Source organism: Xanthomonas arboricola, assembly GCF_003353015.1.
Taxonomy (GTDB): Bacteria; Pseudomonadota; Gammaproteobacteria; order Xanthomonadales; family Xanthomonadaceae; genus Xanthomonas; species Xanthomonas arboricola_E.
This window is the reverse complement of record NZ_QREM01000010.1, coordinates 57,672-114,199: the sequence shown is the minus strand read 5'-3', so window position 1 is coordinate 114,199 and position 56,528 is coordinate 57,672. Positions and strand designations below refer to the sequence as shown.

Genomic DNA, 56,528 nt, shown 5'->3' with positions numbered 1-56,528 from the left:
CGGCGCCGCACCGTTCTACGCGCGGCTGGTGGAAACCGCCTTGCGCGAAGTGGACCGCGGGATCATCGAGGCCAGCCAGGCGATGGGCGCCACCACCGGCCAGCTGGTGCTGCGCGTGCTGCTGCCCGAAGCCCGCCCCGGCCTGATCGCCGGTGCCACCGTGACCACCATCGCGCTGATCGGCTTCACCGCGATGGGTGGTGCGATCGGCTCCGGCGGGTTGGGCGATGTCGCGTATCGCGAGGGCTATCTGCGCTCGCATTCGGATGTCGCGCTGGTCACCGTGATCGCCCTGCTGGTACTGGTGCAGCTGCTGCAGATGCTGGGCGACTGGCTGGTGGCGCGCTACAGCCGGCGCTGAGCGCCGGTTGCAGCCGGCGTTTGGGTGGCATGCCGCCGAACCGGCTCCACTGCGGCACCGCCAGCAGCGCGGCCACGGGTCCTGCGCCGCGCCCGGCAGCGGGCATCGGCAGCAATCGGCCACGGCGATCGGCGACGGCGCGGCCAGCCGCATCGCCCACGCACCCGCGGTCTGCTAGGTTTAGCGCTTGCGGCAGTGCCGCATTCCTCCTCCCACGGACCCCCACATGAGCACATTCGCGTTTCGTTCCCTCCTGGCTGCGGCCACGCTGGCCCTGGCCTCCTGTGGCGGTAGCGGTGGCACTGGCGGCGGCGACACGCTGACGGTGGCCGCCACCGCGGTGCCGCACGCCGAGATCCTGGAGGTGGTCGAACCGCTGCTGGCCAAGCAGGGCGTCAAGCTGGACGTGCGCGTGTTCAACGACTACGTGCAGCCCAACGACCAGGTCGTGCAGAAGCAGATCGACGTCAACTACTTCCAGACCGAGCCGTACCTGGACGCCTACAACCGCGACCGCAAGAGCCAGCTGGTGACCGTGGTCGGCGTGCATATCGAACCGTTCGGCGCGTACTCGCGCCGGTTCAAGGCATTGGCCGCACTGCCCAACGGCGCCGATGTGGTGATTCCCAACGACCCGAGCAACAACAGCCGCGCGCTGATCCTGCTCGACAAGGCGGGCGTGATCAAACTCAAGGACCCGAGCAATGCCCTGTCCAGCCAGCGCGACATCGTCGAGAACCCCAAGCAGCTGAAGTTCCGCGAGCTTGACTCGGCGATGCTGCCGCGCGTGCTCGACCAGGTCGACCTGGCACTGATCAACACCAACTACGCGCTCGACGCTGGCCTCAATCCGACCCGCGACGCGCTGGCGATCGAGAGCAAGGACTCGCCGTACGTGAACTTCCTGGTCTCGCGCCCGGACAACAAGGACGATCCGCGCGTGCAGAAGCTCGCCAAGGCCTTGACCAGCCCGGAAGTGAAGGCCTTCATCGAGCAAAAGTACAAGGGCGCGGTGTTGCCGGCGTTCTGACAGCCGCGAACCAACCGGCTGCGCTCGCCGCCGGGCGGGCGGGTCGGTGCCCGGCACCGGCATGTAGCACGCGTAAGCTCCGGTTCCGGGCGCCTCGTTCGCACCCACCTGACTGCTCGCGAGGTTTTGTCAGCGGCGTTACGAGCAGTCCTCGGGCGGCGCTCGGCATCGACGCGGACCACGCGGACACGCCGGTTCCGAGCGCGCCCTCCACGCCCACCCGGCGACGGCGCGCGACGTTGTGCTGATCCTTCCTCGCCGCCACCGAGCATCCGATGCCACTTCTCCTCGCCATTCCGCTGGCCGTGATCATTGCCCTGGCGGTATTCGCAGTGCTGCTGCCGTTGTCGCTGGTGCAGCGCTTTCGTGTCGGTACCGCGCGGCGGCAGGCCCGCGGCTGGCTGTTGATGATCAATCTGGTCTCGGCCGGCCTGTCCACCGTGTTGTTCGTGATCTTCGTGCTGATCGCCGCCGCGTTCTGGCCGGGCGCGATCAGCCACGCCGCCTTCGGCTGGGCCTGCGGGCTGGCGCTGGGCCTGCTGGCACTGCGTCTGACCCGCTTCGAGCGCACCCCGCAGGGGCTGTTCTACCGACCCAACCTGTGGCTGGTGCTGGCCCTGGCCGCGCTGGTGGTGGTGCGCGTGATCGCGGGCATGGTACAGGGCTGGCGCAGCACCTGGCAGGGCGCGGTCTGGCCCACGCAAGGCTGGCTCAGTCACGCCAGCCTGTTGGGCGCGGCCGGCGTGTTGCTCGGCTACGCGCTGGCCTATGCCACCTTGCTGTGGTGGCGCTGGCGCAGTGCGCGCCTGCGCGGCAGCGTCTACTGGCGGTGAGCTGGCGTGCGTACGTAGCGAATGTCGATGTTTGACTGGCACTGGCAGCACCGGTATCACCCGCACCGGCAATCGCACTGGTGGAAGGGCACAGACGCGGGCGGGCTATACCCCACACGCAGCGTTCCCACGCAGATCGCCTGCGAGATTCAGCGCTTCGAAATTGATGCAGCACCGCGCTTCGACACGCATAAAAAAACGGGCCTTGCGGCCCGTTTTTCTTCGACGGAAACGTCGCCTGCGCGAGCGTGCTTAGAAGCGCGCGCCGACGCCGAAGCCGACGGTCCACGGATCCAGTTCCAGCTCGCTGCCGGTGCCCTGGCCGCCCACGCGCAGTTCCGGACGCGAACGCATGTAGCGGGCGTCGGCACGTGCGAACCAGGTGGAGTTGATGTTCATGTCCACGCCGACGGTGCCGATGACACCCTTGGCGGTGTCCAGGCCCACGTGCTGGCCGGTGGCCGACGCCGCGTCGATCTTCTCGTTGCTGAAGTTCGACTCGTAGTAGCCCACGCCCACGAACGGACGGAACACGTTGTCGGCCTGGCCGAAGTGGTACTGGCCGCTGATGGCGATTGGCTGCTGCTCGACGGTGCCGATCTTGCCCGCGCCATCGGCGTTGACGCGATGGTTGAACTTGTCGGCGGCGCCCCACAGCTCGACGGCCCAGTTGTCATTGATGTAGTAGCTGGCGCTCAGCGTCGGCGCCGGGCCGCCATCGACGTCCAGGCCCGGGGCCGGATCGTTCTTCGGCTTGATCAGGGCAACACCGCCGACCACTGCCCAATGCTTTCCGGAAGCGCTGTCGGCGCTGGTGGAAGCCGAGGAGGTGTCGCCGGTGTAGGTGGTGTCTTGTGCAAATGCCGACGGGGCAAACGCAAGTGCGGATACGGCAGCCAGGCTCAGGATGGAAATGGCACGCATTGGGGGTCTCCTCAGTGTTCTTGTTGGGCCCGTGGAGTGGGCCGCGCCAAAGCTATTCCTGAAAATATGAATCCACGCCCACCCGCGACTCGCTAAAATTTCGTTTGTTCAGCAAGTTTCCGGAGAAGGCCGTGGCTGCAATGGGCAAGCTGAAAAAGGCATTCACGCAGGTGCGACCGCTGTGACGAAAACCGAGGTGTTGCGGGGGCTTCCAGCGCACATTCCTAACGATTGCCGTGTCCTGGTGCTCGGCTCGATGCCCGGCAACGCCTCGTTGCAGGCGGCGATGTACTACGCCCATCCGCGCAACCGTTTCTGGCCGCTGATGCAGGCCTTGCTCGGCATCGATGCCCGGCTGGCGTATCCGGCCCGCCTGCAGGCACTGGCCGATCGCGGGGTAGGCCTGTGGGATGTGATCGGCCAGTGCGCGCGGCGCGGCAGCCTGGACACCGCCATCGTCGCCGGCAGCATCGTGGTCAACCCGCTGGCGGCGCGGCTGGCCACGCTGCCGCAGCTGCGCGCAGTGGCCTGCAACGGCACGGCTGCCGCGCAGACATGGCGCCGGCATGTGCAGCCGCGGCTGCCGGCCGCGCTGCAGGCAGTGCCGGTGTGGGCGTTGCCCTCCACCAGCCCGGCCAATGCGGCATGGTCGCTGCCACGGCTGTGCGAAGCCTGGCAGCCGCTGCGCGAGGCGCTGGCTGGGTCGGGTTGAGCGCGGACGACCGCGCCCGGTTGATCCAGTTCCAGCGGCAGACCCGCGAGGCGGTGCCGCTGGCGCAGGAGGTCGGGCGCGAAGCGGCCGTTATCGCCGCCACCGCGCCGGGCGAGGTGGCGGCCGGTGGCGGCCGCAGTCCCGAGGCCACGCGCGTGCAACCGGCGGCCGTGCGCGAAAAGATCGACGCCCGCCTGAAGCAGGGCTTCGGGAAAAGCCAGCTCACCTCGATCGATATCGATGACGACATCGGCGCACTGGTGGCCGAGCTGCTGCCGCAGCTGATCGGCGATGTCGTCGCCGGCGCGGTGCAGTCGGCACTGACCGGAAACGATCTGCAGCTGCGGTCGCTGGACGGGGTGGAAACGCGCATCGAGCGCCTGATCGAGCCGCAGGCGCGTGCACCGCGGCCACGCGCGCAGCAACTGTGCGCGCGGGTCGAGGCGCGCGACGGCCTGGACAATGCGCTGGCGTATCGTTTGCCCTCGGGCGAGCCATTGCAACTGTTGCGGGTCGATCGACACGCGTCGAAACGATCCGGCACCTGCGCCTGCGAACGCTGCGTCCCGCCCGATGCGCGACTTTTTCCACGGCAATGGTTGGCGCTGCGGGCCGCAGCCGGCCACAATAGGAGTTTCCCCATTCTGTTGCCGGAGTTCCCCGTATGGCCGAAATCAAGGAAGCACTTGTCCCCGATATCGGTGACTACAGCGATGTCCCGGTAATCGAGGTGCTGGTGTCGGTCGGCGATACGGTCAGCAAGGACCAGAGCCTGGTCACGCTGGAATCGGACAAGGCCACGATGGAAGTGCCCTCGTCGGTGTCCGGCGTGGTCAAGGAGATCAAGGTCAAGGTCGGCGATTCGCTGTCGCAGGGCGCGCTGGTGGCTCTGATCGAAGTGGCCGACGCCGGCGCCGAAACCGCCGCTGCACCTGCGCCGGCAGCCGCTCCCGCCGCCCCGGCCAAGGCCGCGCCTGCTGCCGCGCCGGCGCCCGCCGCCAAGGCCGAACCGGCTGCGCCTGCCGCGTCCTCGGACGGCGGCCTGGTCGAAGCCCGCGTGCCCGATATCGGCGATTACACCGACATCCCGGTGATCGAGGTGCTGGTCGCCGTCGGCGATACCGTCGCCAAGGACCAGAGTCTGGTCACGCTGGAATCGGACAAGGCCACGATGGAAGTGCCGTCCTCGGCCGCCGGCGTGGTCAAGGAACTCAAGGTCAAGGTGGGCGACACGCTCTCGCAGGGCAACGTGGTGGCGATCATCGCTGCCAGCGACGGCGGCGCCGGTGCGGCGCAGTCCCCGGCCAAGCCCAGCACCGACACCGCCGAAACCGCCGGCAAGGTCGAACCGGTCGCGGTGTCCGCGGTGCCGGACAAGCTGGCCCAGCGCGAGATCGCGCAGGTGCAGGGCGCACGCTCCAGCGAGGCCGCGCAGCCTGCGCAGGGCGGCCAGCCGTCGGCCGGGCAGCCGTCCAGCCCGCCGGTGACCTTCGACGCCGACAGCGTGCTGCCGTCCAAGGTGGCCTACGCCAGCCCGGTGGTGCGCGTGTTCGCGCGCGAGCTCGGCGTGGACCTGAACCAGCTCAAGGGCAGCGAGAAGGGTGGCCGCATCACCCGTGAGGACGTGCAGCGCTTCGTCAAGGCCGCACTCAGCGGCGGCGCGCCTGCCGCCGCCGGGGCCGCACCGGCCGGTGGCGGCAACGGCCTGAACCTGCTGGCCTGGCCGAAGGTGGACTTCAGCAAGTTCGGCGAGACCGAGACCCAGCCGCTGTCGCGCATCAAGAAGATTTCCGGTGCCAACCTGGCACGCAACTGGGCGATGATCCCGCATGTCACCCAGTTCGAATCGGCCGACATCACCGACCTGGAAGCGCTGCGCGTGGCACTGAACAAGGAAAACGAGAAGGCCGGCATCAAGCTGACCATGCTCGCCTTCCTGGTCAAGGCCAGCGCCGCGGCGTTGAAGAAGTTCCCCGAGTTCAACGCCTCGCTGGATGCGGCCGGCGAAAACCTGACGTTGAAGAAGTACATCAACATCGGCTTCGCCGCCGACACGCCGAACGGCCTGGTCGTGCCGGTGATCCGCGACGTCGACAAGAAGGGCGTGCTGCAGATCGCGCAGGAAAGCGGCGAGCTGGCCAAGAAGGCGCGCGACGGCAAGCTCGGCCCGGCCGACATGAGCGGCGGCTGCTTCTCGATCAGCTCGCTCGGCGGCATCGGTGGTACGGCGTTCACGCCGATCATCAATGCACCGGAAGTGGCCATCCTGGGCGTGTCCAAGTCGGCGATGCAGCCGGTGTGGAACGGCAAGGAGTTCGCGCCCAAGCTGCTGCTGCCGTTGTCGTTGAGCTACGACCACCGCGTCATCGACGGCGCGCTGGCCGCACGCTTCACCACCTACCTCAGCCAGGTGCTGGCCGACATGCGCCGCGTCCTGCTGTGAGAGCAGCGCTGCTGACGCTTGCCCTGCTGGGCGTGCTGCCGTGGACATCGGCGGCGGCACGCCCGTGCGAGAGCACGCTCGGGCGCGGCTGGCCGCCGGCGGTGGGCAACTACGGCACCGCGGTGACCACGCTGCTCGACGCCGGTACCAGGCCGAGCCTGGCGTTGCTGACGCTGCCTGCCCGCGGCGTGGAAAGCGGGGTGTCGCTGGTGCCGGGCAAGGATGGTGCCGACTGGACCCTGCGGCATAGCCGCGCCGACGAGCGCGTCTACAGCTGGGTCAGCCAGAGCGACCGTGGCAGCGTGCAGTTCCGCACCGCGCAGACCCCGGAAACGGTGGAGATCCCGATTCCGGCGGCGTTGGCCAAACGTCTGGTCAGTCACTGGACCGGCGCACTGACGCAACTGGCGCCGAGCGGTCGCAGCGCGCCGGTGAGCGAGGGCGAGGTGCTGTCGTTCCAGGTCGATGGCGTGCGTTACAGCGGCACCCGCCCGAGCTGCGGCGCCGGCGAGCTGCTGCTGCAGCAGGCCGCGTTGCTGATCGAAGCCAGCGAAGGCAGGCAAAACAAGCGCGACAAGCGCTGGACCCAAATCGAATCGTCGCTGGATGAACTCCAGCAGACGCTTGCCGGCACGGCCGGTTGAGCCACAGGAGAAGCAAATGGCGGTCATTGAAATCAAGGTTCCCGACATCGGCGATTACAGCGATGTCCCCGTCATCGAAGTGCTGGTCGCCGTCGGCGACAGCGTGGTCAAGGACCAGGGCCTGGTGACGCTGGAGTCGGACAAGGCCACGCTGGAAGTGCCGTCCTCGGCCGCCGGCGTGGTCAAGGAGCTCAAGGTCAAGGTGGGCGACACCCTGTCCGAAGGTGCGCTGGTGCTGCTGCTGGAAGCCGACGGCGAGGCCGCCGCGCCTGCCAAGGCCGACACCAAGGCCGCGCCTGCGGCTGCTGCACCGGCCGCTGCGCCCGGCAGCAAGCCGCCGGTGACGCCGTCGCATCGCGCCCCGGCCGAACCGGCGCCGTCCAAGCCGGCACTGGCCAGCGGCAAGCCGGCCGATATCGAATGCAAGATGGTGGTGCTCGGCGCTGGCCCCGGTGGCTACACCGCCGCGTTCCGCGCCGCCGACCTGGGCCTGGACACGGTGCTGATCGAGCGCTACGCCAGCCTGGGCGGGGTCTGCCTCAACGTCGGCTGCATCCCGTCCAAGGCGTTGCTGCATGCCGCCGCGGTGATCGACGAAGTGGCCCACGCCGGCGATTTCGGCGTGGACTTCGGCCAGCCCAAGATCACCCTGGACAAGCTGCGCGAGTACAAGGAAAAGGTGGTCGGCAAGCTCACCGGCGGCCTGGCCAGCATGGCCAAGCAGCGCAAGGTGCGCACCGTCACCGGCGTGGCGTCGTTCGTGTCGCCCAACGAGCTGGAGATCGTCGGCGACGACGGCAAGACCCAGTTGCTGCGCTTCGAGCACTGCATCATCGCCGCCGGCTCGCAGGCGGTGAAGCTGCCCAACTTCCCATGGGACGACAAGCGCGTGATGGACTCCACCGACGCGCTGGAACTGCACGACATCCCCAAGACCCTGCTGGTGGTCGGCGGCGGCATCATCGGCCTGGAAATGGCCACGGTGTACAGCGCGCTCGGCAGCAAGGTCACCGTGGTCGAGTTCATGGACCAGCTGATGCCCGGTGCCGACAAGGACCTGGTCAAGCCACTGGCCGATCGCCTGAAGAAGCAGGGCGTGGAAGTCCATCTCAAGACCAAGGCCACCGACGTCAAGGCCGACAAGAGCGGCATCACGGTGTCGTTCGAAGCCGCGAGCGAGGGCGACAAGCCCGGCCTGCAGGCCACCGCCTATGACCGCGTGCTGGTGGCCGTGGGCCGCTCGCCCAACGGCAAGAAGATCGGCGCGGACAAGGCCGGCGTTACCGTCACCGAGCGCGGCTTCATTCCGGTCGATCGGCAGATGCGCACCAACGTGCCGCATATCTTCGCCATCGGCGACATCGTCGGTAACCCGATGCTGGCGCACAAGGCCACCCACGAGGGCAAGCTGGCCGCCGAAGTGGCTGCCGGCGAGAAGAAGGAGTGGGTGGCGCGGGTGATTCCGTCGGTGGCCTACACCAACCCGGAAATCGCCTGGGTCGGCGTCACCGAAACCGAAGCCAAGGCCAAGGGCCTGAAGGTCGGCGTGGCCAAGTTCCCGTGGGCGGCCAGTGGCCGTGCGATCGGCATCGGCCGCACCGAGGGCTTCACCAAGCTGATCTTCGACGAAGACACCCATCGCATCGCAGGTGGCTGTCTCTTATACACATCNGATGTGTATAAGAGACAGCCCGAAGACATCGGCCACACCATCCACGCGCATCCGACCCTGAGCGAATCGGTCGGCATGGCCGCCGAGGTCTACGACGGCACCATCACCGACCTGTACATCCCGAAGAAGAAGTAAGCCGCGCGGATAGCATGCATGCCAACAACGCCCCGCCTTGCGCGGGGCGTTGTCGTTTCGGGTACGACTGCGCGCGCGCTGCTGTGAGCGGCCTGTGGCACCCAGACAAGCGATTGCCGCGCGTCGTTCGCATCTGATGACTTGCTTCGGTCGCGCAGCCGCTTCAGGACGCTGCACGTAAACCGGCAACGCCCTGGGCGAACCGCGATGCTGCATGCAGCGCGTGGTCGGCAGCGCTGGTGGCGGCATGCGTGGCAGCATGCTGGCTTGAACGGCAGCCCTGCGCCACCGCTTGCGCAGCCCGCACCACGCTTGCACCATCGGTGAGCGGACACGCCGTTCGCGACTCAGGGATGACCACGATGTTGAAGATGCGTTTGCCGGTGCTGCTTGCCGCTGCTGGCTGCCTGTGCGCCGCCCTGAGCGCGCACGCACAGACCACCGTCATCACTGCTGCGCGCTTGCTGGACGTGCAGGCCGGTCGCTATCTGGAGCGGCCACAGATCGAGGTGGTCGCTGGCCGTGTCACCCGCGTCGGCCGGCAAGGCGATCCGCTGCCGGCACAGGCGCAGCCCATCGATCTGGGCGAGCGCACCTTGCTGCCGGGCTTGATCGACATGCATGTGCATCTCACCGTGGATCCCACGCTGGGCGGCTACAAGGGCCTGGAATACACCGACAACTTCTGGACCGTGGTCGGGGTGGCCAATGCGGCCAGGACGTTGCGCGCAGGCTTTACCACGGTGCGCAATGTCGGCTCGCTCAACTACGACGACGTCGCGCTCAAGCAGGCAATCGAGCGCGGCACCGTGCCCGGCCCGCGCATCGTACCGGCCACTTACGGCATCGGCGCGACCGGCGGTCATTGCGATGCCACCGAATTTCCGCCGTCGGTACGCGTCAGCGGCCCCGGCGTTGCCGATGGTCCGGATGCGATCCGCGTCGCGGTGCGCACGCTGCGCAAGTACGGCGCAGAGGTGATCAAGTTCTGTGGCACCGGCGGCGTGCTGTCCAAGACCGACAGCGTCGGCGGGCAGCAGTACAGCCTGGAAGAAATGCGCGCGCTGGTCGATGAAGCGCATCGGCTGGGACTGAAGGTCGCCGTGCATGCGCATGGCACGTCCGGCATCAACGATGCGATCCGTGCCGGTGCCGACACCATCGAGCACGCCAGCCTGGCCGACGCCGAATCCTTCAAGCTGGCCAGGGCGCACGGCACCTGGTTTTCGATGGACATCTACAACGACGACTACATCCTGGCCGAGGGCGAAAAGAACGGCCTGTTCGCCGAGTCGTTGGAAAAGGAACGCCAGATCGGGCGCAAGCAGCGCGAAACCTTTCGTGCCGCCCACGCGGCCGGGGTCAAGCTGGTATTCGGCAGCGATGGCGGTGTCTATCCCAATGGCGACAACGCGCGCCAGTTCGCCAAGATGGTGGAGTGGGGGATGACCCCGCTGGAAGCGATCCGTGCCGCAACGACCGAAGCGGCCGAGGCCCTGGGGCGCACTGCCGATGTCGGTGCGATCGCGCCGGGCCGCTATGCGGATCTGATCGCGGTGAACGGCGACCCGCTGCAGGACGTCAACGTGTTGATGCAGGTGGACAGCGTGATCAAGGGCGGCGAGCGCGTGCTTGATTGAGGTGGCGCGCAGCTGCGTTCAACGACGCATCGCGACCTCGCATGACCGGCGTGCGCAGCAGGTCATGCCGCCGATCCGGCATGCGTGCCTGCAGCCACCTGCGCGTGCTGCCGCAGGGCGTGCGCGTACGCTCAGGCGCTATTGTTGCGGCTAGAACGACAACGCCCCGCACAGGGCGGGGCGTTGTCAATCACATGGCTGCCATGCAGATCAGAACGCGAGCGTCACGCCTGCAACCGGGCCCTTGAACTCCTGCTTCAGGCCGATCAGGCCGTCGCTGCCGCGCTGGTCGACATCGAGCTTGAACCAGTCGTAGCCGGCGAACAGGCCGAAGTTCTTGGTGAAGCGGTACTCGGCGATTGCGTTGGCGCGGCTCAGGTCGCCGTCGTAATCGTCGAAGTTGCCCCAGCTGGTGTTGAGGTACTGGCCCTGCACGTTGAACAGCCAATGCTCGCTCGGACGCGCGGTGAAACGGATACCGACCACCGGCGCAACGCCGTCGGCCTTCTCGTTCAGCACGTCGCCACTGAACACGCTGCCCAGATCGGCATAGGCGTTGGCTTCGACCTTGGCGTATTCGGCACCGAGCTGCAGGCCCAGGCTGAATTCCGGCGAGTCGACGACCGAGTAGTCATACACCAGGGTGGCGACCTGGTACTTCAGCTCGCCCTTGATGAAGCTGCCGGTCGGCACGGTGACGCCACCGCCGCTCAGATCCTGGGTCAGGGTCTCGCGGCGATCCTTGTCGTACTTGAAGTAATCGAAGATCAGGCGCTGGCGGGTGCTGATGCGGAACACGCCATCGATGCGCGGCTCCCACTCCTTGCCGCCGAGCTTGAAGTCTTCGTTGACCGACACGTTGTTGCCCGCCACCAGCGTGTTGCCACGGATGGTGTTGTCGTTGTCGACGTTCATCGCACCGAGACGGAGCTGGAAGCGGTCGTCGGTATCTTCGGCGTGCGCCGGCGCGGCATAGGCGGCAGCCAATACGCACGGGATGGCCAGTGCGAGGAGGTGTTTCATGGGGAGCTCCGGTTCTTGGAATGGTCAGGCGGTTGAGCCTGTGCCGCGCATCTTCGATAAGGCGGCGTCGTCCAAAAGTGAAGGAGCCGTCGCCTGGCCGTGAAGGCCGGGATAGCAATCGGACAAAACGGTCCGCTTTGCAGGGCATTCGACTTTGGTCGTAGGCGGCGCGATTCGGGCACCGGCTGCGAAGCGACGCGGCCGGTGTCGCAGCGGACTGCGCCGATTGGACCGCCGATGGGAAGGTCGCAGGGTGCGACAAAATGCGTAAAAAGCAGGAGCCCCGGTGCTCCGGGGCTCCCATACGCGGCCTGCGGCGGAACCTTTCGACGAGGATGTGCAGGCCTCGCCGATTATGACCGCCCGTTTGTGGCAAAGTTCCCACCCGCTGCGACACGCCTGTGTGGTGCGACGAAGCAATGGATGACCTCTGCCGGTTGTCTCGCAATTTGTCCCATTGCTATACTTTCGCGGCTCGACGAGGCGCATCTGCGCTTCCCACTCATTCACACGTAAGGTAACCGTAGTGCTGAACTCCGTTGACGCGGGTCGGCGGTTGATGCTGCGCGCTGCGGTATATCCGCTTGCCGCCGTAGCTATAACCAGTCTGGGGTTGCTGTTGGTCGGTCCCCGTTACTCTGCCGGTCTGGCACTGACCGGGTTTGCGACGGTGCTGGGCGGCTGGGTGGCGGCACGTACCGCGCTAGGTGGCGGTATCCAGGCAGCCGGCATTGCCATGGTCCGGCTGATCCTGGCGATGGTGTTGAAGTGGGTGTTGGTTTTCGTGGCGCTGGCGCTCGGCTTCGGCCTGTGGCGGCTGCCTCCTCTGGCCTTGCTGGCGGGTATCGCCATCGGGCTGATTTTTCAGGTTCTGGCTCTGGCCAGGCGTTGATTCGAACTTAAAGGGCTCCGGACACATGGCGGGCGAGGCAGCAACACCTACCTCCTATATCCAGCATCACTTGCAGAACCTGATCTATCCGGTTCGCGAGGGTGGCGGCACGTTTTGGACCATCCACGTCGACACCCTGGTCATGGCGGTGTTGATGGGCCTGGTCATGGTCCTGGCGTTCTGGACGGCGACCCGCAATGCCACCGCCGGCGTGCCGGGCAAGTGGCAGGCGTTCGTCGAGATCTGCCTGGAGTTCGTCGACCGCCAGGCCAAGGACACCTATCACGGCAGCAGCAAGCTGGTGACGCCGATCGCGATCACCATCTTCTTCTGGATCCTGTTGATGAACCTCATCAAGATGATCCCGGCCGATTTCATCGCCATCCCGCTGGGCTGGGCCGGTATCCACGCCTGGAAGCCGGTGCCGACCGCCGACGTCAATGCCACCCTGGGCATGTCGATCAGCGTGTTCTTCCTGATGATCGTGTTCTCGCTGCGCTCCAAGGGCGTGGGCGGCATGACCAAGGAATTCCTCACGGCGCCGTTCGGCAAGTGGATGATGCCGTTCAACCTGCTCTTGAACATCGTCGAGTGGCTGAGCAAGCCGATTTCGCTGGCGATGCGACTGTTCGGCAACATGTTCGGCGGCGAGATCGTCTTCCTGCTGATCTGGGTGCTGGGCGGTGCGGGCATCGCCGGCATGGTCGCTGGCGGCGTATTCGGCCTCGGCTGGATGCTGTTCCACCTGTTGGTGATTCCGCTGCAGGCCTTCATCTTCATGATGCTCTCGATCGTGTATCTGAGCCTTGCCGAAGACAGTCACTGAGTTTGCTGCACCCTTCATCCGCTTCATCCCGATTCATCCATCACCCTTAGAAACTTTCGTTCGGAGAACACCATGTACCTCGCCGTCCTGACCAACCTCGCTCAAGTCCAGAGCTCCACCGTCCTCGCCGTCGGCATCATGATCGGCCTGGCCGCGCTGGGTGCCGGCCTCGGTCTGGCCATCATGGCTGGCAAGTTCCTGGAATCTGCCGCGCGCCAGCCGGAACTGATCCCGGTGCTGCAGGTCCGCATGTTCATCACCGCCGGCCTGATCGACGCCGCGTTCATCATCAGCGTCGCTGTCGGCCTGCTGTTCGCCTTCGCCAACCCGCTGGCCCAGGTGTTCATCGAGCGTCTGTCGCAGGCTGCCGGCTGATCCAGCGGTAGCAGGATGTAGAGGCAACCGCGTGCGGTTGCCCCTGCGGATGAAGGTCGGAAAGCGTCGCCCTGCGGTGGCGCTTTCACCCCTAAACAGCGATTGAGCGACCCATGGATATCACCCTTACCATCTTTGCCCAGGCGCTGGCCTTCGCCGGTCTGATCTGGATCGTGGCGACCAAGATCTGGCCGCCGCTGCTGCAGGCGATCGAAGAACGTCAGCAAAAGATCGCTGAAGGCCTGGCCGCGGCCGATCGCAGCCAGAAGGATCTGGCGCAGGCGCAGGAAAAGGTCAACGAAGCACTGAAGGACGCACGCACCAAGGCCAACGAGATCATCGATCAGGCCCACGCGCGCGCCAACCAGATCATCGAAGCGGCCAAGCACGAGGCAATTGCCGAAGCCAACCGTCAGAAGGATCTGGCGCAGACCGAGATCGACGCGTCCGCCACGCGTGCCCGCGAGGAACTGCGCAAGCAGGTGTCCGTGCTGGCCGTCAGCGGTGCCGAGAAGCTGCTCAAGCGCGAAATCGATGCCAACGCCCACAAGGCGCTGCTCGACGAGCTGGCGGCGGAGATTTAATCGATGAGTCAGGCCCTCACACTCGCCCGTCCGTACGGCCGCGCCGCGTTTGCGATCGCGCGTGAGGGCGGCAACTTCGCGCCCTGGTCCGATGCGCTGGCGTTTTCGGCGCAGGTGGCCGGCGACCCGCGCGTGGCCGCGCTGCTGCTGAACCCGGCCCTGCGCCAGGATCAGGCAGTGACGTTGCTGGCACCGCCGCAGGCGAGCGAAGACTATCTGCGTTTCCTCGGCCTGCTGGCCGACGCGCAGCGGCTGTCGCTGCTGCCGGAAGTGGCGGGACTGTACGAACAACTGCGGGCCGAGGCCGAACATGTCGTCAAGGCGACGGTGACCTCGGCGGCTGCAATGAGCCAGGCGGAACTGGACACGATCGCTGCTGCGCTGAAGAAGCGTTTCGGCCGCGAGGTGGACATCACCACCGCGGTGGACGCCTCGTTGATCGGCGGCGCGGTGATCGACACCGGCGACGTGGTCATCGACGGCTCGCTGAAGGGCAAGCTTGCGCGTCTGCAAAGCTCGCTCGCCCACTGAATTCACATAAACGCATGGCCCTCGCGGCCGGCACCTAGGACTGAACGATGGCAACCACGCTCAACCCCTCCGAAATCAGCGACCTGATCAAGACCCGCATCGAGGCGGTCAAGCTGTCCGCAGAGTCGCGCAACGAAGGCTCCGTGACCAGCGTGTCCGACGGCATCGTGCGCATCTTCGGCCTGGCCGACGTGATGCAGGGCGAAATGATCGAACTGCCGAACAACACCTTCGCCCTGGCGCTGAACCTGGAGCGCGATTCGGTCGGCGCCGTGGTGCTGGGCGATTACGAGAACCTGCGCGAAGGCGACGTGGCCAAGACCACCGGCCGCATCCTGGAAGTGCCGGTCGGTCCGGAGCTGCTCGGTCGCGTGGTCAACGCGCTGGGCGAGCCGATCGATGGCAAGGGCCCGCTGGGCGCCACCCAGACCGCACCGGTGGAGCGTGTGGCGCCCGGCGTGATCTGGCGCAAGTCGGTCGACCAGCCGGTGCAGACCGGTTACAAGTCGGTCGATGCGATGATCCCGATCGGCCGCGGCCAGCGCGAGCTGGTCATCGGCGACCGCCAGACCGGCAAGACCGCGCTGGCGATCGATGCGGTGATCAACCAGAAGGGCACCGGCATCAAGTGCGTGTACGTGGCGATCGGCCAGAAGGCCTCGACCGTTGCCAACATCGTGCGCAAGCTCGAAGAGAACGGCGCGCTGGCGCACACCGTGGTGGTGGCTGCGACTGCGTCCGAATCGGCCGCGATGCAGTACATCAGCCCGTATGCCGGCTGCACCATGGGCGAATACTTCATGGACCGCGGCGAAGACGCGCTGATCGTGTACGACGACCTGTCCAAGCAGGCCGTGGCCTACCGCCAGATCTCGCTGCTGCTCAAGCGCCCGCCGGGTCGCGAAGCCTATCCGGGCGACGTGTTCTACCTGCACTCCCGCCTGCTCGAACGCGCTGCGCGCGTGTCCGAGGAGTACGTGGAGAAGTTCACCAACGGTGCGGTGACCGGCAAGACCGGTTCGCTGACCGCGCTGCCGATCATCGAAACGCAGGCCGGCGACGTGTCCGCGTTCGTGCCGACCAACGTGATCTCGATCACCGACGGCCAGATCTTCCTGGAAACCGACCTGTTCAACGCCGGCATTCGCCCGGCCGTGAACGCCGGCATCTCGGTGTCGCGCGTCGGTGGTGCGGCCCAGACCAAGATCATCAAGAAGCTGTCCGGCGGCATCCGTATCTCGCTGGCGCAGTACCGCGAGCTGGCGGCGTTCGCGCAGTTCGCCTCGGACCTGGACGAAGCCACCCGCAAGCAGCTCGAGCGCGGTCAGCGCGTCACCGAGCTGATGAAGCAGAAGCAGTACGCGCCGATGTCCATCGCCAACCAGGCGCTGTCGATCTACGCCGTCAACGAGGGTTACCTCGACGAAGTGCCGGTCAACAAGCTGCTGGCGTTCGAAGAAGGCCTGCACGCGCACTTCGCCAACACCCAGGGTGAGCTGATCTCCAAGATCAACAGCACCGGCGGCTGGGACAACGACATCGAAGCTGCCTTCAAGAAGGGCATCGAAGAGTTCAAGACCACGGGCAGCTGGTAAATCCAGCTGCGGGAATCGGGAATAGAGAATAGGGAATCGTCAAAGCGGGTTGGCTGCGCCAATTCCCGACTCACGATTCCCCATTCCCACTAAGCGAGCGAAGCGAGCGAGTATGGCAGGCGGACGCGAAATCAAAACCAAGATCAAGAGCGTGCAGAACACCCGCAAGGTGACGCGCGCGCTCGAAATGGTCTCGGCCTCCAAGATCCGCAAGGCGCAGGACCGCATGAAGACCTCGCGTCCGTACGCGCAGGCGATGAAGCAGGTGATCGGGCATCTGGCGCAGGCCAGCACCGACTACCAGCATCCGTTCCTGGTCGAACGCGAGCAGGTCAAGCGGGTCGGTTACATCGTGATCTCTTCCGACCGCGGCCTGGCCGGCGGTCTGAACAACAACCTGTTCCGCAAGATGCTGGGCGACGTACGCCCGTGGCAGGAGCAGGGCGCCGAGATCGACGTGGTGACCATCGGCCAGAAGGCGTCCGCCTTCTTCCGTCGCGTCAAGGTCAACATGGTCGGCAGCGTGACCCACCTGGGCGACAGCCCGCAGGTCGAGCAGCTGATCGGCGTGATCAAGGTGATGATCGATGCCTTCATCGAAGGCCGGGTGGACCGCGTGTACCTGGTCTACAACCGCTTCGTGAACACGATGACGCAGAAGGCCAGCTTCGATCAGCTGCTGCCGCTGCCGGCCGCCGAGCACAAGGTGGCCCATCACGATTGGGATTACCTGTACGAACCCGATGCCGCGACCGTGCTGGAGCACGTGATGACGCGTTACATCGAGTCGCTGGTGTACCAGGCCGTGCTGGAAAACGTGGCCTCCGAACACGCCGCGCGCATGGTGGCGATGAAGGCCGCCAGCGACAACGCCAACAAGATGATCGGCACCTTGCAACTGGTCTACAACAAGGCGCGCCAGGCGGCGATCACCCAGGAAATTTCGGAAATCGTCAGCGGCGCGGCCGCTGTGTAAGAGCAGCCGGGATTGGGGATTCGGGATTGATAGGAGCGCAGCGGACTGCGCCCTTGCGAATCCCCAATCACGAATCCCAAATCACAAAATTCAACGAGATGGCATCTGCCACTCGGACAAAGCATAGCTAACCGGAGCAGCAAAATGAGTCAGGGCAAGATCGTTCAGATCATCGGCGCGGTCGTCGACGTCGAATTTCCGCGCAATGAAGTGCCGAAGGTCTATCACGCGTTGAAGGTCGAAGGCACCGAAATCACCCTGGAAGTGCAGCAGCAGCTCGGCGACGGCGTCGTGCGCACCATTGCGCTCGGCTCCACCGACGGCCTGAAGCGCAACCTGCTGGCCACCAACACCGAGCGCGCGATTTCGGTGCCGGTCGGCGCCGGTACGCTGGGCCGCATCATGGACGTGCTGGGTCGTCCGATCGACGAAGCTGGCGAGGTGCAGGCATCGGACCACTGGGAAATCCATCGCACTGCGCCGTCGTACGAAGACCAGTCCTCCAGCACCGAGCTGCTGGAAACCGGCATCAAGGTCATCGACCTGATGTGCCCGTTCGCCAAGGGCGGCAAGGTCGGCCTGTTCGGCGGCGCCGGCGTCGGCAAGACCGTCAACATGATGGAACTGATCAACAACATCGCCAAGGCGCACTCGGGTCTGTCCGTGTTCGCCGGCGTGGGCGAGCGTACCCGCGAGGGCAACGACTTCTACCACGAGATGAAAGACTCCAACGTGCTGGACAAGGTCGCGATGGTGTACGGCCAGATGAACGAGCCGCCGGGCAACCGTCTGCGCGTGGCGCTGACCGGCCTGACCATGGCCGAGTACTTCCGCGACGAGAAGGACGCCAACGGCAAGGGCAAGGACGTGCTGCTGTTCGTCGACAACATCTACCGCTACACGCTGGCCGGTACCGAAGTGTCCGCGCTGCTCGGCCGCATGCCGTCGGCAGTGGGCTACCAGCCGACCCTGGCCGAGGAAATGGGCGTGTTGCAGGAACGCATCACCTCGACCAAGAGCGGTTCGATCACCTCGATCCAGGCCGTGTACGTGCCCGCGGACGACCTGACCGACCCGTCGCCGGCGACCACCTTCGCCCACCTGGATTCCACCGTCACGCTGAGCCGTAACATCGCCTCGCTGGGTATCTACCCGGCGGTGGATCCGCTGGATTCCACCAGCCGCCAGATGGACCCGCTGGTGATCGGCCACGAGCATTACGACACCGCCCAGCGCGTCCAGCAGACCTTGCAGAAGTACAAGGAACTGAAGGACATCATCGCGATCCTGGGCATGGACGAGCTGAGCGAAGAAGACAAGCAGTCGGTGTCGCGCGCACGCAAGATCGAGCGCTTCTTCAGCCAGCCCTTCCACGTGGCCGAAGTGTTCACCGGCTCGCCGGGCAAGTACGTCTCGCTGAAGGACACCATCCGCGGCTTCAAGGCGATCTGCGACGGCGAGTACGACCACCTGCCGGAGCAGGCGTTCTACATGGTCGGCAGCATCGAAGAAGCCGTCGAGAAAGCCAACAAGATGAGCGCCAAGGCGTAACAGCCGGGATTTGGCATTCGGGATTCGGGATTTGGTACGGCGGTGAGCGGGGTGCGGAGACGAGGTGAGTGGCCACAGTGAAAGCTGCGGTTGCCAATCCCGAATCCCCAATCCCCAATTCCCGCCTCACAACGTGAGGCACCATGAGCACTATCCGTTGCGACATCGTCAGCGCCGAGAAGGAAATCTTCCACGGCGAGGCGACGCTGGTCGTGGCCACCGGCGAGCTGGGTGAGCTGGGCATCGCGCCCAAGCACGCACCGCTGATCACGCGCCTGAAGCCGGGCAAGGTGGTGGTCACCACCGCCAGCGGCGAACAGCTGGACTTCGCCATTTCCGGCGGCATCCTGGAAGTGCAGCCGCAGGTGGTGACCGTGCTGGTCGACACCGCGGTGCGCGCGCAGGACATCGACGAAGCTGCCGTGCGCAAGGTCAAGGAAGAGGCCGAGCGTCTGCTGGCCAACCGTGGCGACACCGTGGACGTGGCCGACGCGCAGCGTCGGCTGGCCGAGGCCACCGTGCAGCTGCAGGCACTGGAACGCCTGCGTCGCACCCTCAAGCACTAAGCAGGCGGGCTTGCACCCGTCTGCTCGCAAACGCGATACCCGCTGCAGCGCCGCACCCGGCAGTGGAATGAAAACGCCGACCCTCGTGTCGGCGTTTTCGTTTCTGGCGCTGCGCATGCGTGGGGCGGCTTGCAGGCTCGCGACCGGCAGGCACACTGCATGGCTTGCGCCATGCCGCTGGCAGCCGGTGGCGTCGCATCTCACTTCCGTACGTCGAGGAACACCGATGACCCGCACGATCGATGGTTTGCGTGGTTATGCGCTCAGCGGCCTGCTGGCCGTGGCGCTGCTGGGATGTGCGCTGCCGGCACGCAGCCAGCCGCCGCTGGATCCGCTGCTGGATCGCATCGTGCAGCGCAACGCCATTGGCGATGCGGTGGCGCTGAGCAAGTGGGACAGCGGCAAGCCGGTGCTGGACCAGACCCGCGAGGCGGCGGTGCTGCAGCGCGTGCGTGAGCAGGCGCCTGCGCACGGGCTGGATGCCGACGATGCGGCGCGCTTCTTCGCTGCGCAGATCGAGGCCAACAAGGCCGTGCAGTACGCACTGCTGAACCACTGGCACGAACGTGGGCGCGCGCCGGACACGGCGCGTCCGGATCTGGCGAGCCTGCGCACGCGTCTGGATCAGCTGCAGGGCGAATTGCTGGACGCGCTGGCCGATGTCGCGCCGGCACGTGCAGCGTCGCAATGCCCGGCCACTACCGCGCGTGCCGCCGCCCGCTACGCGGCGCAGTGGCAGCTGGATGCGCTGCATCGCGCCGCACTGGTGCGCAGCCTGGGCGATTTCTGCCGCTGAGCCCCGCACCACCCGCACTTCAGCACCGACTGTCGCTCCAGGAAGGGGAGGCCTTACCGAGCAAGCGATCAGCGATGCATTGGCTGATCTGCACATGGTGGCGGCATAGATCGCGTTTTCTTCAGCCGACAGCAGCAGCGCCTTCGATCATTGCGCCGGCGTCACTGTGCTCGCTAGCGATACACGACGTGCCGGCCCAGGAAAAACGACACGATCGCCAGGCCGCCTTCCACCAGCGGTTTGGCCAGCCAGGCCTGACGCAGGCCGACCAGGTCCACCGTTGCCGACAACAGCCAGGTGCTGATGAGGGTCAGTGCCAGCCACATCAGCGCAAAGCGGCGGAAGCGCGACCAGCCCAGGCGTGCATCGCCTTCCTGGGCGAAGGTGTAGCGGCCGTTGAGCCAGAAGCCCAGCACGGCGCCACTGATCCGTCCCAGCAGGTTGGCAGGTATCGCCGGCATGCCGGCCGCGGTGGCGGCGATGAAGATGCCGCAATCCACCGCCAGCTGCAGCGCGCCAATGAGCATGAATTGGCTGCCTTGGCGGAACAGACTCATGCAGGCCGGGCCATCGTGGAAGGGCGCCCATGCTAACGGCAGCGGCGCTCGAAAAGTGTAATCCGCGCGTGTGCTGCAGGCAGGTCACGACGCAGCGCCGGGACAGCGACTAGAATTTGGTTCTCCCACGTTCCGGAACCCTTCGATGACCCTGCCCTTGCACGTCGTGATCCTGGCCGCGGGCGAGGGCAAGCGCATGCGCTCGTCCCTGCCCAAGGTGCTGCAGCCACTGGCGGGCCAGCCGATGCTGGCACATGTGATCGCCACCGCGCGGCAGCTGCAGCCGGCAGCGATCCATGTGGTGCACGGGCATGGCGGCGAGCAGGTGCAGGCGGCGTTCGCCGCGCAGGGCGACCTGCTCTGGGCCGAGCAACGCCAGCAACTGGGCACCGGGCATGCGGTGCAACAGGCGATGGATGCGATTCCGGATGCGGCCACGGTGCTGGTGCTGTACGGCGATGTGCCGCTGATCCAGTGCCAGGACCTGCTGCAGCTGCTGCACGCACCCGGGCGCATGGCGGTGCTGGTGGCCGATGTGCCCAATCCCACCGGCTACGGCCGCATCCTGCGCGATGCCGAAGGCAAGGTCGCCGCGATCGTCGAGCAGAAGGACGCCAACGACGAGCAGCGCCGCATCCGCACCATCAACACCGGCATCCTCACGGCCGAGTCCACGGCGCTGCGCCGTTGGCTCGCCGGTCTGTCCAACGAGAATGCACAGGGCGAGTTCTATCTCACCGACGTGTTCGCCAGCGCCGCTGCCGATTTCACTCCGGCCGACATGGTGCATGTGGCCGATGCGCAGGACGTGGAAGGCGCCAACGACCCCTGGCAGCTGGCGCAGCTGGAGCGCGCCTGGCAGCTGCGTGCGGCGCGTGCGCTCTGCCTGCAGGGCGTGCGCATGGCCGACCCGGCGCGCGTGGAGCAGCGCGGCTCGGTGACGGTAGGCAGCGACGTGCAGCTGGACATCGATGTGGTCCTGGAGGGCAATGTGATACTGGGCGATGGCGTGGTGATCGGTCCTTTCGTGCGCTTGCGCGATGTGAGGCTGGGCGCCGGCACGCAGGTCCGCGCGCATTGCGACCTGGAAGGCGTGGTGACCGAAGGCGCGGTGCAGATCGGCCCGTTCGCGCGGCTGCGTCCTGGCACCGTGCTGGCCGATGGCGTGCATATCGGCAACTTCGTCGAGACCAAGAAGGTCACGATGGGCGTGGGCAGCAAGGCCAACCACCTGACCTACCTGGGCGATGCGGTGATCGGCAGCAAGGTCAACATCGGCGCCGGCACCATCACCTGCAACTACGATGGAGTGAACAAGTCGCAGACCAGCATCGGCGACGGCGCCTTCGTCGGCTCCAACAGCGCACTGGTGGCACCGATCGAGATCGGCGCCATGGCCACGATTGGCGCCGGCTCGGTGATCACCCGCGATGCGCCGGCCGGCCAGCTCAGCGTCACGCGTGCGCGCCAGACCGTGGTCGAAGGCTGGGAACGCCCGAGCAAGAAGTAGCTTGCCTGCAGGCGTGCGGCCTGGCTGCACGTCGCTGCAAGGGGCGGGCCGCCGCTGTGCAGCGGTGCCGTGCACAGGCCCCGCCCGCCACGACCGATCACGAGGTGCACGATGCAAACGCCACGGTGCGCGCTGCGGGTGACATTACTGCTGACATGGGCGGCCCTGCTACCCATGTCGGCCCATGCGCAGACCTACCGGCTGTACCTGGCGCCGGACGGCAACGATGCGGCGGCGGGCACCAGTGCAGCGACTGCGTTGCGGACACTGGCGGCCGCCCAGCAACGGTTGCTGGAGCAGCGGCCCGGTGGCGCGGTGGACGTGGTGATTGCCGCTGGCACGTATCTGCAGCAGTCGGTGCACTGGACCTTCACCAACGGGGCACCCATCCGCTTCATCGCAGCGCCCGATGCAGCCGCGCCACCGTGGTTCGACGGACGCGGCGGTGCGACCTGGTTCACCCTGAAGGGCGGCGGCGATGCCGCCACCCGGCTGAGCTTCGCCGGCTTGAAGGTCAGCGATTACTGGATGGCGATGGACCTGGGCAGCAGCAAGCGCAGCGCGGACGGCAACAGCGGCAACGTCATCCGCAACATGACCTTCGAGCGGATCGGTGGCATCCATGGCAGCAGCAGCGAGGCCGCCTATTCGTTCGCGGCAATCCGCCTGCAGAACTCGCGCGACAACCGCATCGAACGCAATCGCTTCGTGTCGATCGAAAACGACACCCCGACCTCGGGATTCGTGCACGCGATCTACCTGGCGCGCCACTCCTCCGGCAACCGCATCGAAGGCAATACCTTCACCGACGTCAACGGCGATGCGGTGCGTACCCGCGATGCCTCCGACAACACCTACGTGGCGTCCAACCGTTTTGTCCGGGCCGGCAAGTCCGCGGCGTTTTCGGACTGGATCAAGCCCAAGGGCGAATGTCCTTCGCAAGGCGGGCAGTTCCTCGACAATACCGTGGGGGTTGGCTACTACGGCACGATTGCCGCTACCGGCACCACGGGTGCGGACGATACCTGCGGTGCATTGAAAAAACCACGAATCGAAGAGCGCGGGACCTTGCGCGGCGGCTGAACGCGGTGATCAGGGCGACTGCCCGGCACGCAAGGTGGGCGATGCCGGCACGCTTGCCGAAGCAATGAGGTGGAAGCCTGTCGCTGCGCTTTATCGGCGTGTGCGCTGGCAATCGTGCCTGCCTGCCTGTCTGCCTGTCTGCCGGCCTGCCGAGCGATCGCCTGTCAGTGATTGCGCGCAGACGTTCCCGGGACCGGCGTGCTGAAAACCTGCTGCGAACTAGCCAGCCGCCGCGGGCAGCAGCAAGGTGACGCACAAGCCGCCGTGTTCGCGGTTATGCAGCGAGATGCGCCCGCCGTGCGCTTCGGCGATCTCGCGGGTGAGCGCAAGCCCGAGCCCGGTGCCATTGCGCTTGGTCGAGTAGAACGGCATCAGTGCGTTATGCAGCACGGCCTCGTTCATGCCGTTGCCGCGGTCCAGCACTTCGATCCGCAGCCATTGCGGCACGCGCGTGACGCGCACGGCGACATCGCTGTTGGGCGGCTGCGCCTCGCTGCAGGCTTCGTGCGCGTTCTTGAGCAGGTTGAGCAAGGCCTGCTCGATCTGCGCGGCATCGATGCGGCTGGAGACATCGCTCAGGGCGCCTTGCAGCTGGAACGGAATCTGCTGCCGCAAACGCTCCAGGAACGGCGCCCAGTCGATGGTCTGCAACTGCGGCTGCGGCAGCTTGGCAAACCGCGCGTAGCCGCGGATGAAGCCTTCCAGATGACGGGCGCGTTCCTCGATGGTTTCGAACACCGTGCCCAGCCGGTCGGTGCGTTGGCGGCGCAGCAACTCGGCGCCGGAATGTGCCAGCGAGGCGATCGGCGCCAGCGAGTTGTTCAACTCGTGGCTGATCACGCGGATGACCTTCTTCCAGGTCTGCACTTCCTGGCGCCGCAATTCGGTGGTCAAGGTGCGGATCAGCAACAGCTCGTGGCCGCGTCCATTGAGATGGAAACTGCGGCGTGACAGGTGATAGATCTGCTCGTCGTCTTCGTCATCGCCGTCCTCGCGCACCGCAAACAGGCAATCGCCGCCGCGTGCCAGCGCATCGCGCAGTTCGCCGGGCATGCGCGCGAGCACGTCGTCCAGGTGCTGGCCTTCGAGCTTGCGGCCTTCATGCAACAGCTTGCGTGCGGCGTTGTTGGAGAAGCCGATGCGGCGCACCCCATCGCCGCCGGCCACCACCAGCAGCATCGCCACCGGGGTGTTCTGCAACATGGTGTCGAGCATCAGTTCGCGCTGCACCAGATTGCGCCGTTGCGCGCGCAGCACCTCGCCCAGTTCCGCATGCGCCTGCACCAGTTGCGCCAGTTCGTCGCTGCCGCGCCAGTACACGCCGAAGTTGTATTCGCCATCGCGGTAGCTGCTGGTGGTGCCGGCCAGGGCGCGGAACAGCGAGCGCATCGGTGCAGTGGCGCGTTGCAGGCTCCACCACATCGTCGCCAGCAGCACGATGGCCGAGATCACTGCCACTTCCCAGCCGCGATCCAGCCAGTACGCGGTGAACCAGGGCAGCGCGGCGGCCAGCACCAGCACCGGCAGCAGGCGCAGGAACAGCGACAAGGTGAAGGAGCGTGGCTGCCACATGCTCAGGCTTACTCCTGGCTGATGCCGTAGCGGTCCATGCGCCGGTACAGCGCCTGCCGGCTCAGCCCCAGCTCGGCAGCGGCCTGGGCGATGACGCCCTGCGCGCGCGCCAGTGCCTGCTCGATCCGGGCGCGATCCGGTTCGCCGGCGGTCGGCGCGGCCGGGCGCGCTGCGGCCGCGCGCGGCAGGTTCAGATCGCCGGCTTCGATGCGCGCACCTTGCGCGAGCAGGGACGCACGTTGCAGCACGTTGCGCAGCTCGCGCACGTTGCCGGGCCAGGCATGCCGCTGCAAGGCATCGCGCGCCTGCGTGGACAAGGGTTTTTCGCCGGCCAGGAAGTGCTCGGCCAACGGGCCGATATCGCCGGGGCGTTCGGCCAGGGCCGGCAAGGCGATTTCCACGGTGTTGAGGCGGTAGTACAGATCTTCGCGGAAGCTGCCATCGCGGATCATCGCCGGCAGATCGGCATTGGTGGCGCTGATCACGCGCACCTTGGCGTGGCGTTCGCGGTTGGAACCCAGGCGTTCATAGCGGCCGGTTTCCAGTACGCGCAGCAGTTTCATCTGCCCGGCCAGCGGCAGGTTGCCGATCTCGTCCAGAAACAGCGTGCCGCCATCGGCGGCTTCGAACTTGCCTTCGCGCGCCTTGTTGGCGCCGGTATAGGCGCCGGCTTCGGCGCCGAACAGCTCGGCTTCGATCAGCTCGCCCGGCAATGCGCCGCAATTGAGCGCAATGAAGGGGCCGTGCCTGGCAGGCGAGTTGGCCTGGATGATCTCGGCGATCTTCTCCTTTCCGCTGCCGTTGGGGCCGGTGATCAGCACCGGCAGGTCCGAACGTGCGACCTGGCAGGCGAGCGCGATCGCGCGTTCGCTGGCCGGGTCGGCGAACACCGCCCCGCGCAGATCGTAACGCTGGGTCAGTTGCTCACGGCCGCGCCGCTCGCGCGCGCGCCGACGTTCCAGCTCGCGGCGCGCTTCGGACAGCTCCAGCAGGTTGTTGACCGTGGTCAGCAGCTTGGTGTCGTCCCAGGGTTTGGCGATGTAGTCGGCTGCACCGGCCTTGACCAGGCCCACCGCACTGCCCAGGTGGGTCCAGGCGGTGAGCAGGATCACCGGCAGATCCGGGTGGCGCTGACGGATCTGGGTGAACAACGCGTCGCCTTCCTCGCCGGAGGTGGTGTCGGCGGTGAAGTTCATGTCCTGGATCACCAGGTCGAACACCTGCTCGTCCAGCAGCGCCAACCCGGCCTGCGGCGACTGTGCGTGCCGCGCGTCGATGTCGTGCAAGGAAAACAGCACCTCCAGCGCAGTGGCCACGGCGGTGTTGTCGTCGATGATCAAAATCTGTGGCATCGCGATACTCGATGATGGCGCGGGCGAGAGTGGCTATCAGAACAGGATTCGGTGCGCGGCGGAACTGCGCTGCGCGTCGCGCATGAATGCCTGGTGCACGCGCATGGCCGACCTGGCTGCTAGCGGTGTCTTCGGGCGATGCTGCGAATGCGGCAATGGCACCGGTACCCCGGACAGGCTGTGTGACGGCATCCGCGCTGCCGGACTCAGGTATTGGCGGCGCGTGCCGTGCTGCTGCCTGCCGGTGGGAAAACGGCGGTGCTGCATGCCTCGGCGGTGGAGTCAACGAGGCATACGCGTCACTGACTCAGGTCAAGGACCAACCTTGATATGTGCTGCCGGGGCAGCCCGCAGCCGCGCATATCGCATTGACCCATCACGCAATCTGGCCCAACGCCAGCGGCAGATCCGGCACAGCGTCGGCTGCATTGCCCGGCGCTGTGCCGCCCACCTCACGCGCTGCGCGTGGCCACTGCCGGCGGCACCAGCGCGGCGCGCCGGGCGGGCCAGAACACGGCGATCTGGCCGAGTGCCCATAACAACAGCGCGCCGATCGGCAGATAGACCAATGGAAGGCGTGGCAATTCGTAGCGGGCCATCAGCCAGATATTGATCGAGTAAGCCAGCAGCATGCCGAGCACGATGCCGATCGAGGCCAGCAGGAAGTTCTCGATCTGGAAGTAGCGCAGGATCTGGCCGCGCGTGGCGCCCAGTGCGCGGCGAATGCCGATCTGCTTGGTACGCTGCTGCACCCAGAAGCTGGCCAGGCCGACGATCCCGAGCGCGGTGACGATCAGCAGTGCGATGCTCATGGTGACCAGTAGCCAGGCCATCGAGCGATCCTGCCGATAGAAATTTCGACGCATCTGCTCGAAGACTCTTGGTCGCTCGATGATGCGACTTGCACTGTTCTTCTCCAGTGCTGCCACTGCCTGACGCAGGACCTCGTCACGGCGCGCCGGATCGGTGCGTAGCAGGTAGCGGCCGCCGTCCTTGTAGGTCGTCTTGACCGGGGTCAGCATCGAATCGTCGTAAACGGCTGCGCCACCATAGTTGTTGACACGCGCCAGATGCTCCACGATGCCGACGATCTTGATGGGCGTGGCGTCGCGGTAGATCGATTTCCCCAATGCGGATTGGCCCGGGAACAGCTTGTCGGCCGCGCTTTTGGTCAGGATGGCGCTTGGGATGACGGCCGTCTTGTCATCCGACCAGGTGAATTCGCCTTCCGTGAAACGGCGTCCCTGTATCAATGTCAGGCCCATCGTGTCCAGGGTCTGACTGTCGCCGGTGTAGTCGTTGACGTCGATCGTGGAGTTTTTCTGGTCAGGCGTCAGTTTGAGGCCGCTGACCCACATGCTGTCACCATAAGGAATCTGGCTGACGCTGGAGGCATATTTGACGCCGGGAATACGACGTAGCGCAGCCAGGTCCGTATCGGTGAGTGCACGTGCGTTTTCGTCGCGGCCGATACCGCTGATGGTGAGCGTCACCAGTTCAGTTTCTGCCAGACCGCTGGGGCGTTGTGTGCGTTCCAGGCGATCGCCGATCAGGAACAAGGCGTTGGAGATGATGGCGCAACTGAGTGCCACCTCGAGCACGATCAGGGCAGCAGCCGTCTTGTGGCGCCGCAGCGTGGACAGAATGGGGCGGATTTCCATGGACAATTCCTTGAGGGGCTGGCGAACGGTGCAAGAGCACGCGCGGTTCGGAGGTCAGCTCACTGCGCCTTGAGTTGAATGGCCGGAGGCACAGTGCACGCGCGCCATGCGGGGAGCAGCCCGGCCATGATGCTGGCCACCAGTGCAAGAGCAAACGTGGCCAGCAACATTGCTGGATCAAGTCTTGCCAGATCGGCATATTGAGCGGGTTGTTGACGCACTCCCCACAGGCCCAGCGTGGCAAGAGCCAGTCCCAGGATGCCGCCGGCCAGGCCGATGGTTCCTGCTTCAACCAGGGACTGCGCGAAGATGCTGCGCTTGGTTGCCCCCAATGCTCGCCGCACGCCGATTTCCCCACTGCGGCGCATGAACTTGGCCAACAACAGACCGATGGTGTTGACCAGACAAACCAGCAGGAAACCGAACGCCAGCCAGGTCTGCAGGCGCACATCGCTGGGAACGACCTTCTTGAAGTCCAGCCATTCCATGATGCTACGCAGCTGGACATTTGCCGGTTGCTCGAAGCGTCCGGCGCGCCGCTGCTGATCCGAATAGTTCTCCAGATACTGGCGGTACGCGCTGACCTTCTGCGGAGTGTCCAATTGCACCCAGTATTGGACCCAGGAGCAGGCTGCATTGAGATCTTCCGGCGGATTGCTTTCGCCCCAGCACGAACGTTGTCCACTGCTTGAGAGTTTCAATTCCATTGCAGTGCTGAATGGCAGGAAGGCCTGCTCGGACTTGTCGTAGGCCCCGCCACCCAAATTGTAGAAGGTTGGTGTCAGACGCCATTGGCGAACCACGCCAACGACCCGCATGATGTTTCGATTGACGTTCAGCGTGCGGCCGACGCTGTCTTCACCATTGAAGAGCTTCTTGTTGAGTGCTTCGGAGATCACGACCACCCGTGCGCGGCTTTCATCGTCATTGGCAGTCCATGGGCCGCCATAGAGGAACGGCACATCGAACATGGGGAAAAAATCGACAGACGTGTAACGCGCGTCCAGCATCATCGGTCGCAATGAGGTGTTGTCCGGCTCCAGTGGGACGGTACCCGCGGTCATCATGACCTGACGATCCCCACGCTTCTCCCGTAGCAGCGCCTCGGCATCGAACCGGGTCAATTGATCCAGTGCATCGTCGTCCCGATAGCCCAACGAACGCGCGTCGAGCTGTGGATGAAACAGTACACCGCTTTTTTCGGGAATCGGATCGCCGGAAAGCACATAGAACACCGTCAAGGTGGTCATGCTGGCACCGATGCCGAGCGCGATCGCCAGCACCATCAGTGCGGTGAGCACCTTGTTGCGGCGGAAGCTGCGTAACGCCAGATTGAAGTAGTAGCCGAACATGGGGTGTGCCTCTTACTCGGCCAGGGTCGGGGCGCTGTCGCGCGCGCGCATCAGGGCAGGATCGCGTTCCAGGTCGGTGGCCTGGCCATCGACGATATGCACGTTGCGCTGCGCGCGTGCGGCCAGTTCCGGGTCATGGGTGACCATCACGATGGTGGTGCCCTGGCTGTTGATCTCTTCCAGCAGTTCCATCACGCCACGCGCCATCTGCGAGTCGAGGTTGCCGGTGGGTTCGTCGGCCAGCAGCAGGCGCGGGCTGCCGGCCAGTGCGCGGGCGATGGCGGCGCGCTGCTGCTGGCCGCCGGACAGTTCGGTGGGGTAATGCTTCAGGCGCGAGCCCAGGCCGACCTTGGTCAAGGCTTCTTCGATACGCTGCTTGCGCTCGGCCGCCGCCATGCCGCGATAGCGCAGCGGCACATCGACGTTGTCGAACAGGTTGAGGTCGGGAATCAGGTTGAAGCCCTGGAAGATGAAGCCGATCTTGCGGTTGCGCAGGCGCGAACGCGCATCGTCGGACAGATGGCTGACGTCTTCGCCGTCGAGCAGATACTGCCCACTGGTGAAGGTTTCCAGCAGCCCGGCCAGGTTGAGGAAGGTGGTCTTGCCCGAGCCGGAGGGGCCGGTGACCGCGACGAACTCGCCTTCACGCACATGCAGGTCCAGCGAGCGCAGCGCGTGCGTTTCCACCTGTTCGGTACGGAAGACCTTGGAGACCGATTGCATCTTGAGCATTGCCGAGTCCTTTGCGAGAGAGGTATGTGCGAAAGAGATTCAGGGCGGCGACCGCAACGTGTCGCGCAGTCGTCAGGCCTGGGTGTACAAGGCTACGTAGTGGCCGCTTTCAGTGAACAGTGACGCGCGGCGCATCGCCAAAGTTGTCTGCACCGGAAACCACGACGCGGTCGCCCACCTGCAGTCCGGACAGCACCTGCACCTCGCCCAGGCTGCTGACCCCCATGCGCACCGGCCGGCGCACCGCAGTATTGCCATCCATCACATAGGCGTAGCTGCCGCCGGATTGTTCGACGAACGGGCCGCGCTCGACCTTGAGCACGTTGCGGCGCGTGTCCATCACCACGCGTGCGCTCATGCGCTGGCTCTGGCGCAGGCCCGGCGGCTGCCTGTCGGCAAAGCGGATGCGTGCGGTGACTTCGCCATTGACCACTTCCGGTGACACGGCCGAGATCGCGCCGGGGAATGGCTCGCCGCTGCCGCTGGTGAGCTGCGCCGGCATGCCGATTGCCAGATCGCGCGCGAAGCTTTCCGGCACCTTGATCTCCACTTCGAACTTGGACAGGTCCACCACGCCCAGGATCGGCGCGTTCGCCGCGACCTGTGTGTGCTGCACCGCCTGCACCTGGCCGACCTGGCCGTCGAACGGCGACAGCAGCGTGAGCGCATCGACCTGGCGCTGCACCTCGGCCACCACCGCGCGCTGACGGTCGGCCAGCAGGCGCTTGTTGCGCGAATCCAGGTCCGCCCCCTGGCTCTTCAACGATGCGTCGCGCTCGGCATGCTGCAGATCGATGTCGGTCTTCTTCAGGGTGTCCTGCGCCTTGGCCAGTTCCACCTGCGGCACCGCGCCGCCATCGTAGCCGCGCTGGTAGCGCTCCAGGTCGCGTGCGGCGGCCTGCTTGTCGATCTTGGCCTGGTCGGTGAGCTTGCTGGCCGTGGCGCGCGCCAGGGTCGCGTCCAGGGCGGCGCGGCTGGATTCGGCTTCCAGGCCGGCCAGCGTGGCCTGCTCCTGCGCCAGCTTGCTGCGCAGCTCCGGGCTGTCGATACGCGCCAGCTCCTGGCCCTGCTTGACCACGTCGCCGGCCACCACGCTCAGCGTCACCGTGCCGGCCGAGATGGCGTACAGCACCGGGCTGTTGGCGGCGATGACGCGGCCATCGGCGGCGATGTCGCGCACCAGGTCGCCCTGGCTGACGGTGGCAATCCGCACCCGGCTGGCATCGAACGAACGGCTGCCGGCGCTCCAGGCAGTGACCGCCCAGGCAATACCGGCCAACACGGCGACCGTCGCGACGCCGGGCCACAGCCAACGGCGCCATGGCGCGCCCTGGGCGGGGCGACGGAGAACCTGGTCCTGGGCGGAGGTATCGCGAATCATGGTCGGCGGGCTCGGTGGCGTCACTGCGCTAAAGCAGGCCGTGTGCCAATCATCAAGTAATTGAAAAGCATGATGTTTATGGGCTGGCGAACAGTGTCCGCAGTGTCCGCGGACACCGCTGCGGACAGTTTGTCCGGGCACGGTCGTGCAGCGGACAAGAGCGGACACGCTAAAATGCGCAGCTTCGTCCTCAAGGGTTGTCCTATGTGCGGCATTGTCGGAGCGATCGCCGGGCGCGACGTGGTCCCGGTCCTGATCGAGGGACTCAAGCGTCTGGAATACCGCGGCTACGATTCCTCCGGCATCGCCGTGCTCGATGGCGACCAGGTGCGTCGCGTACGCCGCACCGGGCGCGTGGCGGAGATGGCGCAGGCGGCGCAGGCCGAGCAGTTCGGCGCGACGCTGGGCATCGGGCACACCCGCTGGGCCACCCATGGCGGCGTCACCGAGGCCAATGCGCACCCGCATATCAGTGCGGGCGTGGCGCTGGTGCATAACGGCATCATCGAAAATCACGAGCAGCAGCGCGAGAAACTACGCGCGCTCGGCTACACCTTCGAGTCGCAGACCGATACCGAAGTCATCGCGCATCTGATCCATCACCATCTGGGCAGTGCAGGCGACCTGCTGACGGCGCTGCAGCGCACCGTCAAGGAACTCACCGGGGCCTATGCGCTGGCGGTGATGAGCCAGGCCGAGCCGGAGCGCTTCGTCTGCGCGCGCATGGGCTGCCCGTTACTGGTCGGCGTGGGCGAGGGCGAGAACTTCGTCGCCTCCGATGTCTCGGCCATCGTGCAGGCCACCCGCCAGGTGATCTTCCTGGAAGAGGGCGACACCGCCGAGTTGCGCCGCGATGGCGTGCGCATCTTCGATGGCAACGACGCGCCGGTCGAGCGCCCGCTGCACCTGTCGGATGTGTCGCTGGCATCGCTGGAACTGGGCCCGTTCCGCCATTTCATGCAGAAGGAAATCCACGAGCAGCCGCGTGCGCTGGCCGACACCATCGAGGCGGCGATCGATGCCAAGGGCTTCCCCGCGTCATTGTTCGGCGCCAATGCCGAAGCGGTGTTGCGCGACATCGACGGCGTGCAGATCCTGGCCTGCGGCACCAGCTACTACGCCGGCATGACTGCGCGCTACTGGATCGAAGCCATTGCCGGGCTGCCGTGCAGCGTGGAGATCGCCAGCGAATATCGCTATCGCGCCGCCTACGCCAACCCGAAGCATCTGATCGTCACCATCTCCCAGTCCGGTGAAACGCTGGACACGATGGAGGCGCTGAAATACGCCAGATCGCTGGGGCATCTGCACACCTTGTCGATCTGCAACGTGCCCGAAAGCGCGATCCCGCGCGCCAGCGAACTGGTCTGTTACACGCGTGCCGGTGCCGAGATCGGCGTGGCCTCGACCAAGGCGTTCACCACCCAGCTGGCGGTGTTGTTCCAGCTGACCATGGTGCTGGGAAAATTGCAGGGGCGCATCAGCGAGGCCGAAGAAGCGGAGTATCTGGAGCAGCTGCGTTTCTTGCCCGGCAGCGTGCAGCACGCGTTGAATCTGGAGCCGCAGATCATGGCCTGGGCCGAGCGTTTCTCGGTCAAGGAAAACGCACTGTTTCTCGGCCGCGGCCTGCATTACCCGATCGCGCTGGAAGGCGCGCTCAAGCTCAAGGAAATCTCCTATATCCATGCCGAAGCGTACCCGGCCGGCGAGTTGAAACACGGCCCGCTGGCGCTGGTGGACGCGGCGATGCCGGTAGTGGTGATCGCACCCAACGACCGGCTGCTGGAGAAGGTCAAGTCCAACATGCAGGAGGTGCGTGCACGCGGCGGCGAGCTGTTCGTGTTTGCCGACCAGGACAGCCACTTCAGCGAGTCCGAAGGCGTGCACGTGATCCGCACCCCGCGCCATGCCGGCGTGCTGTCGCCGGTGATCCACACCATTCCGGTGCAGCTGCTGGCGTATCACACCGCACTGGCGCGCGGCACCGATGTGGACAAGCCGCGTAACCTGGCCAAGTCGGTGACGGTGGAGTAGGCGCAGCTGATCGAAGGGCTGCGCTCGGTGCAACGCGAGCGCAGTTGCTGCCAGCTACGGCATCCACTCAGGTGCATGGCGGTTCTCCACCGCACCTGCCAATGGCTGCCCGCCACGTCTGGCCAGCCTCCCCTGGGTTGCGCCCTGGCATCGGGTGACGGGTGCGGCGGCTTGCGTCGCCATGACCCACAGGTGGAGGGGGCACCGGGTCGTGCCACCGGGTTCAGGGCGCCATCGATGCGGCAGTGATGAAAGATTGGCAGACGACGGCTCCGGCTGCCAACGCGATGGCCCAGGTTATGCATACGCTTGCTGCGAGGGTCCCATCACGCAGGAGGACGTATGCACGAGTCTTTCAAACAGGGCGCGCCGGCCGAGTTGTGGCAGGCGTTGGTACGTGAGGCGGGGCAGCGGATCGCGCATCCGCTGGACGAATCGCGCGAGCACTACCTGGTGTTCGTGTTGCTGCGCCTGCAGCGCGATGCGCAGCTGGTCTCGCGCACCCAGGCACTGGCCTGGTTGCACGCGCACGACCAGATCGGCAGCCTGCGGGCGGATGCATTGCGCGACATTGGAGATCAATGCCTGCTGATTGCAGGTCTGTTTCCCGGGATCGCGCAGCGCCGCCGGCTCAGCATCGACTACTTCATCGAGCTGGGCCGCGGCGCGTATTTCGAAGTGGCCGATACGCGCTACAGCGATGCAGGCCTGTTTGCACAGCTGGCCGGGACCTATCGCGAGCTGGTCCACACGCTTGCCGCACTGCGCCCGCCGCGCCAGTGGCAGCGCAGTCATGGCGGACTGCTGCACGCGTAGCTAAGCGCCACTTCCGGGGCGGTCCCTACAGTTGTGGGGACCGCCCCGACTGCCAAGTGCGCACGATGCGCTCACACTCAGTCCGCAACTGAGCGTTCTAGCCGACTGCGGACCGTTGTCTGATGGACCAAAGCACTGTGCGGTTGATCGCTGTCCGCGCGATCTGACGGTGCCATGTCGCATTGCGTGGGGGACACGCAATGCGACGCTGTTTCCAGGGAAGGAATCCATGAAAGCGTTTATTGCGGTGGCGACCTCGGCGCTGAGCGGCGCCGCAATGGCCAGCGATGTCCCGCCCGGCGTCGTGGTGCACGATGGCATCCGGGTGCACTGCACGGGGACACATGCGTGGGCGGTGTTTGCGCTGGCGCAGCCTGTTCGCGCGCGGCGTTTGGTGGCAAGTGCCGGTAGCGCAATGCTTGAAATAGTCAGTGCCCGGGAACTCCGGGCACTTTGTCATGCGGTGTTCTGCGTTACGCCAGCGGCGTATTGGAGATGATCTCCACCCAGTAGCCGTCCGGGTCCTTGATGAAGGCCAGGTGCTTCATGCGGCCGTCTTCCAGGCGTTTCTGGTACGGCACGTTGAGGCTGTCGAAACGCGCGCAGGCGGCGTGGATGTCCGGTACCGAGATGCAGATGTGGCCGAAGCCGCGTGGGTCGCTGTTGCCGTCGTGGTAGACCGGGCCGTCCTGGGTTTCGGTGCCGTGGTTGTGGGTGAGTTCGAGCACGCCGGGGATGCCGGCCATCCACAGCCGCCGCGCGGCATCGTCGTCGGGGATCGCGGTGCCGTCGGGCAGCAGGGCCAGGAAGTACAGGCTGAACTGCGCATCGGCAAAATGGCGCGCATCCAGCAGGCGGAAGCCCAGCACGCGCGTGTAGAAATCCAGCGAACGCTGCGCATCCTTGATGCGCAGCATGGTGTGGTTGAACACGAAGCCGGCGGTGTCGGCAGGCGCGGCGCTGGCGCCGGGAACGTGTTGCAGGTCGGTCAAGGGCATTGCGGTCTCCTCGGTGGAATGTCGTGGCAGGTCGGGCTGCGCTGGGTGCCGATGGTAGCGGGGCAGGGGTTGTCGGCATGTCTGCAGGGTGCGCATCGGTGATCTGGCGTCGCTCCCTGATCGATCGCACGCGCCAGCACGACCTGCGCTGGTCAAGCGCGTGGCATGGGCCTGCATCGGAATCCCAATGGCCAGGCCCATGCGCACACCGGCTGTCTCAGAACCAGATGCGCACGCCGGCGACGAACCGGCTGTCGCGTGCAGGCTCATCGTCGATCGCAGCGCGGCGGGCGGTATCACCGAAACTGCGGCTGTGCACCCAGCCGAGATAGGGCGCGAAGCGGCGGGTGATTTCGTAGCGCAGCCGCAGGCCGACCTCGACCTGCTCCAGGCCGCTGTCGACGCCGCGCCGCTCATCATCGGTGAGGGCGATGCCGGCTTCCACACGCGGTTGCAGGATCAGCCGGTTGGTGAGCAGCACCTCGTACTCGCCCTCCAGCCGCAAGGCGGCGCGGCTGCCACTGCCGACGTAGAGCGTGGCTTCGGTCTCGAACTTGTAGGGCGCCAGTCCCTGCACGCCGAAGGCGGCCCAGCTGCGGTGCTCGCCCGCGCCGATGTCCTGGCGTGCACCGACCAGCAGGTCCCACCATGGCGAGATGGCGTGGCCATAGAAGGCTTCCACCGATGCGGCCTGCGTACGCCCGTCCTGCCGCTCGCCTTCGCTGCGCAACCAGAGCCGGTCGATATCGCCACCGATCCAGGCGCGTGCTTCCCAGTCCTGGCCGCTGCCGCGCGTGGTGTCGAAGGCTTCCAGCCGATCGAGCAACACGTAGTGATTGATGCCTGGCGCGTGCATCGCATGGTGCTGCAAGGGGGCAAATGCTGCAGCGATTTCCTCGGCCGTGGGTTCCGGAATCGGCGTGCGTGGCACTGCGCTGGCGGTGGGTGATGCCGGTGTCTGCGGCGCTGCTCGGGGGGGCGGCGTAGGTTCCATCCCGGTGTGATTCATCGCCCCGTGCTGCGCCTGTCCATGTTGCATCGACGCATGCTCCATGGACGCGTGCTCCATCGTGTCGTGGTCGATGTCTGCCTGCGATCGCTGGGTGGGGTCCGGCTGTGGATTGGCAGAGGTCTGGTGTGCGGCATGCTCGGCATCGGCGCGCTGCATGCCGGCGTGGTGCGTCGATGTCGGCACTGCCGAAGCGTCGGCGTGTACCGGGCGTTGCGCAGGCGTGCCGTCAGCAGCGTTTGTCGATGCCGATGCCGATGTAGCGCTGGAGTGCTGCACGTGGTGCAGATGCGCATGATCCATCTGCATCGCATCTGCGCTCACCTGCGCGGATGACGGCGAGGTCGCTGTTGCGATGGACGTCTGCGGCTGGGAGGCCGTTGCCTGCTCAGCCATCTGCATTGCATGCGCATCATCGGCATGCGCGGATGATGCCATCGCCGCATGCTGATGCTCCTGTGCAGCAGCCGATGCGCTCAGCAGTAGTGCGAGCAGCGCCACGTGTTGCGTCTGCAGTGCGCTCATGCCTCCACCCGCACTTCGCGCATCATGCCCGCTTCCATGTGGTACAGCAGATGGCAATGGTAGGCCCAGCGGCCCAGCGCATCGGCGCGGACGCGGTAGCTGCGGCGCGTGCCGGGCGGCATGTCGATGGTGTGCTTGCGCACCTGGAAATTGCCGTCGGCGTCTTCCAGATCGCTCCACATGCCGTGCAGGTGGATGGGGTGCTGCATCATGGTGTCGTTGACCAGCACGATGCGCAGCCGCTCGCCGTACCGCAGCCGCAAGGGCTCTGCCGAGGCGAAGGCGATGCCGTCGAACGACCAGGCGAATTTCTCCATATGCCCGGTCAGGTGCAGTTCGATCTCGCGCCCTGGCTCACGGCCGTCCGGATCCTCGAACAGGCTGTGCAGGTCGGCGTAGCACAGCACCCGGCGGCCGTTGTCGCGCAGGCCCACGCCAGGGTCGTCCAGGCGCGGCGCGGTGGCATTGCTGCGCATGTCGATCAAGGGATTGCCATCTTCGCTGGCAGGGTGGCGAGGCGTCTTGTCGTGCGCATCCGTCGGGGCAGCGGCATGCGTGTGCATGGAATGCCCCGCATGCGCGGCCTGCATCCCGGCGGCGCCGTGCATCGGCGGTACCGCATGGTGCATGCCATCGCCGTGCCCCATGTCCTGCATGGTCAAGATCGCGCGCGGGTCCAGCGCCGGTATCGGCGCCTGCAACCCATGCCGCACCGCCAGCGTGCCGCAGGCGAAACCGGTGCGGCCCATGTCCTGCGCGAACACCGTAAATGCATCCTGGCCGATGGGTTCGACCAGCACGTCGAAGGTTTCGGCCGCGGCGATGCGCAGCTCGTCCACGCTGACCGGATGCACGTACTGGCCGTCGGCGGCCACCACGGTCATGCGCAGGCCGGGGATGCGGATGTCGAAGTAGGTCATCGACGAGCCGTTGATGAAACGCAGCAATACCTTCTCGCCGGGCTGGAACAGCCCGGTCCAGTTGCCAGCCGGGGCGACGCCGTTGAGCAGGTAGGTATAGGTGTTGGCGTTGACGTCGGACAGGTCGGTCGGGGTCATGCGCATGCGCCCCCACATGCCGCGATCGGCCAGCGTTGCGCGCAAGCCGTCGTCGCGCGCATCGCGCAGGAAATCACCCACCGTGCGCTGCGCGTAGTTGTCGTGGCTGGGCATCTGCTTGAGCCGCCGGAACAGCGCGGCCGGGTCCAGGTCGGTCCAGTCCGAGAGCAGCACCACATGCTCGCGGTCGTGCCGATACGGCGGCGGCGCCAGCGGGTCGATGACGATGGCGCCATACAAGCCGGCCTGCTCCTGGAACATCGAATGGCTGTGGTACCAGTAAGTGCCGGACTGGCGCAGCGCGAAGCGGTAGTGATACTCCTGGCCCGGCGCGATGCCGTCGAAGCTCATCCCCGGCACGCCATCCATGTTGGCCGGCAGCAACAGGCCGTGCCAGTGCACCGAGGTGGGTTGGTCGGCCAGCCCATTGCGCACGCGCACGCTGACCGTGTCGCCCTCGCGCCAGCGCAGCGTGGGCGCGGGCAGGCTCTGGTTGACGGTGATGGCGCTGCGGGTGCGCCCGGTGAGGTTGACCGGCATGCGGCCGATCTGCAGCGATTGGCTGCTGCCGCGCAGGACTGGCGTGCTCACCGGGTTGGATGCACGCGCATCGCTGCGCCACAGGCCGGTGCTTGCGGCAACCCCGCCCAAGGCCAGGCCTTGCACGAAGCGGCGTCGGCTCAGGCCGCCATTGGAGGGTGGATCGAAAGAACTGGGATCGAAGGACATGACATCTCCGGCGCGGCCTGCCAATCAAGGCAAGCGCATCGCATCGCTCTGGAAACCCTGCGCAACACGCACGCAGGCCCGATGACGGCGAAAGCCGTCAGCGCTCAGGCGATGGGAGGTCGAACCGGTTGCTCGGGCAGCGGGCTGCTGCGTCCTTCGGCCAGGGTGGCAGGCAGGGTGGGGCGGCCAGGCAGGCCGGCGGGCACCGCAGGCAGGGTCAGCAGGGCGAGGCTGCAGTGCTGCAGGCAATCGCAGCTGCCCAGCTTGCAGCAGTCGGCCGGGTGCGCATGCTGGGTTTTATCGGGGGGATGCGCCGCAGCGGTTGGCTGCATGTCGGCATGGCACGGCATCGCGGCCGACGTGGGCGCGTGCGCCATCGACGCGGTCGCAACCGTCCCGGCCGACGCCATGGCCGGCAGCGCCATGCCCACCGACGCCCAGGCGCCGGTGGCCGTATTGGCAACCAGGCACAGGCACAGCAGCAGGCGGAGCAGGCAACGCAGCACGGGCAGTCAGGGCGGCGGACAGGTGCGGCCAGCATAGCACCGGCGTCCAGCTGTCCGCCCGATGACCCGCCCGCCGTGGTCGCGCACCTGGCAGCGGTAGAATTGGCGCTTCCTTCGCCGCACAGTCCTGCCATGTCGCAGCGCCAGTGGGTGGCCGCCGCCATCCAGAAGATCGAGGCCGATTTCAACCGTTCGGCCGACACCCACCTGATTCCGATGGACCTGCCGGGCTTTCCGGGCATCGACCTGTATTTCAAGGACGAGTCCAGCCACCCGACCGGCAGCCTCAAGCACCGGCTGGCGCGCTCGCTGTTCCTGTACGCGCTGACCAACGGCTGGCTGCGTGCCGGGCGGCCGGTGATTGAGGCCTCCAGTGGCTCGACCGCCATTTCCGAGGCCTATTTCGCGCGGCTGCTGGGCGTGCCCTTCATCGCGGTGATGCCGGCGTCGACCTCGCCGGAAAAGATCGCCGCGATTCAGTTCCAGGGCGGCCGCTGCCACCTGGTCGAACGTGCCTGCGATCTGGACAGTGCCTCGCACCAGCTCGCACGCGAGACCGGCGGCCATTTCATGGACCAGTTCACCTACGCCGAGCGCGCCACCGACTGGCGCGCCAACAACAACATCGCCGAATCGATCTTCAAGCAGCTGGCCGAGGAGCCGCATCCGATCCCGGACTGGATCGTCTGCAGCCCCGGCACCGGCGGCACCAGCGCCACGCTGGGCCGCTATGTGCGCTACCGGCGCCACGCCACCCGCATCCTGTGCGCCGACCCGGAAGTATCGGTGTTCTTCGACGGTTATTGCCGCGCGGTGGACGGGCAGTGCTCCGAGGAGCTGGCCATCACCGGCGGCTCGCGCATCGAAGGCATCGGCCGCCCGCGGGTGGAGTCCAGCTTCATCGCCAGCTGCGTGGACATGATGATCAAGGTGCCCGACGCCCTGAGCCTGGCGGCGATGCGCCATGTCAGCGCCACGCTCGGCCGCCGCGTCGGTGGTTCCACCGGCACCAACTTCGTCGGCGTGCTGCAGGCCGCCCAGCGCATGCGCCAGGCCGGCCGCAGCGGCTCCATCGTCACCATCCTGTGCGATGCCGGCGAGCGCTACGCGCACAGCTATTACGACCCGGCCTGGTACGCGGCGCGCGAGATCGACGTCACCGACAGCGATGCGGCCATTGCCGTCGCCGTCAACGGCGGCGACTTGCCGGCGCTGCCTTGTGCAGCGCTGGAATGACCGCCATATCCTGCACGCCGCTGGCAAAACCGTTGTGTATCGCAACCTGTGCCAGCGCCTCATCCTGATTCCTGATCCAGTCCCCTGCCGGAGCGCCCCATGACCAACCCGCTGCTCGACCTGTCCGGACTGCCGTCCTTCGATGCGATCCGCCCCGAGCACGTGGGCCCGGCGATCGATCAACTGCTGGCCGACGCCGAGGCCGCAGTGAAAGCGGCCGAGCAGGTCAGCCCGGTCAGCTGGGACAGCTTCGTGGTGCCGCTGGACGATGCCACCGAGCGGCTGTGGCGCGCCTGGGGCCAGGTCGGCCATCTGCAGGCGGTGGTCAACACGCCGGAGCTGCGCGAGGCCTACAACAGCAACCTGCCCAAGCTCAGCCGCTTCGGCAGTGCGCTGGCGCAGAACCTGGCGCTGTACGCGCAGTACAAGGCGCTGGCCGACGCGCCGGAAGCGGCGCACTACGACGCCGCGCGGCGCAAGGTGCTGGAAAACGCGCTGCGCGATTTCCGCCTCGGCGGTGCCGAGCTGGATGACGCGTCCAAGGCCCGGTTTGCGCAGGTCCAGGAAGAACTGTCCGCGCTGGCCGCCAGGTTTTCGCAGAACGTGCTCGATGCCACCGATGCCTGGTCGTACCTAAGCGAAGACGAAAGCGAGCTGTCCGGCCTGCCCGCCGAAGTGGTCGCCGCGGCACGCGCCGCTGCCGAAAAGGACGGCGTGCCGGGCTGGAAGCTCACCTTGCAGATGCCGTGCTACCTGCCGGTGCAGACCGATGCGGACAATCGCGAACTGCGCGCGCGGCTGTATCGCGCCAACGCCGAGCGCGCCTCCGAGTTCGGCGATGCGGCGCTGGACAACAGTGCCACTATCGATCGTATTCTGGCCCTGCGCGCCGAGCTGGCGCAGCTGCTCGGGTTTGCCAGTTACGCGGAATATTCGGTCGCCACCAAGATGGCGCAAAGCCCGGACGAAGTGATGGGCTTCCTGCGCGATCTGGCGGTGCGCGCCAAGCCGTATGCGCAACGCGATCGCGCCGAACTTGAAACCTTTGCACGCGATGCGCTGGGCCTGGACGAACTGCAGGCCTGGGATCTGGCCTACGCCAGCGAAAAACTCAAGCAGGCGCGCTACAGCTTCTCCGAGCAGGAGGTGAAGCAGTACTTCACCGAGCCGAAGGTGCTGGCCGGCCTGTTCGATGTGATCCACAGCCTGTATGGCCTGACCGTCAAGCTCGATCGTGCGCCGGTCTGGCATGAGGACGTGCGCTTCTATCGCCTGGAAGATGCGCAGGGCGCGCTGGTCGGCCAGTTCTATCTGGACCTGTACGCGCGCGAAGGCAAGCGGGGCGGTGCGTGGATGGACGATTGCCGCAACCGCCGCGACACCGCCAATGGCGTGCAGACGCCGCTGGTGTATCTGGTGTGCAACTTCGGCCGCGGCAGTGGCGATGCCCCGGCCACGTTCCGGCATGGCGAAGTCACCACGCTGTTCCATGAAATGGGCCACGGCCTGCATCAGCTGCTCACGCGCATCGGCGAATTGGGCGTGGCCGGCATCAACGGCGTGGAATGGGACGCGGTGGAGTTGCCCAGCCAGTTCATGGAGAACTTCTGCTGGGAATGGGAGCGCGTGCAGGCGATGACCGCGCACGTGCAGACCGGCGAGCCGCTGCCGCGCAACCTGTTCGACCGGCTGCTGGCTGCACGCAATTTCCAGAGCGGCATGTTCACCGTGCGCCAGCTGGAATTCGCCTTGTTCGACATGCAGCTGCACAGCAGCTTCGACCCGACCCAGGACAAGGTGCTGCAGCTGATCGAGCGCGTGCGCGACGAGGTGGCGGTCAACCGCCCGCCAGCGTGGAATCGCTTCCCGCACCAGTTCAGCCACATCTTCGCCGGTGGGTACGCCGCCGGTTACTACAGCTACAAGTGGGCCGAAGTGCTCAGCGCCGATGCCTACGCCGCCTTCGAGGAAGCGCCCGACCAGGTGGCCGATACCGGCGCGCGTTTTCGCCATGAAGTGCTGTCGCGTGGCGGCAGCCGCAGTGCGGCCGACAACTTCCGCGCCTTCCGCGGGCGCGCCCCGAGCATCGATGCGCTGTTGCGGCATAACGGCATGGCCGGCTGAGCCGGGATTGGGGGATCGGGAGTGGGGAGTGGCAAGAGCAATCTCCCGGCACACCGATCCCCAATTCCCGGTTCCGCGCGGCGCCCAGCGCCGCGCCATTACACCCGGCCGAACACCAGCGCTGCGTTGGTGCCGCCGAAGCCGAAGCTGTTGGACATCACCGTGTTCAACGTGGCGTCCTGCGTCTGGCGCAGGATCGGGAAGCCTTCGGCGCGCGGGTCGAGTTCGTCGATATGCGCCGAGCCGGCCATGAAGCCGTCGCGCAGCATCAGCAGGCTGTAGATCGCCTCGTGCACGCTGGCGGTGCCCAGCGAATGGCCGGACAGCGCCTTGGTCGAGGACAGCGGCGGCACGTTGTCGCCGAACACCTCGCGGACCGCGCCCAGCTCGGTGACATCGCCCAGCGGCGTGGAGGTGCCGTGGGTGTTGAGGTAGTCGATCGGCTGCGTCAGGCCGTGCATGGCCATGTGCATGCAGCGCACCGCACCTTCGCCGCTGGGCGCGACCATGTCGGCGCCATCGGAGGTCACGCCATAACCGAGCAATTCGGCATGGATGCGCGCGCCGCGCGCGATGGCGTGGTCGTAGTCCTCCAGCACCAGCATGCCGCCGCCGCTGCTGATGACGAAGCCGTCGCGCTGCGCATCGTAGGGGCGCGAGGCCACCGCCGGGCGGTCGTTGAAGCCGGTGGACAACGCGCCCATCGCATCGAACATCACGCTCATGGTCCAGTGCAGTTCTTCGCCGCCGCCGGCAAACATCACATCCTGCGCGCCATGCCGGATCAGGTCGGCGGCTGCGCCGATGCAATGCGCCGAGGTCGCGCAGGCCGCCGACAGCGAATAGCTCAGGCCGCGGATCTTGAACGCGGTTGCCAACGAGGCGGAGACCGACGAGCACATCGTGCGCGGCACCATGTACGGGCCGACCTTGCGCACGCCGCGGTTGCGCAGCAGATCGGCGGTTTCCACCTGCCACTGGCTGGACCCGCCACCGGAGCCGGCAATCAGGCCGGTGCGCAGGTCGCTGACCTGCTCGGCATCCAGTCCGGCATCGGCGATCGCATCGCGCATGGCCAGATAGGCGTAGGCCGAGGCATCGCCCATGAAGCGTTTGAGCTTGCGGTCGATCAGGCTGTCCAGATCCAGCGCCACCGCGCCGCCCACCTGGCTGCGCAGGCCGGCCTCGGCATGGTCGGGCAATGCGGTGATGCCCGAGCGGCTCTCGCGCAAGGCGCTGGAGACGGTGTCCAGATCGTTGCCCAGACACGAATTGATGCCCATTCCGGTGACGACGACACGACGCATCAGAAATTCTCCGTTGAAGTGAACATGCCCACGCGCAGGTCTTTCGCCGTGTAGATTTCGCGCCCGTCCACCAGCATGCGTGCATCGCTCTGCGCCATCACCAGCTTGCGGTTGATCACGCGGCTGACATCGATTTCGTAACTGACCAGTTTGGCGCTGGGCAACACCTGGCCAGTGAACTTGACCTCGCCGCAGCCCAGCGCGCGGCCGCGGCCCGCGGCGCCGATCCAGGTGAGGAAGAAGCCGGTCAGCTGCCACATCGCATCCAGGCCCAGGCAGCCGGGCATCACCGGGTCGTCGATGAAGTGGCAGCCAAAGAACCACAGGTCCGGGCGCACGTCGAGTTCGGCGCGGATCAGGCCCTTGCCATGCGCGCCGCCGCTGTCGCTGATCTCGGTGATGCGGTCGAACATCAGCATCGGATCGTTGGGCAGGCGGGCACTGTCGGGCCCGAACAATTCCCCGCGCGCGCTGGCCAGCAGCTGGTCGCGCGAGTACGCACTTTGACGAGTCATGACGAACGTGTCCTGCAAGAAGCGAAAGGCGAGGCGGGCAAGGGTGCATGAGGGCGCGCGGTTCAATCAAACGTTTTATCCGTACGCATGCGTGCTGTTTTCAGCCGCGCGCGCAGTGCGGCAAGCGCGTTGTGCCGACAATAGCGAGCGCAGGCGACGGCCTCCGGCCAAGCGCGGCCAGGCGTGCGCACTCGGGGCAGGACGCTGGGAAAAAGACGCAGCGGCGCATCCTGCCCAGCGCTTGCGTCCGTTCGCGCCCGGGCTTGCGCGATGGCGCGGCGCAAGACGTGAGACGCGGCTGATTTATCATGGCCGGACGCTTTCGGAGAGATGCCAGCTTGATGCGCAAGATCGTGCACGTGGACATGGATGCGTTCTACGCGTCCGTGGAGCAACGTGACGACCCATCGCTGCGCGGCAAGCCGGTGGTGGTGGCCTGGCGCGGTGCGCGCTCGGTGGTGTGCGCGGCCTCGTACGAAGCGCGCACCTATGGCATTCGTTCGGCCATGCCGGCGCTGCGCGCCGAACGCCTGTGTCCGGATGCGGTGTTCGTGCCGCCGGATTTTGCACGCTACAAGGCGGTGTCGCGGCAGGTGCGCGAGATCTTTCATCGCCACACCGACCTGGTCGAGCCGCTGTCCCTGGACGAAGCCTATCTGGATGTCACGCAGGCCAAGACCGGCATGCAACTGGCCACCGAAATCGCGCAGCTGATCCGCAGCCAGATCCGCGAGGAAACCCGGCTCACCGCATCGGCCGGCATCGCACCGAACAAGTTCCTGGCCAAGATCGCCTCGGACTGGCGCAAGCCCGATGGGCAGTTCGTCATCGCACCCAGTCGCGTGGATGCCTTCCTGCTGCCGCTGCCGGTCAACCGCATTCCCGGCGTGGGCAAGGTGATGGATGGCAAGCTGGCGGCGTTGGGCATCGTCACCGTGGCCGATCTGCGGCTGCGCCCCCTGGAAGAACTGCAGGCGCATTTCGGCAGCTTCGGGCAGAGCCTGTACCGGCGCGCGCGCGGCATCGACGAACGCCCGGTCGAGCCGGATCAGGAGGTGCAGTCGGTGTCCTCGGAAGATACCTTCAGCGAGGACATCGCACTGGAGGCACTGGATCCGCACATCCTGCGCCTGGCCGAGAAGACCTGGCTGGCCACGCGCCGCACCGAGCGGATCGGGCGCACCGTGGTGCTCAAGTTGAAGACTTCCAACTTTCGCATCCTGACCCGTTCCTACACGCCGGATCAGCCACCGGCCTCGCTGGAGGCATTGGCGGAGATCGCGCTGGCGCTGACCCGGCGCGTGGAGTTGCCCGACGACACGCGCTATCGCCTGGTCGGGGTGGGCTTGAGCGGTTTCAGCGACGCGGAAGCGGGCGCGGTACAGGGCGAGTTGTTCGGCGAGATGCCGCAGGCACAGTGAGTGCGCGTGGCACACCCGCGTTGCTGCGGGCGTGGCGTGCAGCGTGCAGCGATGACGGCAGCCACGCACGCATGCGCACCTGCATCGGCGCCTGCATCGAACATCTGAGGCGCGCCACGGTGACGCGTCCTGAATCCCGTCGCTCGTACACTGCAGGCCGCTCCCCCAACGAGACTGTGCGCATGTTTCCGTATCCGCTGGTGATCTTCGACCTGGATGGCACGCTGGTGGACAGCGCACCCAATATCGCCGAAGCGCTCAATGCCACCTTGCAGGAACTCGGGCTGCAGCAGTTCAGCGAGGCGACGATCCGCAGCTGGATCGGCGAAGGAGTGCACGTGCTGCTTGCCACCGCCCTGCGCGAAGCCGGCGGCACGCACGATGCCGATACCGAGATGCCGGTGATGATGCGTCACTACCAGGCCAGCCTGCTGCACAACCCGCAGCTCTATCCCGGTGTTGCCGAGGCATTGGCCGGCCTGCGCGAGGCTGGTGCCACGCTGGCGCTGTGCACCAACAAGCCCGCGCGCTTCATCGCGCCGCTGCTGGAGCATCTGGGCATCGCTGCGCAGTTCAGCAGCGTGCTCGGTGGCGATTCGCTGCCGCAGCGCAAACCCGATGCAGCGCCGCTGCTGCACCTGGCCAGCCAGTTCCGGCTTACCCCGCAGCAGTGCCTGATGGTCGGCGATTCGGCCACCGATGCGGCGGCGGCAAACGCCGCGGCAATGCCGCTGGCGATGGTGCGTTACGGCTATCTGCGCGGCTTCGATGTGCACAGCGCCGGCGCGGTGGCGATCATGGATGACATGCGCGAGCTGCTTGCCTTGAGGCAGGACGCGCAAGGGGATCGGCACCGGGTGTAGGCAGCGTCCAGCATGGCGTGCAGCAGCAATGCCGCGGTCGGCTTGCCGCCCTGGATCACTGTCGCAGGCATGAGACCGGCAGCGTAAGCCAGCCGGCACGCGCACCTGTCTGCAAACGGTGCGCAGCGCCTTGTCACAACGCGCCGCGCTGGTTCGGCCAGTGCCGCATGCCGCTCCGCTAGCGCGGTCGTTTCATTTGAGAATGAATCGCATCCGTGTAGAATGTGCGGACAATCTTGACTGCGTCAGCGCCTGGCAAGCACATCGCGTGCCTGCGGCACGCAGCTCCCCCACGTATCACCTCAAGCCGTCGCCAGAGGTCCATCTCCTGTCGAGAGGTTTGAGAATGTCCGCATCACGCCGGTCATGCAGGTCTGCGTCTGCACGCGGTCCCGTGGCGTCCCGCCGTCAGCTGGTGCTGGCCATTGCGCTTGGCTGTGGCAGCGCCGTCTGCAGCGCATCTGCCGAAGAGGTAGCGGCCGATCCGCAGTCGCTGGACACCGTGCACGTCACCGCCGCGCAGATCGCCCGCCAGGCGCTGGGCGCATCGGTGATCACCGCCGAAGACATCGAGCGGCGTCCGCCGGTCAACGATCTGTCGCAGTTGCTGCGCACCATGCCGGGCGTCAATCTCACCGGCAACAGTGCCTCCGGCCAGTACGGCAACAACCGCCAGATCGACCTGCGCGGCATGGGCCCGGAAAACACGCTGATTCTGGTCGATGGCAAGCCGGTGGGATCGCGCGATGCGGTGCGCATGGGCCGCAGCGGCGAGCGCAATACGCGCGGCGACACCAACTGGGTGCCGGCCGAGGCGGTGGAGCGCATCGAAGTGCTGCGCGGCCCGGCGGCGGCACGTTATGGCTCCGGTGCCTCCGGCGGCGTGGTCAACATCATCACCAAGAAGCCCACCGGCCATCTGACCGGCTCGATGAACCTGTTCGGCCTGGTGCCGCAGCACAGTGCCGAAGGCGGTGGCCAGCGGGCCGGCTTCCAGCTCAGCGGGCCGCTGAGCGACACGTTCTCGTTCCGCCTGTATGGAAACCTCAACAAGACCGATCCGGATTCGCTGGAGCTCAATCGCCGCTTTGCCAGCAGCGCCGCTGCGGTGCCGCCGGCCGGGCGCGAGGGTGTGCGCAACAAGGACATCAACGGCCTGCTGCGCTGGGATCCGGTCGAAGGCCAGGTGATCGAACTCGATGCCGGCTTCAGCCGCCAGGGCAATCTGTACGCCGGTGATCGTGCGGTCAGCGCCGACGGCCTGGCCGGTGCCGACCTGGGCGCACTGTTCGGCAGCGAAACCAACACCATGATCCGCCGCACCGCCTCGCTGACCCATCGCGGCACCTGGGCGCTCGGCACCTCGCGCCTCACCGCCGCCTATGAAGGCACCGACAATACCCGCCTCAATGAAGGCCTGGCCGGCGGCCCGGAAGGCTCCATTGCCGCCAGCCTGCTCAACTCCACCGCCACGCTCGACAATCTCAACATCGACGGCGAGTTCAACCTGCCGCTGCAGGCCTGGGCCGAGCAGGTGCTGACGCTGGGCTTCGAGCGCCGCCAGAGCCGCCTCAGCGATGCGTACTCGATGTCGCAGACGGTGAGTGCCGGCGGTGGTTTCCCCGGCCTTCCCAACGGGACGCGCAGCCCGCGCAGCGAGGCCACGCTCAGCGCGGTGTATCTGGAAGACAACATCTACGCCAGCGAGCGGCTGACGCTGACGCCGGGTGTGCGGCTGGATCACCACAGCCAGTTCGGCAACAACCTCAGCCCCAGCCTCAACGTGCAGTACAAGCTCAGCGACGACTGGTTGCTCAAGGGCGGCATCGCGCGCGCCTTCAAGGCGCCCAACCTGTACCAGTCCAACGCCAATTACCTGTACTACACGCGCGGCAATGGCTGCCCGGTGCTGTTCCCCAATCTCGGCTCGGGCTGCTATATCCAGGGCAACGACGATCTCGATCCGGAGACCAGCATCAACAAGGAAATCGGCCTCGAGTGGGCACCGCAGAGCGGTCACCATGCCTCGCTGACGTACTTCCACAATGCCTACGACGACAAGATCGTCGCCGGAATGGTGCCGGTCGGGGTCACGGTCGACCGGCGCGGGCAGGTGTTCCAGTGGACCAACGCATCGGAAGCGATCGTGCAGGGCGTGGAAGGCAATCTCACCCTGCCGCTGCTGGGCGAGCAGGGCCGCGTGTTGAAGTGGAATACCAATGTCACCTACATGATCGAGAACAAGAACACCGCGACCGATCAGCCGCTGTCGGTGATCCCGGAATACACGGTCAACACCACGCTGGATTGGCAACCGACCCAGGCGGTGTCGTTGCTACTCACCGGCACCTTCTACGGCAAGCAGGAGTCGGCCACGCAATCGAGCACCAGCGGCGGTGCCATCGCCCCCGACGCGCGCGACCCCTACGATCTGTGGGGCGTCAGCGCGCGTTACCGGATCACCCGCAAGGTCAGCGTGGGCGTCGGTGTGGACAACCTGTTCGACACCCGTCTGTTCCGCGAAGGCACCAACAACACCGGCGGCGCGGCGGGGGCGGCCACCTACAACGAACCGGGGCGCGCGTATTGGGCGAGCCTGAGTTTTGGTTTCTGACAGCAATGCGGCACCGCGCGCGAACGTGCGCGCCGCACGAGGAGAGCATGCAGTGACGCGACAGAATTCCTGGCGGCTAGCCTGTGCCGGCGTGCTGATGTGGATCGTCGGCACGGTGCCGGCTTTCGCACAGCCGGACCTGAGCCGCACGATCGGCAGCACTGTCGCCGATCGCCCCAGTGCCTCGTATGTCTTCAGCGCATTGCGCCTGGCTGCGGCCGATGGCCAACGCCATTACCGCGTGCGCATTGCCACCCCCAAAGCGGCGCCACCGGCGGCGGGATATCCGGTGGTGTATCTGCTGGATGGCAATGCGGCATTGATGGAACTGGATGAGCGCCTGCTCGACAGCCTGTCCACCCACGGCGATGCGCCGGTGCTGGTGTTCATCGCCGACGACAGCGCGTTGCGCATCGATGCGGTGGGGCGCAGCCTGGACTACACGCCCGCGCGCTACGGCGACGGGCGGGTGGAAACCGATCCGCTGAATCCGCAGCGCAGGACCGGCGGTGCGGCGGTATTCACGCAGCTGATCGCCACACGCATTCGCCCGCAGGTGGAAGCGCGCGTGGCGGTGGATCGTCAGCGGCAGACGCTCTGGGGCCATTCGTATGGCGGGCTGTTCGTGCTGCAGGTGTTGCTGACGCAGCCGCAGCTGTTCCAGCACTACGTCGCGGTCGATCCGTCGCTGTGGTGGGGCGATGGGTTTGCCGTGCAGCAGGCGCAGCGTGTGGTCGACCATGCACGGGAGCGTTCGGCGGGCACGCAGCCATCCAGGCGTCGGCTGACGCTGATGGCAGGCGAGGGCGCACCATCGGCGAACAACGCAAAACCGGATCGCCCGGGGCGGCCGCGCGCAGATCCACAGGCCGCACAACGTCTCGTTGCGCTGTTGTCGTCGTTACCCGGCCTCGCCGCCGACTATCAACCGCTGCCAGGCCTCAGCCATGGCCAGACGTTGGGCGCATCGCTTGCGCCAACGTTGCGGGATGCAGCGACGCGTCGATGACATCCCATCAAGCAGGCGTTCGAGGAGAACCCGCTCGACAAGCACGCTGCCGCGGATCGCAGTGTTGATGCCGCACGCATGCAGCGGTGACACCTCGGTGTAGACCCTCAGTCGTCGCGCGTTGCGCTCAGGTCCGCAGTGTCGTCGTCTGCTTGGCCCATCTCACCGTGCGTATCGTCGTTGTCGGCACGTGCGTAGTGCACGGTTTCCACCGGCCCGGCGACCGCGCGGCCACGCACCGGCAACAGCGCGCTGACCGCTTCGTATTCGGCCAGCAAGGCATGCCTGCGCGCTTCCGGCACGTCCTGCCAGTGGCAGTCGGTCAACGCACCTTCCAGCGAATACAGCAGGTTGAGGCTGGGCTTGAAGCCGGCCCGGCGCACCTTGACGAATGCGCCCACCGCGCCCACTGCCTGCAGGTCCTGCTGCGTGCGCAGGCCGACCTGGCGCAGCCACGCCGCACTTTTCGGGCCGATGTTGCGCAGCCGTTCGGTGGTCACGTCAGCGCGCCGACAAAGACCTGCGCGATGGCTTCCAGGCCGCGCTGGTCGTCGGCGTCGAAGCGATCCAGCTCCGGGCTGTCCAGATCCAGCACGCCGATCAGCGCATCGCCCTTGACCAGCGGGATCACCAGCTCCGAGCGCGAGGCCGAATCGCAGGCGATATGCCCGGGGAAGGCATCCACGTCGGCAATACGCTGGCTTTGCCGGGTACTGGCGGCCGCGCCGCACACGCCCTTGTCCAGCGGAATGCGCACGCAGGCCGGCAAGCCCTGGAATGGCCCCACCACCAGCTCGCGGCCGTCGTAGAAATAGAAGCCGGCCCAGTTGAGCGACGGCAGCGAATTGAAGACCAGCGCAGCCAGGTTGGCAGCATTGGCGATCCGGTCCGGCTCGCCGTGCACCAGTGCCTGGGCCTGGGCGGTGAGCTGGGCGTATTGTTCCGGCTTGCTGCCGGTCAGCGAAGAGGTGGCGAACATGGCCGAAGTTTAGCAGCGGCCGTCCGCAGCGGCATTGCGACTCAGCCGCGCGTTCGGATCCGCACGCTATGCTGCGCGCCCCCACGGCAACCGCGGCGCGGCCGCAGGAACACACGCATGCAGCTTCCGGCGTTGTATGTCACCGGCACCGACACCGGTATCGGCAAGACCATGGCCAGCACCGCGCTGCTGCACGCACTGCGCGCGCAGGGCCACACGGCGGTGGGCATGAAGCCGGTAGCCAGCGGTTGCGAGCACACGCCGCAGGGCTGGCGCAACGAGGACGCACTGGCGCTGCAGGCCGCCAGCGATCCGCGACCCGACTACGCCACCCTCAATCCCTACGCGTTGCCGGCACCGCTGGCACCGGAACTGGCCGCCGCCGACGTCGGCGTGACCCTGGCGCTGCAGCCGATCGCCCAGGCCTTCGCGCAATTGCGCACCCAGGCCGAGGTGGTGGTGGTGGAAGGGGTCGGCGGCTGGGCTGCGCCCTTGAGCGCCGAGCTGGATCAGGCCGACCTGGTCCGCGCGCTCACGCTGCCCGTGGTGCTGGTGGTCGGCATCCGGCTGGGCTGCATCAATCATGCGCGCCTGACCGCTGCGGCGATCGCCGCCGACGGGCTGGACTGCATCGGCTGGATCGCCAACGAGATCGACCCGCAGATGGAGCGCATCGAGGAGAACGTCGGCATGCTGCACCAGCGCCTGGCGATGCCGTGCTGGGGCCGGATCCGCTGGGCACCCGGTGCCGACGCCGCCCGCCAGGCGCAGGGGCTGCAGCTGCCAGCCTAGTTAAAGGCGGTCATAACGTGTTTTGCTGCTGCGGGAAGGTTCTTCATCGGCCCGGGCTGCGGCCTGCGTACGCGCGTCGCCGCTGACCGCGGCCGTGCGTTATCTCCTTGCGCCTGCACTTCCGGCGAGTGGGCGGTGTGCCGTCGTTCCCGTGCACCCGGCTCCGGTACGCTCGTTGCGGCGGCCCGCGGGCCGGTGCTGCATCGAAGACGCCCGCACGGCAAGCAATAAAAAAGCCCGACAGAGGGAGGGATCTGTCGGGCCGGATTGCATGGGGGGAGGGACCCATGCAAAGACGCTGAATGTTGGTGGCTGTTACTTGCGCCGGGTCTTGCCTGTCGCGCCGGCCTGTTCGCTGCCGGTGCCGAACTGCTGCGTTGCAAACTGTCCCAGCGCGCTGGACATCTTCAATCCCATCCCGACCACTTCCTGATTGGCCGAAGCCAGGCGTTCCAGGTTGTCGCGGGCCAGTTGCAGGCCTTTCGGCCAGAGCGTCTGGTAGGCACCCAGGTCGCGCGCCTGCGCAAATTCACCGAAGAACGTGGTGGTTGCGTTGACGTTCTGCTCCAGCGTGTCCAATGCCAACTGGTTGGCACGTGCTGCGACAGAGGCGAACTGACTGGTGAAGCTGTTTTCGAACTGCGCCGACATTGCGAACCCCTCGGGGAAAGCCGTGACCGTTTGTTGCGTTGCAGCATACGCGGATATTGCTGCAACGCAACACATTAGCTGAAATTTTCCGAAACGCGCTTAAAAGTGTCGTGGAATCAGTCAATTACCCCTGCCACAGAAACGACAAGGCCGCCCGGGAGGCGGCCTCGCGTCACACACTGCGCTGCGCGATCAGCCGCGGTAGCGGCAGCCGGAGGTGCAGGTTTCATGCACCACGATCTCGCTCAACTGCGGCAGCGCCGGCTTGAGCTGGTTCCAGATCCAGATCGCCAGCCGCTCGCTGGTCGGGTTTTCCAGCCCCTCGATGTCGTTGAGGTAATGGTGGTCCAGGCGGTCGTAGATTGGTTGGAAGGCGGCCTTGATGTCGCCGAAATCCATGATCCAGCCGGTCTCGGCGCCGGGTTCGCCGCTGACATGCAGCTCGACCCGGAACGAATGCCCGTGCAGGCGGGCGCACTTGTGGCCGGGCGGCACATTGGGAAGCCGGTGCGCGGCTTCGAGCGTAAAGACTTTGAAGATATCCATGGGTGCCATTGTAAGTGCGCCGGTGCCTGCCGGGCTGCCCCGGTCGCGGTGAAACGGCGCAGTGCCCTGCGTGGAATCGCAACAGGCGCCGGCCGCGTCGCCCCAAGCGCCGCACCGGTTAGATGCGTTCGGACCTGCGCCTACCGCTTCAGGCCGCCAGCGCGTGTCACCGCGCGTCATATCTCTATGCAGATCTGTAATTTTTGTTAATCGATTGCGCATGGCCCACTGCAACACCCCCCATTCATGGAGGCCGTGCGTGAAGCGCCCGATGCCTTATCTGCTGTCCGCTGCCGTTCTGTCCGCGCTGATTCCCCTCGCCCATGCCGATGACGCGACACCCGGCACGGGCAAGACCCTGGCCACCGTCAGCGTCACCGGCTCCAACATCAAGCGCACCGACAGCGAAGGCCCGAACCCGGTGCAGGTGATCGACCGCCAGCAGCTGGAGCAGTCCGGCAAGGTCACCGTGGCCGACGCGCTGCGCGCGATCTCGGCCAACACCGGCAACGCCACCAACGAAACCACCAACAACGGGTGGGCCTCCGGCTCGGCGGGCATCGGCCTGCGCGGGCTGTCGCAGAAGAACACGCTGGTGCTGCTCAACGGACGCCGGCTGGCCAACTATGGCTTTCCTGCCAATGGCCTGGGCGACACCTTCGTCAACCTCAATGCGCTGCCGCTGGTGGCGGTGGAACGCATCGAGGTGCTCAAGGACGGTGCCTCTGCCGTGTACGGCTCCGATGCGGTGGCCGGGGTGGTCAACATCATCACCCGGCAGGATTTCCAGGGTGCCGAGCTGGGCTTGAGCGGCGGCAGCTCCGATCAGGGCGGCATGGACACCCAGCGTGCCAAGTTCATCGGCGGCATCGGCGACCTGGACAGCGACGGCTACAACCTCCTTTTCAGTTTCGACGCCTACAACCGCGACCGGCTGGATCAGGACCAGCGCGCGCTGACCCGCTCGGGCATCTACACCGACCTGCCCGGCGGGCGCTGGAATGGCTGGTCGGCCAAGGGCGCGCGTTACCTGGTCGGTGGCCGCTCGGTGCCGATGCTGGATGCGCAAGGCAACTGCCCCGCCGGCACGGTATTGACCGCCAGCGCGCCGATCGACGGCCTGGCCGGCGAGACCTGCGGCTTCAACCAGGCGCCGTTCACCACGCTGATCCCCTCGACCAAGCGCTATCAGGCCTACACCAACGCCACCTTCCGGCTCAGCGATACCGTCGAAGCCTTCGGCGAGGCGCTCTACAGCGAGGTCAAGGGCGTGTCGATCTTCGGTTCCAGCCCGTACTTCACCCTGGAGGGCGGCCGCTTTGCGTTGAATGCCACCACCGGGCTGGCCGAGCCGGTGTCCAACCTGTTGCCGGCCTCCAGCCCGTACAACCCGTACGGCAGCGCGGTGCCGATCGAATACACCTTCTTCGACCTGGGCCAGACGGTCAAAACCAACCGCTCGCAGTCCTACCGTTTTCTCGGCGGCGTGCGCGGCAAGACCGAGCGCTGGGACTGGGAAGCGGCGGCGTTCGCCGCGCGCAGCACCGAGCATGAGACCGTCTCCGGCGGTTTCGCCAATCGCTTCACCCTGGCGCAGGCGCTGGCCGACGGCAGCTACAACCTGCTCGATCCAGCGGCCACGCCGCAGTCGGTGATCGACGGCATCAACCTCAGCACGCTGCGCCCGGCGCAATCGACGCTGCGCGGCGTCGATGCCAAGGTGTCCGGCAACCTGTTCGAGCTGCCGGCCGGCAGCGTCGGATTCGCCGCCGGTGCCGAATGGCGGCAGGAAGAGCTGGTCTCGCGCAATCCCTGGCAGATCGACCAGGGCCTGCAGATCCGCCCCGCAATCGCCGCGGTGGATGGCGAGCGCAGGGTGTCGGCGTTGTATGCCGAGGTCAACCTGCCGCTGTTGCGGTCGCTGGAACTGCAACTGGCAGGGCGCGGCGATCGCTACAGCGATTTCGGCGAGGCGTTTTCGCCCAAGGCCAGCCTGCGCTGGCAACCGCTCGATACGTTGCTGGTACGCGCGGCCGCCTCGCGCGGCTTTCGCGCACCATCGTTGTCGGAGAATGCAGCCAGCACCAATATCTCCTATGGCTCGGTGGTCGATCCGTTCGATCCGGACGTGCCGGGCTCGCGCCAGAACCCGACCTTTTTCACCGTCGGCAACACCGCGCTCGAACCCGAGCGCACGCGCAGCTACAACTTCGGTGTGGTGCTGTCGCCGTGGGCCGATACCAGCCTGAGCGTGGACTGGTACAAGATCGACCTGGAGAATCTGGTCGGCACCGGCAACAACGCCACCATCGTGCAGAACAACGACCCGGCTGACGTCATCCGCGATGCGCGTGGCACGCTGGTGGCGGTCTACAACCGTTATCAAAACCTCAGCGAGCTGACGACCTCCGGTCTCGATGTCGAATTACGCCAGCGCTGGCGCACCGAAGCGGCCGGCAACTTTGGCCTCAACACCGCCTATACCCACGTGCGCGATTACCGTCGCCCCACCGTGGTCGGTGGCCCTTTGCAGGATTACGCCGGCAGCAATCTCGGCCCGTCGCTGCCGCGCAACAAGGCGACCACCACGCTGGACTGGAACCTGGGCACCCTCAGCGCCGCACTGACCTGGTACTACACCGGTGGCTACGACCAGAAGGCCAGCGCGGCGGCCAGCGCCGTGCAGTCGCGCGTAGGCGACTACAACCAGTTCGACCTGTATCTGGGGTACACCGGGATCGACAAGCTCACCCTGTATGCCAAGGTCGAGAACCTGGCCGACAAGCAGCCGCCGGTCGATGCCTCGTTCCCGGGCATTCGCGCGCCTTACGACTTCACCCAGTACGACCTGCGTGGGCGCTATTTCACCGTCGGCCTGGATTACCGATTCTGATCGGCATACGTACGGCGCTTGTGCGCGAGGTGGGAGTGCCGGTCAGGCCCCATCGCGCGCAAGCGTGCTCCTGCACACTAGCCGCAGCTAGGTTCGCGACCGCAGCCGTGCAATGGTGGCTCTGCCTGCCACCGCTCTGAACCACTGCAGCGCCATTGGCCCTGAACACTTTCAAGGAATCACGATGACCTCTTCGCAGCACGCCTGGCTACTCGCCCTGGCACTCGTCGCGCCTGCCCTGGCGGCGCAACCTGCAGCACAACCCGTCGCGCTGCCGGGTTACGACACCGCCGCCGCACAGGCGCAACGCGCGCTCGAAGCGCGTTTCGATAGCGGCTTGCAGGACGCCGATTATCGCGGCTGGTTGAAGCAATGGGCGTCGGCGCCGAACCATGTGGGCGCGCCGCATAACCTGGAAAATGCGCGCGATCTGCAAAACCGCCTGCGCGGCTACGGTTGGGATGCACGCATCGAAACCTTCGAGGTGCTGTGGCCCTCGCCCAGGACCTCGCAGCTGGAATTGCTCGGTGCCAAACCGTATGTCGCGCGTCTGAAGGAGCCGCCGCTGCCAGGCGACAGCACCTCCACCCAAAC

The 56,528-nt window shown here is 66.3% G+C and carries 51 protein-coding genes and 1 pseudogene (2 of these 52 cut by a window edge); 33 read left to right on the top strand and 19 right to left on the bottom strand.

Annotated elements, in window-relative coordinates:
* The 3 genes from C0541_RS17895 to C0541_RS17885 form a co-directional block, all read left to right on the top strand.
* Positions 1 to 361, top strand: partial view of a methionine ABC transporter permease gene (locus C0541_RS17895; RefSeq protein WP_115050642.1) — the 3' portion only. The gene continues 335 nt to the left of window position 1, outside the view; the window shows 361 of its 696 coding nt (coding positions 336–696); the start codon falls outside the window, past its left edge; the stop codon is at positions 359 to 361.
* A 226-nt stretch (positions 362 to 587) separates the two neighbouring features.
* Entirely contained in the window at positions 588 to 1,391 is an 804-nt protein-coding gene (locus C0541_RS17890; protein WP_115050640.1) for a MetQ/NlpA family ABC transporter substrate-binding protein, read from the top strand.
* 275 nt (positions 1,392 to 1,666) lie between these two features.
* The gene (locus C0541_RS17885) at positions 1,667 to 2,224 is read left to right on the top strand and encodes a DUF1453 domain-containing protein (protein WP_115050638.1); all 558 of its coding nucleotides are present in this window, start codon (positions 1,667 to 1,669) and stop codon (positions 2,222 to 2,224) included.
* Positions 2,225 to 2,476: 252 nt separating this feature from the next.
* Here the strand turns inward: C0541_RS17885 and C0541_RS17880 are convergent, their stop codons facing one another.
* The gene (locus tag C0541_RS17880) at positions 2,477 to 3,148 is read right to left on the bottom strand and encodes an OmpW/AlkL family protein (protein ID WP_115050636.1); all 672 of its coding nucleotides are present in this window, start codon (positions 3,146 to 3,148) and stop codon (positions 2,477 to 2,479) included.
* Positions 3,149 to 3,308: 160 nt separating this feature from the next.
* Between C0541_RS17880 and C0541_RS17875 the strand changes: the two genes are divergently transcribed.
* From C0541_RS17875 to C0541_RS17850, 6 genes and pseudogenes are all read left to right on the top strand, one after another.
* Complete coding sequence (locus C0541_RS17875; protein ID WP_238601375.1) at positions 3,309 to 3,860, top strand: DNA-deoxyinosine glycosylase; 552 nt, start codon at positions 3,309 to 3,311, stop codon at positions 3,858 to 3,860.
* Positions 3,848 to 4,393 (top strand): annotated as a pseudogene (locus tag C0541_RS17870) (DUF2884 family protein); the annotation flags it as partial. The gene C0541_RS17875 and the pseudogene C0541_RS17870, both read left to right, overlap by 13 nt.
* Positions 4,394 to 4,524: 131 nt before the next feature.
* On the top strand, positions 4,525 to 6,303 hold the full coding sequence (locus C0541_RS17865; RefSeq protein ID WP_115050632.1) for a dihydrolipoyllysine-residue acetyltransferase: 1,779 nt from the start codon (positions 4,525 to 4,527) through the stop codon (positions 6,301 to 6,303).
* Positions 6,300 to 6,947, top strand: a complete 648-nt coding sequence (locus C0541_RS17860) for a hypothetical protein (protein ID WP_115050630.1) — start codon at positions 6,300 to 6,302, stop codon at positions 6,945 to 6,947. The genes C0541_RS17865 and C0541_RS17860 overlap by 4 nt, the downstream gene beginning before the upstream one ends.
* A 16-nt stretch (positions 6,948 to 6,963) precedes the next feature.
* Positions 6,964 to 8,754 carry a dihydrolipoyl dehydrogenase gene (gene lpdA, locus C0541_RS17855; RefSeq protein WP_115050628.1) on the top strand — a complete coding sequence of 597 codons (1,791 nt, stop codon included), beginning with the start codon at positions 6,964 to 6,966 and terminating at the stop codon, positions 8,752 to 8,754.
* Between the two features lie 362 nt (positions 8,755 to 9,116).
* A complete protein-coding gene (locus tag C0541_RS17850) occupies positions 9,117 to 10,394 on the top strand; it encodes a metal-dependent hydrolase family protein (protein WP_161960146.1) in 1,278 nt (425 codons plus the stop codon).
* 210 nt (positions 10,395 to 10,604) lie between these two features.
* Here C0541_RS17850 and C0541_RS17845 read toward each other — a convergent pair whose 3' ends face one another.
* A complete protein-coding gene (locus C0541_RS17845; protein ID WP_161960145.1) occupies positions 10,605 to 11,417 on the bottom strand; it encodes a hypothetical protein in 813 nt (270 codons plus the stop codon).
* 526 nt (positions 11,418 to 11,943) lie between these two features.
* Between C0541_RS17845 and C0541_RS17840 the strand changes: the two genes are divergently transcribed.
* From C0541_RS17840 to C0541_RS17795, 10 genes are all read left to right on the top strand, one after another.
* Positions 11,944 to 12,309 carry a hypothetical protein gene (locus C0541_RS17840; RefSeq protein WP_016901016.1) on the top strand — a complete coding sequence of 122 codons (366 nt, stop codon included), beginning with the start codon at positions 11,944 to 11,946 and terminating at the stop codon, positions 12,307 to 12,309.
* Between the two features lie 25 nt (positions 12,310 to 12,334).
* Positions 12,335 to 13,135, top strand: coding sequence for a F0F1 ATP synthase subunit A (gene atpB, locus C0541_RS17835; RefSeq protein ID WP_039421795.1), 801 nt, complete (start codon positions 12,335 to 12,337; stop codon positions 13,133 to 13,135).
* Between the two features lie 72 nt (positions 13,136 to 13,207).
* On the top strand, positions 13,208 to 13,510 hold the full coding sequence (gene atpE / locus C0541_RS17830) for a F0F1 ATP synthase subunit C (protein ID WP_002814105.1): 303 nt from the start codon (positions 13,208 to 13,210) through the stop codon (positions 13,508 to 13,510).
* Between the two features lie 113 nt (positions 13,511 to 13,623).
* Positions 13,624 to 14,094, top strand: a complete 471-nt coding sequence (locus C0541_RS17825; RefSeq protein WP_016901014.1) for a F0F1 ATP synthase subunit B — start codon at positions 13,624 to 13,626, stop codon at positions 14,092 to 14,094.
* Between the two features lie 3 nt (positions 14,095 to 14,097).
* Positions 14,098 to 14,625, top strand: coding sequence for a F0F1 ATP synthase subunit delta (locus tag C0541_RS17820; protein ID WP_115050627.1), 528 nt, complete (start codon positions 14,098 to 14,100; stop codon positions 14,623 to 14,625).
* Between the two features lie 47 nt (positions 14,626 to 14,672).
* Positions 14,673 to 16,220 carry a F0F1 ATP synthase subunit alpha gene (gene atpA, locus C0541_RS17815; protein ID WP_115050625.1) on the top strand — a complete coding sequence of 516 codons (1,548 nt, stop codon included), beginning with the start codon at positions 14,673 to 14,675 and terminating at the stop codon, positions 16,218 to 16,220.
* A 112-nt stretch (positions 16,221 to 16,332) separates the two neighbouring features.
* Entirely contained in the window at positions 16,333 to 17,196 is an 864-nt protein-coding gene (gene atpG, locus C0541_RS17810; RefSeq protein WP_115050623.1) for a F0F1 ATP synthase subunit gamma, read from the top strand.
* A 144-nt stretch (positions 17,197 to 17,340) separates the two neighbouring features.
* The gene (atpD, locus tag C0541_RS17805; RefSeq protein ID WP_115050621.1) at positions 17,341 to 18,747 is read left to right on the top strand and encodes a F0F1 ATP synthase subunit beta; all 1,407 of its coding nucleotides are present in this window, start codon (positions 17,341 to 17,343) and stop codon (positions 18,745 to 18,747) included.
* Positions 18,748 to 18,890: 143 nt separating this feature from the next.
* Positions 18,891 to 19,313: a F0F1 ATP synthase subunit epsilon gene (locus C0541_RS17800; protein ID WP_102596686.1), complete on the top strand. Its 423-nt coding sequence runs from the start codon at positions 18,891 to 18,893 to the stop codon at positions 19,311 to 19,313.
* Positions 19,314 to 19,539: 226 nt separating this feature from the next.
* Complete coding sequence (locus C0541_RS17795) at positions 19,540 to 20,109, top strand: chorismate mutase (RefSeq protein ID WP_115050619.1); 570 nt, start codon at positions 19,540 to 19,542, stop codon at positions 20,107 to 20,109.
* Positions 20,110 to 20,282: 173 nt separating this feature from the next.
* On the opposite strand, the gene C0541_RS17790 is transcribed toward C0541_RS17795, so the two are convergent.
* Positions 20,283 to 20,666 (bottom strand): GtrA family protein, encoded by a 384-nt coding sequence (locus tag C0541_RS17790; RefSeq protein ID WP_115050617.1) that lies wholly within the window; start codon positions 20,664 to 20,666, stop codon positions 20,283 to 20,285.
* Between the two features lie 145 nt (positions 20,667 to 20,811).
* Between C0541_RS17790 and glmU the strand changes: the two genes are divergently transcribed.
* Together glmU and C0541_RS17780 are read left to right on the top strand one after the other, a co-directional pair.
* On the top strand, positions 20,812 to 22,176 hold the full coding sequence (gene glmU, locus C0541_RS17785; protein ID WP_115050615.1) for a bifunctional UDP-N-acetylglucosamine diphosphorylase/glucosamine-1-phosphate N-acetyltransferase GlmU: 1,365 nt from the start codon (positions 20,812 to 20,814) through the stop codon (positions 22,174 to 22,176).
* 111 nt (positions 22,177 to 22,287) lie between these two features.
* Positions 22,288 to 23,259 (top strand): NosD domain-containing protein, encoded by a 972-nt coding sequence (locus tag C0541_RS17780; protein WP_115050613.1) that lies wholly within the window; start codon positions 22,288 to 22,290, stop codon positions 23,257 to 23,259.
* 219 nt (positions 23,260 to 23,478) lie between these two features.
* On the opposite strand, the gene C0541_RS17775 is transcribed toward C0541_RS17780, so the two are convergent.
* From C0541_RS17775 to C0541_RS17750, 6 genes are all read right to left on the bottom strand, one after another.
* Positions 23,479 to 24,831: a sensor histidine kinase gene (locus tag C0541_RS17775; RefSeq protein ID WP_115050611.1), complete on the bottom strand. Its 1,353-nt coding sequence runs from the start codon at positions 24,829 to 24,831 to the stop codon at positions 23,479 to 23,481.
* Between the two features lie 8 nt (positions 24,832 to 24,839).
* A complete protein-coding gene (locus C0541_RS17770; protein WP_115050609.1) occupies positions 24,840 to 26,183 on the bottom strand; it encodes a sigma-54-dependent transcriptional regulator in 1,344 nt (447 codons plus the stop codon).
* A 452-nt stretch (positions 26,184 to 26,635) separates the two neighbouring features.
* Positions 26,636 to 27,844 (bottom strand): ABC transporter permease, encoded by a 1,209-nt coding sequence (locus C0541_RS17765; RefSeq protein WP_115050607.1) that lies wholly within the window; start codon positions 27,842 to 27,844, stop codon positions 26,636 to 26,638.
* A 59-nt stretch (positions 27,845 to 27,903) separates the two neighbouring features.
* Entirely contained in the window at positions 27,904 to 29,196 is a 1,293-nt protein-coding gene (locus C0541_RS17760; protein ID WP_115050605.1) for an ABC transporter permease, read from the bottom strand.
* A 12-nt stretch (positions 29,197 to 29,208) separates the two neighbouring features.
* Positions 29,209 to 29,928, bottom strand: a complete 720-nt coding sequence (locus C0541_RS17755; protein ID WP_115050603.1) for an ABC transporter ATP-binding protein — start codon at positions 29,926 to 29,928, stop codon at positions 29,209 to 29,211.
* A gap of 109 nt (positions 29,929 to 30,037) precedes the next feature.
* The gene (locus C0541_RS17750) at positions 30,038 to 31,309 is read right to left on the bottom strand and encodes an efflux RND transporter periplasmic adaptor subunit (protein WP_115050601.1); all 1,272 of its coding nucleotides are present in this window, start codon (positions 31,307 to 31,309) and stop codon (positions 30,038 to 30,040) included.
* A gap of 204 nt (positions 31,310 to 31,513) precedes the next feature.
* On the opposite strand from C0541_RS17750, the gene glmS reads away from it, so the two are divergent.
* From glmS to C0541_RS20800, 3 genes are all read left to right on the top strand, one after another.
* Positions 31,514 to 33,343 carry a glutamine--fructose-6-phosphate transaminase (isomerizing) gene (glmS, locus tag C0541_RS17745; RefSeq protein ID WP_115050599.1) on the top strand — a complete coding sequence of 610 codons (1,830 nt, stop codon included), beginning with the start codon at positions 31,514 to 31,516 and terminating at the stop codon, positions 33,341 to 33,343.
* Between the two features lie 342 nt (positions 33,344 to 33,685).
* The gene (locus C0541_RS17740; RefSeq protein ID WP_115050597.1) at positions 33,686 to 34,159 is read left to right on the top strand and encodes a hypothetical protein; all 474 of its coding nucleotides are present in this window, start codon (positions 33,686 to 33,688) and stop codon (positions 34,157 to 34,159) included.
* 229 nt (positions 34,160 to 34,388) lie between these two features.
* A complete protein-coding gene (locus tag C0541_RS20800; RefSeq protein WP_153065000.1) occupies positions 34,389 to 34,658 on the top strand; it encodes a hypothetical protein in 270 nt (89 codons plus the stop codon).
* On the opposite strand, the gene gloA is transcribed toward C0541_RS20800, so the two are convergent.
* From gloA to C0541_RS17720, 4 genes are all read right to left on the bottom strand, one after another.
* Positions 34,633 to 35,157 carry a lactoylglutathione lyase gene (gene gloA / locus C0541_RS17735; protein WP_104583264.1) on the bottom strand — a complete coding sequence of 175 codons (525 nt, stop codon included), beginning with the start codon at positions 35,155 to 35,157 and terminating at the stop codon, positions 34,633 to 34,635. The genes C0541_RS20800 and gloA overlap by 26 nt on opposite strands.
* Before the next feature lie 217 nt (positions 35,158 to 35,374).
* A complete protein-coding gene (locus C0541_RS17730) occupies positions 35,375 to 36,469 on the bottom strand; it encodes a copper resistance protein B (RefSeq protein WP_429001356.1) in 1,095 nt (364 codons plus the stop codon).
* Positions 36,470 to 36,687: 218 nt separating this feature from the next.
* The gene (locus C0541_RS17725) at positions 36,688 to 38,478 is read right to left on the bottom strand and encodes a copper resistance system multicopper oxidase (protein WP_115050595.1); all 1,791 of its coding nucleotides are present in this window, start codon (positions 38,476 to 38,478) and stop codon (positions 36,688 to 36,690) included.
* Positions 38,479 to 38,582: 104 nt separating this feature from the next.
* Positions 38,583 to 38,984, bottom strand: a complete 402-nt coding sequence (locus C0541_RS17720) for a CopL family metal-binding regulatory protein (protein ID WP_115050593.1) — start codon at positions 38,982 to 38,984, stop codon at positions 38,583 to 38,585.
* Between the two features lie 132 nt (positions 38,985 to 39,116).
* Between C0541_RS17720 and C0541_RS17715 the strand changes: the two genes are divergently transcribed.
* Both C0541_RS17715 and C0541_RS17710 read left to right on the top strand, forming a co-directional pair.
* Entirely contained in the window at positions 39,117 to 40,220 is a 1,104-nt protein-coding gene (locus C0541_RS17715; RefSeq protein ID WP_115050591.1) for a PLP-dependent cysteine synthase family protein, read from the top strand.
* Between the two features lie 99 nt (positions 40,221 to 40,319).
* On the top strand, positions 40,320 to 42,344 hold the full coding sequence (locus tag C0541_RS17710) for a M3 family metallopeptidase (protein WP_115050589.1): 2,025 nt from the start codon (positions 40,320 to 40,322) through the stop codon (positions 42,342 to 42,344).
* A 98-nt stretch (positions 42,345 to 42,442) separates the two neighbouring features.
* Here the strand turns inward: C0541_RS17710 and fabB are convergent, their stop codons facing one another.
* Positions 42,443 to 43,651 carry a beta-ketoacyl-ACP synthase I gene (gene fabB, locus C0541_RS17705; RefSeq protein WP_115050572.1) on the bottom strand — a complete coding sequence of 403 codons (1,209 nt, stop codon included), beginning with the start codon at positions 43,649 to 43,651 and terminating at the stop codon, positions 42,443 to 42,445.
* Positions 43,651 to 44,166 carry a 3-hydroxyacyl-[acyl-carrier-protein] dehydratase FabA gene (gene fabA, locus C0541_RS17700; RefSeq protein ID WP_115050570.1) on the bottom strand — a complete coding sequence of 172 codons (516 nt, stop codon included), beginning with the start codon at positions 44,164 to 44,166 and terminating at the stop codon, positions 43,651 to 43,653. The genes fabB and fabA overlap by 1 nt, the downstream gene beginning before the upstream one ends.
* A gap of 341 nt (positions 44,167 to 44,507) precedes the next feature.
* On the opposite strand from fabA, the gene dinB reads away from it, so the two are divergent.
* From dinB to C0541_RS17675, 4 genes are all read left to right on the top strand, one after another.
* Complete coding sequence (dinB, locus tag C0541_RS17690; protein ID WP_115050566.1) at positions 44,508 to 45,587, top strand: DNA polymerase IV; 1,080 nt, start codon at positions 44,508 to 44,510, stop codon at positions 45,585 to 45,587.
* Between the two features lie 182 nt (positions 45,588 to 45,769).
* Positions 45,770 to 46,450 carry a phosphoglycolate phosphatase gene (locus tag C0541_RS17685; protein WP_115051138.1) on the top strand — a complete coding sequence of 227 codons (681 nt, stop codon included), beginning with the start codon at positions 45,770 to 45,772 and terminating at the stop codon, positions 46,448 to 46,450.
* A 346-nt stretch (positions 46,451 to 46,796) separates the two neighbouring features.
* Positions 46,797 to 49,064, top strand: a complete 2,268-nt coding sequence (locus C0541_RS17680; RefSeq protein WP_115050564.1) for a TonB-dependent siderophore receptor — start codon at positions 46,797 to 46,799, stop codon at positions 49,062 to 49,064.
* A gap of 97 nt (positions 49,065 to 49,161) precedes the next feature.
* Positions 49,162 to 50,073: an alpha/beta hydrolase gene (locus C0541_RS17675; protein WP_115050562.1), complete on the top strand. Its 912-nt coding sequence runs from the start codon at positions 49,162 to 49,164 to the stop codon at positions 50,071 to 50,073.
* A gap of 107 nt (positions 50,074 to 50,180) precedes the next feature.
* On the opposite strand, the gene C0541_RS17670 is transcribed toward C0541_RS17675, so the two are convergent.
* Together C0541_RS17670 and C0541_RS17665 are read right to left on the bottom strand one after the other, a co-directional pair.
* Positions 50,181 to 50,573, bottom strand: a complete 393-nt coding sequence (locus tag C0541_RS17670) for a TfoX/Sxy family protein (RefSeq protein ID WP_115050560.1) — start codon at positions 50,571 to 50,573, stop codon at positions 50,181 to 50,183.
* A complete protein-coding gene (locus C0541_RS17665; RefSeq protein WP_115050558.1) occupies positions 50,570 to 51,052 on the bottom strand; it encodes a GAF domain-containing protein in 483 nt (160 codons plus the stop codon). The genes C0541_RS17670 and C0541_RS17665 overlap by 4 nt, the downstream gene beginning before the upstream one ends.
* Positions 51,053 to 51,169: 117 nt before the next feature.
* On the opposite strand from C0541_RS17665, the gene bioD reads away from it, so the two are divergent.
* Positions 51,170 to 51,844 carry a dethiobiotin synthase gene (gene bioD, locus C0541_RS17660; protein WP_115050556.1) on the top strand — a complete coding sequence of 225 codons (675 nt, stop codon included), beginning with the start codon at positions 51,170 to 51,172 and terminating at the stop codon, positions 51,842 to 51,844.
* Positions 51,845 to 52,159: 315 nt separating this feature from the next.
* On the opposite strand, the gene C0541_RS17655 is transcribed toward bioD, so the two are convergent.
* Together C0541_RS17655 and queD are read right to left on the bottom strand one after the other, a co-directional pair.
* Positions 52,160 to 52,495 (bottom strand): phasin family protein, encoded by a 336-nt coding sequence (locus C0541_RS17655; RefSeq protein WP_115050554.1) that lies wholly within the window; start codon positions 52,493 to 52,495, stop codon positions 52,160 to 52,162.
* A gap of 192 nt (positions 52,496 to 52,687) precedes the next feature.
* Positions 52,688 to 53,041, bottom strand: a complete 354-nt coding sequence (gene queD / locus C0541_RS17650) for a 6-carboxytetrahydropterin synthase QueD (RefSeq protein WP_039529685.1) — start codon at positions 53,039 to 53,041, stop codon at positions 52,688 to 52,690.
* A gap of 271 nt (positions 53,042 to 53,312) precedes the next feature.
* On the opposite strand from queD, the gene C0541_RS17645 reads away from it, so the two are divergent.
* Both C0541_RS17645 and C0541_RS17640 read left to right on the top strand, forming a co-directional pair.
* On the top strand, positions 53,313 to 55,934 hold the full coding sequence (locus C0541_RS17645; protein WP_115050552.1) for a TonB-dependent receptor domain-containing protein: 2,622 nt from the start codon (positions 53,313 to 53,315) through the stop codon (positions 55,932 to 55,934).
* A 184-nt stretch (positions 55,935 to 56,118) separates the two neighbouring features.
* On the top strand, positions 56,119 to 56,528 hold the start of the coding sequence (locus C0541_RS17640; protein WP_115050550.1) for a transferrin receptor-like dimerization domain-containing protein. It continues 1,876 nt past the right edge of the window; only the first 410 of its 2,286 coding nucleotides appear in the window; its start codon is at positions 56,119 to 56,121; its stop codon lies beyond the right edge, outside the window.

Bases quoted from the DNA above. Each gene is read 5' to 3' on its own strand.
- C0541_RS17890 (WP_115050640.1), top strand. From the start codon at position 588: ATGAGCACATTCGCGTTTCGTTCCCTCCTGGCTGCGGCCACGCTGGCC.
- C0541_RS17885 (WP_115050638.1), top strand. From the start codon at position 1,667: ATGCCACTTCTCCTCGCCATTCCGCTGGCCGTGATCATTGCCCTGGCG.
- C0541_RS17880 (WP_115050636.1), bottom strand. From the start codon at position 3,148: ATGCGTGCCATTTCCATCCTGAGCCTGGCTGCCGTATCCGCACTTGCG.
- C0541_RS17865 (WP_115050632.1), top strand. From the start codon at position 4,525: ATGGCCGAAATCAAGGAAGCACTTGTCCCCGATATCGGTGACTACAGC.
- C0541_RS17850 (WP_161960146.1), top strand. From the start codon at position 9,117: ATGTTGAAGATGCGTTTGCCGGTGCTGCTTGCCGCTGCTGGCTGCCTG.
- C0541_RS17845 (WP_161960145.1), bottom strand. From the start codon at position 11,417: ATGAAACACCTCCTCGCACTGGCCATCCCGTGCGTATTGGCTGCCGCC.
- atpB (WP_039421795.1), top strand. From the start codon at position 12,335: ATGGCGGGCGAGGCAGCAACACCTACCTCCTATATCCAGCATCACTTG.
- atpE (WP_002814105.1), top strand. From the start codon at position 13,208: ATGTACCTCGCCGTCCTGACCAACCTCGCTCAAGTCCAGAGCTCCACC.
- C0541_RS17825 (WP_016901014.1), top strand. From the start codon at position 13,624: ATGGATATCACCCTTACCATCTTTGCCCAGGCGCTGGCCTTCGCCGGT.
- C0541_RS17820 (WP_115050627.1), top strand. From the start codon at position 14,098: ATGAGTCAGGCCCTCACACTCGCCCGTCCGTACGGCCGCGCCGCGTTT.
- atpA (WP_115050625.1), top strand. From the start codon at position 14,673: ATGGCAACCACGCTCAACCCCTCCGAAATCAGCGACCTGATCAAGACC.
- atpG (WP_115050623.1), top strand. From the start codon at position 16,333: ATGGCAGGCGGACGCGAAATCAAAACCAAGATCAAGAGCGTGCAGAAC.
- atpD (WP_115050621.1), top strand. From the start codon at position 17,341: ATGAGTCAGGGCAAGATCGTTCAGATCATCGGCGCGGTCGTCGACGTC.
- C0541_RS17800 (WP_102596686.1), top strand. From the start codon at position 18,891: ATGAGCACTATCCGTTGCGACATCGTCAGCGCCGAGAAGGAAATCTTC.
- C0541_RS17795 (WP_115050619.1), top strand. From the start codon at position 19,540: ATGACCCGCACGATCGATGGTTTGCGTGGTTATGCGCTCAGCGGCCTG.
- C0541_RS17790 (WP_115050617.1), bottom strand. From the start codon at position 20,666: ATGAGTCTGTTCCGCCAAGGCAGCCAATTCATGCTCATTGGCGCGCTG.
- glmU (WP_115050615.1), top strand. From the start codon at position 20,812: ATGACCCTGCCCTTGCACGTCGTGATCCTGGCCGCGGGCGAGGGCAAG.
- C0541_RS17780 (WP_115050613.1), top strand. From the start codon at position 22,288: ATGCAAACGCCACGGTGCGCGCTGCGGGTGACATTACTGCTGACATGG.
- C0541_RS17775 (WP_115050611.1), bottom strand. From the start codon at position 24,831: ATGTGGCAGCCACGCTCCTTCACCTTGTCGCTGTTCCTGCGCCTGCTG.
- C0541_RS17770 (WP_115050609.1), bottom strand. From the start codon at position 26,183: ATGCCACAGATTTTGATCATCGACGACAACACCGCCGTGGCCACTGCG.
- C0541_RS17765 (WP_115050607.1), bottom strand. From the start codon at position 27,844: ATGGAAATCCGCCCCATTCTGTCCACGCTGCGGCGCCACAAGACGGCT.
- C0541_RS17760 (WP_115050605.1), bottom strand. From the start codon at position 29,196: ATGTTCGGCTACTACTTCAATCTGGCGTTACGCAGCTTCCGCCGCAAC.
- C0541_RS17755 (WP_115050603.1), bottom strand. From the start codon at position 29,928: ATGCTCAAGATGCAATCGGTCTCCAAGGTCTTCCGTACCGAACAGGTG.
- C0541_RS17750 (WP_115050601.1), bottom strand. From the start codon at position 31,309: ATGATTCGCGATACCTCCGCCCAGGACCAGGTTCTCCGTCGCCCCGCC.
- glmS (WP_115050599.1), top strand. From the start codon at position 31,514: ATGTGCGGCATTGTCGGAGCGATCGCCGGGCGCGACGTGGTCCCGGTC.
- C0541_RS17740 (WP_115050597.1), top strand. From the start codon at position 33,686: ATGCACGAGTCTTTCAAACAGGGCGCGCCGGCCGAGTTGTGGCAGGCG.
- C0541_RS20800 (WP_153065000.1), top strand. From the start codon at position 34,389: ATGAAAGCGTTTATTGCGGTGGCGACCTCGGCGCTGAGCGGCGCCGCA.
- gloA (WP_104583264.1), bottom strand. From the start codon at position 35,157: ATGCCCTTGACCGACCTGCAACACGTTCCCGGCGCCAGCGCCGCGCCT.
- C0541_RS17730 (WP_429001356.1), bottom strand. From the start codon at position 36,469: ATGGATCATGCGCATCTGCACCACGTGCAGCACTCCAGCGCTACATCG.
- C0541_RS17725 (WP_115050595.1), bottom strand. From the start codon at position 38,478: ATGTCCTTCGATCCCAGTTCTTTCGATCCACCCTCCAATGGCGGCCTG.
- C0541_RS17715 (WP_115050591.1), top strand. From the start codon at position 39,117: ATGTCGCAGCGCCAGTGGGTGGCCGCCGCCATCCAGAAGATCGAGGCC.
- C0541_RS17710 (WP_115050589.1), top strand. From the start codon at position 40,320: ATGACCAACCCGCTGCTCGACCTGTCCGGACTGCCGTCCTTCGATGCG.
- fabB (WP_115050572.1), bottom strand. From the start codon at position 43,651: ATGCGTCGTGTCGTCGTCACCGGAATGGGCATCAATTCGTGTCTGGGC.
- fabA (WP_115050570.1), bottom strand. From the start codon at position 44,166: ATGACTCGTCAAAGTGCGTACTCGCGCGACCAGCTGCTGGCCAGCGCG.
- dinB (WP_115050566.1), top strand. From the start codon at position 44,508: ATGCGCAAGATCGTGCACGTGGACATGGATGCGTTCTACGCGTCCGTG.
- C0541_RS17685 (WP_115051138.1), top strand. From the start codon at position 45,770: ATGTTTCCGTATCCGCTGGTGATCTTCGACCTGGATGGCACGCTGGTG.
- C0541_RS17680 (WP_115050564.1), top strand. From the start codon at position 46,797: ATGTCCGCATCACGCCGGTCATGCAGGTCTGCGTCTGCACGCGGTCCC.
- C0541_RS17675 (WP_115050562.1), top strand. From the start codon at position 49,162: ATGTGGATCGTCGGCACGGTGCCGGCTTTCGCACAGCCGGACCTGAGC.
- C0541_RS17665 (WP_115050558.1), bottom strand. From the start codon at position 51,052: ATGTTCGCCACCTCTTCGCTGACCGGCAGCAAGCCGGAACAATACGCC.
- bioD (WP_115050556.1), top strand. From the start codon at position 51,170: ATGCAGCTTCCGGCGTTGTATGTCACCGGCACCGACACCGGTATCGGC.
- C0541_RS17655 (WP_115050554.1), bottom strand. From the start codon at position 52,495: ATGTCGGCGCAGTTCGAAAACAGCTTCACCAGTCAGTTCGCCTCTGTC.
- queD (WP_039529685.1), bottom strand. From the start codon at position 53,041: ATGGATATCTTCAAAGTCTTTACGCTCGAAGCCGCGCACCGGCTTCCC.
- C0541_RS17645 (WP_115050552.1), top strand. From the start codon at position 53,313: ATGCCTTATCTGCTGTCCGCTGCCGTTCTGTCCGCGCTGATTCCCCTC.